Here is a 57,671-nt window from a genome sequence, read left to right as displayed (position 1 = left end):
AAGAGCGTGTAACCGGCCCCGAAACTTGCGCAGAAAATCATCCTTGGTGAGGCTGAAACGGGCCGTCTGGCCCGCAAGGCTCTGGATGATCGCCAGGAGGTTCTTGGAACGGTGGCTGACCTCGCGCAGCAGCGAGCGCAAAAGCTGCTCGCGCCGCCGTTCCGCCGTCACCTCGCGAATAGTGGTTTTCATCACCGCCTGCTTCGCCTGGTTGAAGGTGGAATGGATCTGGAACTGGAAAACCCGGTCATTGCCGGCATTAACTTCCAGCATGCCCCGACTGCCCACCACATTCATATCTTTTTTGAGTTCGGCAAGCCGCTCTGAAAGATCGGTGCCAAACACATTTTCATCCGTGGGATGGCTATCGGTCGGCAGACGCCACACATCCGGCAGATTGGCCACGAATATATACTCCCGGTTCCAGTCTTGTAACATGACTGTCTCGCCCGAATCGAGCAAAGCGAGGACGAGCGAATCGTGTAGCTCGCTCTCGTTCCTCTCCGCGTTATGCCATGCCAGCCGATGCAAATTCATCTCCCTGCAAAAAGCCGTGAGATCACCTCACGACCGTAACCGCGAACGTCCGGGTACCGTAGTTGTTCCCGGACAGTCTACGGTTTCGGCAAATTTCACGCCGCGACGCGAGAGCTTTCGTTGAAAAACAGGGCCTGGCTGATAAGCGCTTTCACCATGTCCGGGTTGAACGGCTTCGTAACGAGGAATGTCGGCTCGGGCCGCTCACCCGTCAAAAGACGCTCAGGGAAGGCTGTAATGAAGATCACCGGCAGAGACGTCATCTGAAGGATCTCCTTCATGGCATCGAGCCCGGAGCTGCCGTCTGCAAGCTGGATGTCGGCAAGGATCATCTTCGGCTGCGTGCGGTTGAAGAGATCGATCGCCTCCGCATGCGTGCGGGCAATACCCGTAACGCGATGGCCGAGATCGGTGACCATCTGCTCGATATCCATGGCGATCAGAGGTTCGTCCTCGATAATCATGATATCGGTGGCAACCTGGCGGGCGATTTCAGAGGCCGCCTCATCGATCAGCTGGCCGATCTGGGCTTCAGTTACCCTCAGAACCTCTGCTGCTTCCGAAGCTGTGAACTCTTCGACCGTGGTCAGAAGGAAAGCCTGGCGGGCGAGCGCTGGTACCGCAGAGAGGTTGGCGGAAGCGCGCTTTTCCCAACCTGACAGGTTTTCATCGGCCTTTATATTGATCGTGACGGAACTAAAAATCGATACGAACAATTGATAAAGCGAAACCCGATCGTTGCTTGTCGGCGGGAAGATGCTGATATCGGCGATCAGAGCTTCAAGTGTTGCTGCAACATAGGCATCGCCAGTGGATTGAGAGCCGCAAACGGCACGCGCGAACCTGCGCAGATATGGCAGGTGCGGTGCGATGCGTGTAGAAACTGACATGGAATTCTCCCCTTTCATGCGGTCTGCAACGCAAACCCACGATAGCAACGTGCGCATCATAAAAAAAGTTCCGGATCGCCGGAACTATTTTTTTCATCGCGCATTCTTGCCACGACACAAAAGGAATACCGGACGTTATGAACATATTTCAATCGGACCAAGATTCTCCGGACAATCCGGCCAACCCTCAGGTCCCGCACTCTGGACGTGCGGTGATTTCCCGCAAGCTCAGGGAACTCTACGATGCTGTTCAGGAAGAAGGCATCCCTGACAAATTCCTCGATCTTCTCGAGAAACTCGATGAAGCCGAAAACAGAGCCAAAGACAAGGCTTCGGGGGAATGATGGCGAAAGAGCCGGAGCAGACAGAATACAATTTCAAACGGGAAATGCTGGCGGCACTGCCAAACCTGCGCGCATTCGCGATCTCACTCATCCGTTCGAGGGATCGCGCTGACGACCTTGTGCAGGATACGATCATGAAGGCCTGGGCGAAACAGGAGAGTTTCCAGCCTGGCACCAACATGCGCGCATGGCTGGTGACGATCCTGCGTAACGAATTCTACAGCCAGATTCGCAAGTCCGGCCGCGAAGTACAGGATACCGACGGGGTTTACACCTCGCGCCTGTCGGTGCCGCCAGAACAGCATGGTTCGGTCGATCTTCAGGATTTTCGTACGGCACTTGCAAAATTGCCCGACGATCAGCGCGAAGCGATATTGCTGATTGGCGCCTCCGGCTTTGCTTACGAAGAAGCAGCCGAGATTTGCGGTTGCCCGGTTGGCACGATCAAGAGCCGTGTCAGCCGCGCGCGATTGCGCCTTCAGGAACTTCTCGGCATCGAAAACGAAAACGAGTTYGGTCCTGACGCGCAGATGAGCGCCGTTACCGCCGCAGCCACCGCGCGCTGAGCTGGCAGAATTTGCAAAGCATTAGACGGGTAGGCTCRTGCCTGCCCGTTTTTCTTCGCCGCGTCGTCAGATACCGGTCTCCTTGACCGACTGCATCACGACGAATGTCGAAGTGTTGGAAACCGATGGAAGGCTGGAGATTTTTTCGCCGAGCACCCTWCGGTATTTGCGGATATCGCTGGTGCGCACCTTCAGTAGATAATCGAAGGCGCCGGCGATCATGTGGCATTCCTCCACCTCCTTGATCTTGCGCACCGCCGTGTTGAATTCCTCAAGYGCCTTTTCGCGTGTGTCGGAAAGCTTGACCTCGGCGAAGGCGATATGGTCGACGCCCAGTTTCTGCGGATTGAGCACCGCACGGAAGCCCAGAATATAACCTTCATCCACCAACCGCTTGAGCCGCGTCTGGCACGGCGTCTTGGAGAGGCCGACCCTTTTCGACAGTTGCAGCACCGACATGCGCCCGTCTTCGCTGAGGGCCTCGAGAATCTTGAGATCGAAGTGGTCCAGATCGTCTGTTTTATGACTATTAGCCATGTTATTTCACGCCAATTTTGAATAATAAAAGTTCATATGGCCTGTTCTATCCTCATAATAGGACCATAGCAATTTTTACGGCAATGATATTGTACGCAGCAGAATGACAAGCGGCGAGCGAAGGACACGCTGCCGCTGACAGTCTGTCTTCAACAGCTTTTCAGGATTTTAAGAATGGCCGATGGTGCAAGCAAAGCCGATGTAAACCCGCAGCAGACGGTGAACGGTATTTTCCAGAATTTTGCACCGCCCGTGCGCGAGCAGAGCCCGTTGCGCAAAGCAATTACCGCCGCTTACCGCCGCCCAGAGGAAGAGTGCCTGGCGCCTCTGATCGATGCTGCGACCGTCACGCCCGAGCAGGCCGCAGCCATTCGCACCACGGCAACCAAGCTGATCGAGGCGTTGCGCGCCAAGACGAAAGGCACCGGCGTCGAGGGGCTGGTGCAGGAATATTCGCTCTCCAGCCATGAGGGCGTGGCCCTGATGTGCCTTGCCGAAGCACTGCTGCGCATTCCCGACACCGCCACCCGCGACGCGCTGATCCGCGACAAGATCGCCCGCGGCGACTGGAAGTCCCACATTGGCGGCGGGCGCTCGCTGTTCGTCAACGCCGCAACCTGGGGTCTCGTCATCACCGGCAAGCTGACCTCGACGGTCAATGACAGCGGCCTTTCGGCGGCKCTGACCAAGCTGATCGCCCGGGCTGGCGAACCCGTCATTCGCCGCGGCGTCGACATGGCGATGCGCATGATGGGCGAGCAATTCGTGACCGGCGAAACGATTGGGGAAGCGATCAAGCGCTCGAAACCGCTGGAGGAACAGGGTTTCCAATATTCTTACGACATGCTCGGCGAAGCAGCGACCACCGCCAAGGATGCGGAGCGTTATTACAAGGACTACGAAAACGCGATCCACGCCATCGGCAAGGCCTCCGCCGGGCGTGGCATCTATGGTGGCCCCGGAATTTCCATCAAGCTTTCGGCCCTGCATCCGCGTTATGCCCGTGCGCAGGCAGAGCGGGTAATGGCGGAGCTTCTGCCGCGTGTGAAATCCCTGATGCTGCTCAGCAAGAAATACGATATCGGCCTCAACATTGACGCCGAGGAAGCTGACCGGCTGGAACTGTCGCTCGATCTTCTGGAGGAACTGGCGCTCGACAAGGATCTTGCCGGTTGGAACGGCCTAGGCTTCGTTGTGCAGGCCTATGGCCGCCGCTGCCCCTTTGTTCTCGACTACATCATCGATCTCGCCCGACGTGCCGGTCGCCGCATCATGGTGCGTCTTGTCAAGGGCGCCTACTGGGATGCGGAGATCAAGCGCGCACAGGTGGACGGGCTGGAAGACTTCCCGGTCTTCACCCGCAAAGTGCACACGGATGTCTCCTATATCGCCTGCGCCCGCAAGCTGCTTGCCGCGCGTGACGTCGTGTTCCCGCAATTTGCGACCCACAACGCCCAGTCCATGGCKACCATCTACCATCTMGCYGGTCCGGACTTCAAACTCGGTGATTAYGAGTTCCAGTGCCTGCACGGCATGGGCGAACCGCTTTACAGCGAAGTCGTCGGCAAGAAAAAGCTCGATCGTCCCTGCCGCTTTTATGCGCCTGTTGGCACCCACGAGACGCTGCTTGCCTATCTCGTCCGCCGTCTGCTGGAAAACGGCGCGAACTCCTCCTTCGTCAACCGCATAGCGGATCCCGCCGTGCCGGTGGCTTCCCTGCTGGAAGATCCGGTCACCGTGGTCAAGGCTTACCCCGTTCCCGGCGCACGGCACGACCGCATTGCTGCACCCGCTGGTCTCTTCGGCCCCGARCGGGCAAATTCCGCCGGCCTCGATCTTTCGAATGAAACGGCACTTGCCGCGCTGGACAACGTCCTTAAGGCAGGTGCGACGACGGAATGGAAAGCCGCAGCACCGCATGCAGGCGGAAAGACACGCCCGGTCCTCAATCCCGGCGACCACAATGATGTCGTCGGTTATGTAACCGAACCGACAGAGGCCGATGTCGAAGCGGCAATGCAACGGGCCGCAGCCTCCAACTGGTCTTCCACGCCGGTCGAGGAGCGCGCCGCCTGCCTGGAGCGCGCTGCCGACCGGATGCAGGCCGAGATGCCGGCCCTGCTTGGCCTCATCATGCGCGAGGCCGGAAAATCCATGCCGAACGCCATTGCCGAGGTGCGCGARGCGATTGACTTCCTGCGTTATTACGCAGCGGAAGCCCGGAAGACCTTCAAGGCCAACGAGACACCGCTCGGCCCGGTCGTCTGCATCAGCCCGTGGAACTTCCCGCTTGCCATCTTCATCGGCCAGGTAACGGCAGCACTGGTTGCCGGTAATTCGGTACTGGCAAAGCCCGCCGAAGAAACCCCGTTGATCGCAGCGCAGGGGGTRCGCCTGCTGCATGAGGCAGGCGTTCCGCAGGACGCCGTGCAGCTTCTGCCAGGTGACGGCAAGACCGGTGCGGCACTTGTCGGCTCAGCGCTCACGGCGGGTGTGATGTTCACCGGATCCACGGAAGTGGCGCGCCTCATCCAGGGTCAACTCGCAGGCCGGGTTCTCGCAAACGGCCAGCCCGTTCCCCTGATTGCCGAGACCGGCGGCCAGAACGCCATGATCGTCGATTCCTCAGCGCTTGCYGAGCAGGTCGTCGCCGACGTCATCGCCTCTGCCTTCGACAGTGCCGGCCAGCGTTGCTCGGCGCTTCGCATTCTCTGCCTGCAGGAAGATGTGGCCGACCGCACCCTGACGATGCTGAAGGGCGCGCTGCACGAATTGCGCATCGGGCGCACCGATAGCCTTTCCGTCGATGTCGGCCCCGTGATCACCGCTGAAGCTAAAGGCATCATCGAAAAACACGTTGACAGCATGCGCGCACTCGGCCACCGGATCGAGCAGATTTCGCTTGCCGGCGAAACCGGCAAGGGCACCTTCGTGCCACCGACAATCATCGAGATGAAATCGCTCGCCGATCTGAAGAAAGAGGTCTTCGGGCCGGTGCTGCACGTCATCCGGTTCAAGCGCGACAATCTCGACCGGCTGATCGACGAGATCAACGCCACCGGCTATGGCCTGACCTTCGGCCTGCATACGCGTCTTGACGATACCATCCAGCATGTCCTGTCGCGCGTCGCGGCCGGTAATCTCTATGTGAACCGCAACATCATCGGCGCCGTGGTCGGCGTCCAGCCCTTTGGCGGGCGAGGCCTCTCCGGCACCGGCCCCAAGGCGGGCGGTCCGCTCTATCTCGGCCGCGTCACACAAACCGCGCCGAAGATCGACCGCGTTGCCAGCCAGCAGGACCAGGCGGCTGTCGATCTCGCCCGCTGGCTGGATGAAAACGGCCAGAGCGTTGCAGCCGAAGCCGCAAGACAGGCCGCAGCCCTATCCGGCCTCGGTTTCGAAACCGAACTGGCAGGCCCAGTCGGCGAACGCAACGTCTATGCGCTGCATCCGCGCGGCAAGGTGCTGCTTATTCCGGCCACGGAGCAAGGGCTCTATCGCCAGCTTGCGGCAGCGCTTGCCACCGGCAACTCGGTCGTTATCGATAATGCGTCGGGGCTGGAAAAGTCGATCTACGGATTGCCGGCAACCGTCACCTCGCGCATCACATGGGCTGACAGCTGGGAAAAATCCGCACCGTTCGCCGGCGCGCTGATCGAGGGCGATGCGGAACGTGTCGTTGCGATCAACAAGAAAATCGCCGCCCTGCCCGGTCCTCTGGTTCTGGTTCAGGCCGCCACGACGGAAGCGCTTGACCGTGAAACCCAGCCCTACAATCTCGACTGGCTGGTGGAAGAAGTCTCCGTCAGCGTCAACACAACGGCTGCCGGCGGCAATGCCAGCCTGATGAGCATCGGCTGATTATCTGGTTCCGGCAGGGTCTCGACCCTGCCGGTCCATCACATCACCCACCGATTTCACCACGACCGAAAAGCTGGTTCAGAACCTGCTCTTCAAGCCGCGCGAATTCCGGGGTGCCGTGTCGGCGCGGACGCGGCAGTTTCACATCGAGATCAAGGGCGATGCGCCCCTCATCAATCACGACGATGCGGTCTGCAAGTGCGACGGCTTCCGAAACATCGTGCGTAACGAGAACGGCGGTGAATTTCTGCTTGCGCCAGATGCGCTCCAGCAGAAGCTGCATTTCGATGCGGGTGAGCGCATCTAGCGCCCCGAGGGGTTCATCCAGCGCCAGAATTTGCGGATGCGCCACCAGCGCGCGTGCCAGCGCCACGCGCTGCTTCTGGCCTCCAGACAGGACATAGGGCCACTCGCCCGCCCGGTCCTTTAGCCCAACCTCTTCAAGAATGGCAAGCGCCTGCTCGTTCGCCGCCTCACCTTTGGCGATGCCGGTCAGGCCCACGGATACATTGTTTGCGATGCGCTCCCATGGCAGAAGGCGCGGCTCCTGAAACATCATGCGAGTGCGGCTCGATGCGTCTTTCGAAACGGTGCCGCTTGTGGGCGCATCAAGACCGGCCAAGATACGCAGAAGCGTGCTCTTGCCGCATCCACTCTTGCCGATAATAGCCAGAAACTCGCCTTCCCGCACATCGAGATCGATGCCGCGCAGAACCGGTTTATCGCCAAAGGTCTTTGTCAAATTGCGGAAGCTGAAAGCGACCTTGCTGTCGTTCTGCTTGCCGCGCTGTTCAACCTTGGTCTCTGCCCCGGAAGGGGAGGATGATGGGGCATCGGGGCGTCTCAACGTCGTAACATTGCTGGTCGACATGGGTTACCTCAGACTTTCTTGAAGGCTGGATGCCACTGCAGGAAGATGCTTTCGAGGAAGCGGGCGAAACTGTCCGCCAGCTTGCCAAGAAGCGCGTAAATAAGGATCGACAGCACGACGACATCGATCAGCAGGAACTCGCGCGCCTGCATGGCCATGTAGCCGAGGCCGGAAGAGGAGGAAATTGTTTCCGCCACGATAAGCGTCAGCCACATGATGCCGAGCGCATAACGCAGGCCGGTGAAAATGGACGGCAGCGCGCCGGGCAGGATCACTCGCCGGAACAGGGTGAAGGGCGACATGCCATAGGTACGCCCCATCTCCACCAGTTGCGGATCGACCCCCTGAATGCCGAGCAGCGTGTTGATGTAGATGGGGAAAAACACTCCGAGTGCCACGAGGAAAAGCTTTGCCTCCTCGTCGATGCCGAACCAGAGGATGACGAGCGGAATGAGCGCCAGATGCGGGATGTTGCGGATCATCTGCAGCGTCGTGTCGGTAAAGCTGCGGGAAAACCGCGACAGTCCGTTGGCCAGCCCGAAGATGAAACCAATCGCGCCGCCAACGGCGAAACCGGCCAGAGCGCGAGCGGAGCTGACACCGATATTGGCGATGAGTTCCCCTGAAAGCAAAAGCCGCCAGAAGGCTTCCGCGACGGCAGAGGGAGCCGGCAGGACGTTTGCCGAAATGAGACCGACGCGGGCAGCAAGCTCCCAGCCGGCAAGAATGATGGCAGGAAGCAACCAGCCCGTGATGCTTCCAGCCTCGATACGCCTTCTGATGCTCATCGCGAAGCCCTCCGTATCCGGGATCAGTTGGTGGCGCCTGACCAGACGGCATCCTTGATGCTGATCTGCTTAGGGATCAGGCCCAGGCGATAAAAGCGGTCGGCAGTTTCCTGCTGGCTGGCAATGATCTTGTCATCGATTTTCGAAATACCGAATTCCGAACGGTTCGCAGCCAGCGTCTGCGCTTCCAGCGGTACACCTGTCACCTCATGCAGGGCTGCCGCAACCTTGTCGCGGTTGGCGGCGGACCATTTGGCCGCCTCGCCCAGGGCATCAAGCGTTATATTGATGGTGTCGGCATGGGATTTGGCATAGTCGCGGTTGGCGAGGAAATAGGTACTCACATTGAGAACCTCGCTGGTGCGGGCCAGAGTGACGGGCTTATAGCGCGTCTCGGCAATTGCATAGAACGGATCCCAGACGGCCCAGGCGTCGATCTTGTCGCTGGCAAAGGCTGCCGCCGCGTCAGCCGGGCTGAGATAGACCACGTCGATATCGCTAAATTTCAGGCCGTTCTTCTCAATTGCCGCCACCAGCAGATTGTGGGCGCTTGTGCCCTTGCCGACGCCGACCTTCTTGCCCTTCAGATCGGCAACCGACTTTATACCGCTCTCGGGCTTGGTGAAGATCGCCTCACCCTTACCGTTTGAGGGAAGAGCCGCAACGTAAACGATGGCCGAACCGGCCGCCTGACCGAAGATTGGCGGCGCATCGCCCGTCCAGCCGACATTGATGGAGCCAACATTCAAGGCCTCCACCAGCGGCGGGCCTGCGGTGAATTCGACCCACGAAACCTTGACGCCCTTGGCCTCAAGCGCCTTTTCGATAACGCCCTGTTGCCTCGCGATCACCGGCAGGCCGGTTTTCTGATAACCGATCTTCAGCTCTTCCGCCGCCTGCGCCTGCAAGGGCAGCACGGATAATGCAGCGGCAACAAGAAAACTGGCGGAGAGGGCACGACGGGTAATGGCTGGCATCTTAGCTCCTTGTCGCCGACCCCCTGGGGCCGGTTTGCGATATGGAGCAATGCTAGGGTTTTCGATGAAAACGATAGAGAGAGGATAATTCAATATGAGCGATATTGCGGGAATAAAATTCCGCAGAGACGCCTCTTTCCCGCAAATCATCGCAGGAGGCATTACCAAGCCTGCTTAACAGACGAATGCCGGTGCGGACTGGCCGCACCGGCATGATGGATCAATATCGCTATCGAACGCGCAAACTTGCGAAGCGATTTACTCGATATCGAAGGAAACGCCCTGCGCCAAAGGCAGCGCCTTGGAGTAGTTGATRGTGTTGGTGGCGCGGCGCATATAGGCCTTCCATGCATCCGAACCGGATTCGCGGCCACCGCCGGTTTCCTTTTCACCACCGAATGCGCCGCCGATTTCCGCGCCCGAGGTTCCGATATTGACGTTGGCGATGCCGCAATCCGAGCCTTCCGAAGACAGGAAACGTTCCGATTCCTGAATGTCACGGGTGAAGATCGACGACGACAGACCAGCGGCAACGGCGTTATGCGCGTCAATCGCCTGATCGAGATCGCTGTACTTCATCACATAAAGGATCGGCGCGAACGTCTCTTCCAACACCGGCCCCGCCTGTTCAGGCATTTCGACAAGTGCCGGCTTTACATAATAGGCATCCGGCGCACCCGTATCCACTCGCCCGCCGCCATTCACCACGCCGTCATGCGCCTTGGCCGCTTCGAGCGCCTTCTGCATSCCGTCGAAAGCCGCCTTGTCCACCAGCGGTCCGACAAGCGCCGATGTTTCSAGCGGATTGCCGACGGAWACGGAGGCGTAGGCCTTTTTCAGACGCGGCACGAGCTGGTCGTAAACACTGTCATGCACGAAGAGACGGCGAAGCGTGGTGCAGCGCTGGCCGGCCGTGCCCATGGCGCCGAAGGCAATGGCGCGCAGCGCCATGTCGAGATCGGCAGACGGGCAGACGATGCCGGCATTGTTGCCGCCCAGTTCCAGAATGGCGCGGGCGAAGCGCTTCGCCAGACGCGGGCCGACATCGCGGCCCATGCGGGTGGAACCGGTKGCAGAAACCAGGGGAACCTTGGGGTTGTCCACCAATGCTTCACCAACGGCGCGGTCGCCGATCAGAAGCTGCGACAGCCCTTCCGGCGCATCGCCAAACCGGGCTACGGCACGTTCGAAGATGCCCTGAACCGCAAGTGCCGTCAGCGGGGTCTTTTCAGATGGCTTCCAGACCACCGAATTGCCGCAGACTAGCGCGAGCGCCGCGTTCCACGACCAGACCGCGACCGGAAAATTGAAAGCGGAGATAACGCCGACAACGCCGAGCGGGTGCCAGGTTTCCATCATACGGTGGCCGGGGCGTTCGGTGGCGATGGTGAGGCCGTAAAGCTGGCGGGACAAACCGACCGCGAAATCGCAGATATCGATCATCTCCTGCACTTCCCCGAGACCTTCGGACGGGACCTTGCCCGCTTCCAGCGAGACGAGCCGACCGAGATCTGCCTTGAAGGAGCGCAGTTCTTCGCCCAGAAGGCGGATCAGTTCGCCACGGCGCGGAGCAGGCACGTTGCGCCAAATCTTGAAGGCGGCATCGGCCTTGTCKACCACGGCTGCGACACCCTCGACCGAAATGGTCTTGAGGCTTGCGATCTGTTCACCCGTTACCGGGCTGAACGACGCCATATCGCCGCCGGTATAAAGATCGCGGGCGACGCCCATTCTGTCGAGCAGGGCCGCGGCTTCCTGTTTCACGTCAAGCTTCGTGGTCGCATCCATGTCAAATTATCCTTTTTGGCTCAAAGGGGAGGAAAGGCCGTTTTTGATACGGCGCTTTCAACTCCCGTCGCTGTTCTTTCCCCGAATTTATCATTTTGTGAAACGGGGCCTCCGTCGAAGCCGGCAAAACACCATTCCATTCTTTCCCGTAATCATATATGGCCATAATGACCCTTTTCCAATGAGGAAAGCGGGTAAGTTGATGCGAGAATGGTATGGATCCGCGCAGAAGACTGGTCCCTGATATCGTAACCCTGCAAGCATTCGAGTGTGCCGCAAGGCATGGGAATTTTACCCGTGCGGCGGAAGAACTCAACCTCACGCAAAGTGCGGTCAGCCGGCAGATCGGCGAACTCGAGGCGCAGACCGGAATGCAGCTTTTCGAACGCATCCGCCGGCGCGTCGTCCTGTCGGAAGCGGGTCGCAAATTCCTGCCAGACGTGCGGCGCCTGTTGCAGCAATCCGAACAGCTGATGGTGCGCGCGGTCTCGGCCGGAACATCTCATGCATCACTTTCCGTCGCCACCCTGCCAACCTTCGGCAGCCGCTGGCTGATGCCGCGTCTGCACCGCTTCATCGACGCCAACCCGGAAATGACCATCACCATCGGCTCGCGCTCGCACCCCTTCGATTTCGATGAGGAAGGTTTCGACCTCGCCATCCATTACGGCCAGCCGGTCTGGGCGCACGGCACCTGCACCTTTTTATGCAACGAAGTGATCGTGCCGGTCGCCAGCCCCGCTCTGCTTCAGCGCGCGGGAATGAGAGAGCCGGAGGATTTTAACCGACAACCGTTGCTGCACGTGACCACACGGCCGAAACTATGGACTGAGTGGCTGGAGATGAATGGGGTAACGGCGGAGAATGCCTATAGAGGCAGCCGTTTCGACCAGTTTTCGATGATCATTGAAGCAGCCATAAGCGGCATTGGCTTTGCCCTTCTGCCGAAATATCTGATCGAGGCGGAACTCGTCTCCGGCCGTCTCGAAATCGTCTTCGACATTCCACTGCAAACCGACAAGAGCTATTATGTTGCCCTGCCGGAAGGGCGGCAGGACAATGTCCTTGCCCGCGCCTTCCAGGCATGGCTTCTCGATCAGGTCGGCAAGCCGGCCTAGATATTCACACAGTGCCGCCGATGGAAACCTCGTCAAGCCCCGGCAGATCGGGGCCGACCGGCACGATCCGGGTCGGATTGAGCGCCTTGATCGAATAATAACCGCGCTTGATGTGGTCGATATTGACCGTGTCACGCACGCCCGGAATGTTTAGCACCCGCATCATATAGGCCTGCAGGGCCCGATAGTCGGCAATGCGGCGAAGGTTGCACTTGAAGAGGCCGTAATAGGCGGCATCGAAACGCACCAGCGTCACGAAAAGCCTGACATCCGTTTCCGTCAGGCGATCGCCGAAGAGGAAGGGACCGCCTGATGCCAGGCGAGTTTCAAGTTCCTGAAGTGTCGCGAAGACGTCGGCAAAGGCTTCCTCATAGGCAAGCTGGGTGGTGGCAAAACCGGTTCTGTAGACACCGTTGTTGAGGCGGGGATAGATATGGTCGTTGAGCGCATCAATCGCGTCCCGCAGATCTTCCGGATAAAGATCGATGCCGTTATCGGCCAGATCGCCGAAACCGGAATTCAGCATGCGGAGAATGTCGGCGGATTCGTTGTTGACGATGGTTTTCGTCTTCTTGTCCCAAAGAACCGGAACGGTGGCACGGCCGGTATAATGCGGATCGGCGCTGGTATAGGCTTCGTGCATATAAGCGAAGCCGTTCAGCCCGTCGCGATCCGAACCTGGATAATCGCCGAATTTCCAACCCTCGTCGGAGAGCGCCGGCTCCACAATTGAGACCGAAATGACATCCTCGAGCTTCTTGAGCTTGCGGCCGATCAGCGTGCGTGAGGCCCATGGACAAATCAGCGCGACATAGAGATGATAGCGCCCAGCCTCGGCCTTGAAACCGCCCTCTCCCGTCGGGCCTGCTGAACCATCAGACGTTACCCAGTTGCGGAAGCCGGATGTCTGGCGAACGAAACCACCCTTCTTGTCGGTCGCCTGCACCGGGTGCCATTCGGCGGTCCACTTTCCATCCACGAGCATTTTGGGCTCTCCATTCATCTATCGATGAAAAGCTTATGGGGCCGTCTGCACCCACCCCACAAGCCGCGCTTCGGTTGACGCACTGTTTCCGATCGATGGATGACTTCAAAGCCGATTGCGGAAAAACGGATTCCAGCGAACTGTGCCGAGCCTGACCCTTTCGCGGATCATCGTCAGAAGTCCCGATGCGGCGATGACACCCAGCCCAAGCACCGCGATCGCATCCGGATATTCGTGGAAGAAAGTCATGCCGATCGCCACGGCCCAGAGGATCTGAGAATAATGCGAGGGTGCAATCTGGCTGGCCGGCGCGATACGTGTTGCGACGAGCAGCGTTATCTGTCCCGTCGCCGTGCAGAGGCCGATGAAGGCAAAGGCGGCGAACTGGTGCAGATTGGGCATGACGAACTCGGGAATCGAGGCAATGCCGTTGAAGGTGAGGCCGTAGACCAAAAGCACGCCCATTATCGAGGTGCGCTTCTCCTTGCCCGCAAGCGAGCGGAGCAGCACGATGGTCATCGCCGCCAGGAATGCGACACCGATGGCTGCGACGTGCCCGAGTTCCAGCGCCTTGAAGCCGGGCCGCACGACGAGCAGAACACCGACGATGCCGGCCAGAACGGCCGCCCAGCGCCATGGCCCTATATCTTCCTTCAATACGACAGCCGACAGCACTGTCACGAACAGCGGTGAAAGAAAGATCAGCGCATAAGCTTCGGCCAGCGGAATGGTGGTGAAGGCATAGATACCGAGAATACCGGCGAACAGGCCGGAAATCGCCCGCCCGTGCACCGCAAACGGACGGCTCATGCGCCAGAATTCACGCCACCTTTCCTCACGCGGCTTGCTGAAGAAGATGAAAATGCCGGAAAACAGGATGCTGAAAAAGCCGATCTCGAAAACGCTGATCTGTGATCCAAGCGACTTGATCGTGGCATCGCCCAGGGAAAAGGTCGCATAAGCGAACAGACCGAGCAGAAAACCCTTTTGCATTTGAACTTCCCCGAACAGCGACCGCAACGCAAAGGGCACCCCGGCCGCTTAAAGCAACCCGGACGCCCCTTAAGGGACAGACAGTCTGGCAGATTTGATCCTCACCTTATGGCTAGACCCGGCTACCTATGAGTGCAAGCCGCAAAAGCCGCAAAAACACCCGATCCGGCCGCATCGATGCAGATGGCCGCAAGGTGCGGCAAATTTGTCCCGCCGACGCCATCATATCACCGTCACGGAAAGAGGTTAGCCCGTGTTGATCGTGGCGCTTGGCGGCAAGCGTGAAGGCGGCTAAACAATGTGGTGTGATTGCACCCGCTGATTTCGCCTGAAGCTTGCTGCGCGAACATCGCCTCACGAACTGAAAGGAAGAAGAATGCGGATAGTGATGATCGGTGCCGGTTATGTCGGCCTTGTTTCCGGTGCGTGTTTTGCCGATTTCGGCCATGACGTGATCTGCGTGGACAAGATGCCGGAGAAGATCGAAGCGCTGAAAAGCGGCCATATCCCGATCTTCGAACCGGGTCTGGAGGTCATCGTTGCCAACAACGCCAAGGCGGGCCGATTGAGCTTCACCACCGATCTCTCCTCCGCGGTTGCCAATGCCGATGTCGTGTTCATCGCGGTCGGCACGCCCTCGCGGCGCGGCGACGGCCACGCCGATCTCGGTTATGTCTATGCGGCGGCGAAAGAAATCGCCCATTCGCTTGAAGGCTTCACCGTCATCGTCACCAAGTCTACCGTTCCCGTCGGCACGGGGGACGAGGTGGAACGCATCATCCGCGAAGAAAACCCTTCGGCCGATTTTGCCGTGGTTTCCAACCCGGAATTTCTGCGGGAAGGCGCGGCCATCGAGGATTTCAAGCGACCGGACCGCATCGTCGTCGGTCTTTCCGACGAGCGCGCCCGCCCGGTGATGACGGAGGTTTACCGTCCGCTTTATCTCAACCAGTCGCCTTTGCTCTTCACCACCAGGCGCACTTCGGAACTGATCAAATATGCCGCCAACGCCTTTCTGGCGATGAAGATCACCTTTATCAACGAAATGGCGGATCTATGCGAAAAGGTCGGCGCCAATGTTCAGGATATTTCGCGCGGCATCGGCCTCGATGGCCGCATCGGCGCGAAGTTCCTGCATGCCGGCCCCGGTTATGGCGGCTCCTGTTTCCCCAAGGATACGCTGGCGCTTGCCAAGACCGCRCAGGACTATGACGCCCCTGTGCGGCTGATCGAGACCACCATYGCCATCAACGACAACCGCAAGCGCGCCATGGGCCGCAAGGTCATCAACGCGGTGGGCGGCGACGTGCGCGGCAAGAAGATCGCGGTCCTTGGCCTGACCTTCAAGCCCAATACCGACGATATGCGCGACAGCCCGGCGATTGCCATCATCCAGACCCTCCAGGACGGCGGCGCCAAGGTGGTCGGCTACGATCCGGAGGGAATGGTGAATGCCCGCCATGTGATCGAGGRTATCGACTATGCCAGCGGTCCCTACGAGGCTGCCGAAGGCGCCGATGCCCTCGTGATCGTGACGGAATGGAACCAGTTCCGCGCACTCGATCTGCCGCGCCTGAAGGCCATCATGAAAAACCCCGTTCTGGTGGATCTGCGCAATATCTACCGCACGGACGAGGTCACCGGGCACGGCTTCGTTTATGCCGGCATTGGCCGCCCGCACGACAGCAGTTCCGACAAGGGCCAATAGCGGTTTCGCCTTCGAAGTTTCATTAAAACGGTTTTTGCGCTTCGGTTCGGCCGCAAACGCACCAACGGATGTGGGATATAGTCATCATGCGTTATCTGGTTACCGGCACCGCGGGCTTCATCGGTTTTTACGTTGCCAAACGGCTGCTCGATGCCGGCCATTTCGTAACCGGTTTCGACGGCATGACGAAATATTACGATGTTAGCCTGAAAGAAAAACGCCATGCGATCCTTTCCCGCTCCAACGGTTTCAGGGCCGAAATCGGCATGCTGGAAGACACGGATGCGCTGAAGCGCGCGGCAGAGGCTGCCGAACCGGAAATCATAATTCACCTCGCCGCTCAGGCAGGTGTTCGCTACAGCCTCGAAAATCCACGCGCCTATATCGATTCCAATCTCATTGGATCGTGGAACATGCTGGAGCTTGCCAAGAACCTGCGTGTCAAACACCTGATGCTGGCTTCRACTTCCTCCATCTACGGCGCCAAYGAAAAAATWCCCTTTGCGGAAAGCGACAAGGCCGACGAGCCGATGACGCTTTATGCGGCCACCAAAAAATCGATGGAATTGATGGCGCACAGCTACGCCCATCTCCACAAATTGCCCACCACAGCCTTCCGTTTCTTCACGGTTTACGGGCCGTGGGGACGGCCGGACATGGCGCCAATCAAATTCGTCGACGCCATCTCGAACGGCGAGCCGATCGATATTTACGGCCAAGGCAATATGAGCCGCGACTTCACCTATATCGATGACCTCGTTGAAGGTATCGTCCGGCTGAGCCAGGTCATTCCGTCCGAGGAAAACCGGGTMACTGAGGAAGGCGTCACCGACACGCTGTCGCACCACGCACCCTTCCGCATCGTCAATATTGGCGGCGGCCAGCCGGTAGAGCTGATGCACTTTGTCGAAACGGTCGAAAAGGCGGTCGGCAGGCCGGCAATCCGCAACATGTTGCCGATGCAGCAGGGAGACGTCCCCCGCACCTTCGCTTCACCCGATCTTCTGAGGGCCTTGACGGGCTATGTGCCGCAAACCCCGGTCGAGGAGGGCATCAAGGCCCTCGTCGCCTGGTATCGTGACATGCAGTCGACAGAGCTGCGCGAATAAATCAAAGCGTCGCCAGCAGACGATTGGAAAGCATGCCGCCGGAAGCGCTCTGCATGGCGATCTTGGTTTCCACGGCTTCGATGATCGTATCGCTGAAATCGACATCGGTGAGGTCGCGAATGTTGGAGAGACCGCCGGGCGAAAACACGTTCACTTCCAGTATCTTGTCGCCGACAATATCAAGCCCGACCAGGAACATACCGTCTTCCACCAGCTTGGGCCGCATCATTTCGGCAAGCGCCACGATCTCATCCGTCACCTTCACGGCCTCGGCAGTGCCCTTGGCGTGAATGTTGGAGCGCAGATCGCCTTTTGCCGGAACGCGGCGCAAAGCCGCATATTGTCCGTCGCGCATCAGAGGCTTGCCATTCATCATGAAGAACCGAATATCGCCATCCTTGGCGGCCGGCAGATAGGCCTGTGCAATCAAGTAACCTTCGAGACTGACCGCCTCGAAAATCTGGTTGAGATTGGCCTCCTTGCTGGAGCCGATCTTGAAGACGTTCTTGCCGCCTGAACCCTGCAGCGGCTTGACGATGACACCCTTAGGGTGGGTATCCGCAAATGCGCGTATTTCATCGACATTGCGCGAGATGATCGTGGTCGGGCGTACGATTTCCGGAAAGCTCTGGAAATAGAGCTTGTTCTGCGCCAGCGCCAATCCTTCCGGGTCGTTCAGAACCACAACGCCGCGCTGTTCTGCCAGCCGCCCGAACAGAATGCCGGCATGCACCGCCCATGGCCGCGTCGTCTGATCCAGCGAGGGATCGTTGCGCAGCATCAGCGCGTCGATTTCCTCTACATCCATGGTACGCCGTTCCAGTGCTTTGTCCTGAAGTGCCGCGTGAAAAGCATCGGCTTTCTTGTATTTGGCCTTCGGTAGAACGGTGGCGTGTACGGTCAGGCTATCATCCGAGCGCAAGGTAAAATCGCCAGGCGTCAGATACACCACCTCGTGACCGCGATTGAGCGCCGCCATGGCCAGCAGGCCGGTTGCGAAAGTAGGCCCCTCGGTTTCGATGGAATTGACGAAAAATGCGATACGCATAAGCCCCTCCTGTAATATTACAATGTCGCCAGTTCGGCGATGGATAATCCGGCCCGTATCTTTTCCAGCCGCTCATTGGCCTTGGCCGGCAGCAGAAAAGCGGGACGTACGCCCGGCGGACGCAAGAGGCCGCGCAAGGCAAGCTCCTGCATCACCGGGAAATGGGCAGCGGCGATCTTGCCCATCCAGAACGGATCGAGCGCGCCACCCTTGCGCAGATGCTCCAGCACCTCCGCAAGCCCACGCAGATAGATCGCGTCCTTGGAAAGACCGCCGCCACGATAGATGCGCAAAACCATGTTGAAGGCGCCAGCCTCGTCGAAACCATGATCGCGGGTCATAGTCCGGAACGTCTCAACAAAAGTCGCGCCGTCCAGCATGGCGGCGCAGCCGACGACACGGCCGGCGATCAGCCGCAGGCGCTCGCGCGTCATGCCGCCGGCCAGATGTTCYGCCAGCACTGCCAGCCCTTCCTGCACGCCYTCGTAACCGGAAAGGCCGGTGCGGAAGAGCCGGAGGCCCTGAAACGACCCATTGAAATAAGTGAGGAGATGCACGCCGATCTCATGCGACAGCAGCGCTTCGACCCGGCGCTGTTCCATGACGGTGTGGCGAGAAATCAGGAGCTTCTCGCCCGTCACCATCAGGCCAGGCGGCAGGTCATCCCTGATCTCGACACGCGCCTTGAATTCCGGCTCCTCCGCCAGATAGGTCTCGATCATCTCGCGCGATTTTTTGGCGACCGCATAACAATCGACCATGGCGATTTCGCCGCTCTCATCCTTGCGTGGGCAATCGGCAAGCACCTTGAGCGCCAGCGTCAGAAGCGYGGGTTCGACGGCACCGTAAAGGGCGCGGGAGAAATCGGTGAAAGTACGGCGATGCAGATTGGCGAGCATGGTCAGTTGCAGATCGATCTCCTGCTGTTTCTCCCGGTAGAGATGATAGAGCACCGGGTCTTCCAGATGATCGAAAACGACGGAATAGAGCTTGCGTTTCTGCTCCTCGACGTCAACGCCGAGCGGCCGGTAAAGCAGGCGCGGCGCATATTGGAAGCTGCCATCGCGAAATTCCTCGAAGGCCCGGCGGGCATTGATCGGCGTCACGGACAGAAGAAAATCAAAGGACGAGACGATGTCGTCTATTGAGCGATCGGCGCGTCTGACGGCATCAACGAAGGCCTTGCGGCCGAGCGCGCGATGGCTGGTAACCTTGAGTGCGTCTTTACCGGCAGCGAATGACGAGAAGGCCTGAAGGCCGGCATCGAAAATATCCGCAATCATCGTCTCGCGCAGGCCGGGATAATCGGCGCCGGATTCAGGCTGTCGGTAGATCGGCGCGAAACGCACGCTGATGCAGGGAAAATCAAGCCCGGCATTTTGAAATCTGAGGATCGGATCGGCATCCGGTTCGGGCCGGGTTATGCGGGGCGTGCGGAAACGCACTTCGGCATCACAAACCGCCTTGATGAAAACACGGCGGGCACTTTGCGTTTCCGGCTCAGATGTTGCMGAGACGGAAACCTCATAATGCGGCAGGAAAGGTGAATCGTCAGCGAGCAGAATGTCGTGTTCCAGTTCGCCGATATCGAGAACCATGAAGGCGCCGAAACGTTCGCGCATGGCCATGCCGACGGCTGCAATCAGGGGTGCAGCCTCCTGAATGCTCGATGCGATCAGATAAGATGCATGCGCAGAGGCGATATCGCGGGCCGCAAGGTCCTTCGAGCCACCGGTCAGATGCAGGCAAAGAAACGGCAGCGGCCGGTCGATATGCAGCCGGCCGTTCTTTCCGACATCACGACGGACGGCTTTGCCGGCCTCAAGGCAGGCGACGACATCGTCTACCAGCTCGATAACCKGTAACGGTTCACYACGCGCCGAGGAGACGTTCATCGCCGCGCCCTCAGGCACTCTTCGAGTACCGGCTGAAGTGCGGTGATAGCGTCGCCAATATCGGAAACAACGCGCTTATCCGGCTTACCGGTCCACTCGTCCATGAAGAATTTCTTGAACTCCACTGCGATGGCGCAGCCGTTCTGCGCAAAACGCTCGTGAATAAACCGGGTCTGCTCACCCTTGCCCTGAAAGGCGACGTTCTCGCGTACATCAAGGCGGCGTCCGCCGATGGTGGCTGTCGCGAAATGATGGCCCACCGCACTGACGACGTCACTCCAGCGGCTGCGATCCATGGAAAATGTGCCGATATTGATATCAGGCGCTTCCGCCTGTGGCGTTGGCGGCGCTGTAGCGCCCTGCCGGCGATGATTGTAGCTGTGTATGTCCAGCACGACAAAAGCACCATGCCGCCGCTCGACGGTTGAAACAACTGCTTCGAGCATTGCGTAATAGTCGGCATGAAAATCGAGCGATTGCCGGGTGGCCTCTTCCGGCGGCTCCTGTTTCCAGACCTCCAGCCCCCAGGATTGTTCCGGCTTCAGATAAACTGCCTGATCGGCGGACCGGTTGAGATCGATTTCGAAACGCGAATGGTGAACGACAATGCGGTTTGTCATCCCCGCGATCATCTCGCCGGTAAAAGGGTCTTCCTCTCTCAGCCGCTGGTCGGCGGAAAGAGCCATCAGCGAGGCTATGTCCGGACGAATGAGATGACCATCATGAATGGCCGTGCCGATGATCGGTGAATTGCCGAAGTCGATCGACCAGAAACCCTTGTTTTCGTCGTTGCCGCGATACTCGCCGTCACTGTGTCTGGCTGTCATGCTGCCTCCCCTGCATCTGGGGTAAAACAGCACGACTTGCCGGTTTGTTCCGATAAAAATTGCGCGCGATACATTTGTCCTCGGCAAGAATCCGCCTGAAAAAATGCGGAACCATACCGGAAAGCTCACGTTGTTCTGGCAGGAGAGCCGCCGTGTCTAACGGACACGATGGCGCTGAAGAACATCGGGATTTTTCCGTTTTCTCCCGGTGGCCAACGAAATGGCAGCCGAGCTTCTTACCCATCCGGCGCCCTCCGTCCCCGCTTTCCACGCACAAGGAACCGCGACATGGAAAAGACCGAAACGCGTAAACTTGCAGAAGAATATCTGCGGCTCGGCGGCACCCGTCAGGTCATGATCGACGACAACAAGACCTTCGTGCGCCAATGGGAAGACGAACCGGCAGAAGCCGAGACCTTCTGGCAAACGAATATCGAAAAGCTCGATCCGGAGCGCCGTGAGGATGTGGAGTTTTTTCTGCCCTCCGTGAATTCGGACAAAGACGAAAACAGATAAACAGGAAGGAAACAGACATGACTGCCATCAACACTGCAAAAATCGTCATTCTCGCAACGGACGGCTATGAGCGTTCGGAACTGCGCGTGCCCTATGATCAGCTGAAGGCCAAGGGCGCGGACGTCAAGATCGCCTCGATCAAGGATGGTGAGATCAAGAGCTGGGACGAAAAGAACTGGGGTGACAGCATCGCCGTCGATATTTCCGCGAAGAACGTAAGCGCCAATGATTTCRATGCACTCGTCATGCCCGGCGGCCAGATCAATCCCGACGTATTGCGTCACGACGAGGATGCAATGCGCGTGGTGCGMGATTTCGTCAAATCCGGCAAGGTCGTGGCTGCCATCTGCCATGCCCCTTGGCTTCTGGTTGAAGCTGATGCCCTGCGCGGTCGCGACGCGACCTCATATTGGTCGATCAAAACCGACCTGAAAAATGCCGGCGCCAACTGGAAGGACGAAAAGGTTGTGACCGATAAGGGCATCATCACGTCTCGCAGCCCCGATGATCTGGACGCCTTCGTCGCCAAAATCATCGAGGAGGTCGAAGAAGGCAACCACGAGCGCCGCGCTGCCTAAGGGCAGTAAAGCGGAAAAAAACCAGAGCGCATCCGGCCTATCCAAAATGGCCGGATGCGCTCTCTGTCTTTGTTTGTTCGCATTTTCCAGACGTAACCCGCCAGGCATTTCCACCGTAAATGCCCTGCACCTTTCAGGAAAACTCCATGCCCACATCGGAACTGACGAAGGAACGCGACCTCAGGGAATCGAAACCCCTTTGGGCCGACACGCCACGCATAGGCCTCCGCACCAGRAACACCCCGAGTTCCGACCATTACGATACGATCGTCGTCGGCGCCGGCATCAGCGGCGCGCTTGCCGCCCATGCGTTGCAGAGACCGGGGCAATCCATGCTGATCGTCGACCGGCGTGATCCGGTGATGGGCAGCAGTGTCGCCAGCACTGCKATGATACAGCACGAGATCGACACACCCCTKATCGAGCTCAGAAAGATGATCGGCAAGGATGCTGCTGATCGGGCGTGGCAGCGCTCCGCGCGCGCCGTGYTGCGGCTGGAGGAAATCGTTTCTTCGCTTGGCATTTCCTGCAGCATGGCGCGCAAACAGGCGCTTTATCTTGCCGGAGACGAGATGGGTTTGCGTGCATTGAAGGCCGAAGCGGCAGCGCGCGAAGAGGCCGGGATCGAAGCCCGCTTTCTCGACACCGCAAAACTTAAAAACGACTATGCGATTGAGCGGACAGGGGCGATCCTCAGCGATATCTCCGCTTCCGCCAATCCGGCGCAGCTGACGGCRGGCCTGTTGCGCCACACAGCRGGCGCCGGCGCKGAGATCGTTTCACAACTTGAAATCACCGATCTTCGAAATCTCGGTGACGAGGTGGTCGTCGCCACAGCACASGGCRAAATCATTTCCGCGCGCAATATCGTTTTCTGCACCGGATACGAGTTCCTGAAATCGCTCGAAAGCCCGAAACACCAGATCATCTCCACCTGGGCGCTGGCGAGTGCGAAGGGTATCGATCTGCCGGACTGGCTGAATAGCCACATCCTCTGGGAGGCTTCAGATCCCTATCTCTACCTGCGCACCGACCGGGAYGGGCGCCTTATTGCCGGTGGTGAGGATGAAGAGAACTCCACATCCTACCTGTCTGAGAGCAAGCTTGCCTCCAAGGCGGATGCAATCAAACGCAAGATCGAAAAGCTTCTTGGCGTCGACATCGGCGAACCCGAATATCGCTGGGCGGCCGGCTTCGGCACGACCACCACGGGCCTGCCGCTGATCGGCGCGGTTCCCGGCATGAAGAACGTTTATGCCGTCATGGGCTTTGGCGGCAACGGCATCACCTTCAGCCAGATCGCCGCCGAGATAGTCGCCGCCGCCGTTAATGGTGGCAAGGACCCCGACGCCGATCTCTTCCGTTTCGACTGATGCCGCTCGTCATCCTATACGCGGCGGAGCKTCTGCTGGAATATAAAACGTTGCGCGCAACAGAGCCGGAACCATAGGGGCTTCGAAAGGTTTGTCTCCCGTGCGCAATGGCGTACATCACGCACTTTCACACCATGGGAGAAGAACCAATGGCCGAGAAAAAACTCGACGACCTGTTTTACGATACGCTGAAGGATATCTATTACGCCGAAAGGCAGATCCTTAAAGCTCTGCCGAAAATGGCGCGGGCAGCGACAGACCCGAAGCTGAAACAGGCCTTCGAAAAGCACAAGGAAGAAACGCAGGGCCAGATCGAACGCCTGCAGGAAGTGTTCGAGATCATCGGCAAGCGGGCGCAGGGTAAGACCTGCGAAGCYATCCAGGGCATCATTGCCGAGGGCGAAGAGATTATGGACGATTTCAAGGGCACCGCAGCTCTCGATGCCGGTCTCATTTCCTCGGCTCAGGCGGTCGAACATTACGAAATCGCCCGTTATGGCACCCTGAAGGCATGGGCCGAAAAGCTTGGTCATGCCAATGCCGTTACCCTGCTGGATGCGACGCTGAAGGAAGAGTCCAAGACGGACGATGCGCTGAGCGCGCTTGCCAAGACATCGATCAATGCCGCAGCACAGAAAAAGGCGGCCTGATCGCCTTTTCCAACTGCACAAGCAAAAACCGGAATGGTCATCCATTCCGGTTTTTTTTGTTTGATTGAATCCGCCTCGTTTTACGGCAGGGTATAGGCGATCACATAGTCGCCCGGCTTGGTTCCAACCGAGCCGTGACCACCCGCAACCATCACAACATATTGCTTGCCGCCATCCAGCGCATAGGTCATGGGCGTTGCCTGCCCGCCAGCCGGCAGACGTGCTTCCCAGAGCTGTTTGCCGGTGGTGAGGTTGTAGGCGCGCAGATAGTTGTCGACGGCAGCACCGAGGAAGGCCACGCCACCCTTGGTAATCATCGGCCCGCCAATGCCCGGTACGCCCACCTTGAAGGGCAACGGCAGCGGCGTCATGTCATGGACCGTGCCGTTCTTGTGCTTRTAGGCGATATCGCCGGTGCGCAGGTCGGCACCMGCGACATAACCCCACGGCGGTGCCTGGCAGGGGATTTTCAGCGGACCGAGGAACGGTCCCATGAAGACGCCATAGGGCGCACCATCATTGCGGTTCAGCCCCTGCTCACTGCCCTTCTCGTCCTGGCCCTTCGGCGGGATGTCGGCGCGCGGCACGAGCTGCGAGGTAAAGGCAAGGTATGTCGGCATGCCGAACATGACCTGACGTTCGGGATCGACCGCGACGCTGCCCCAGTTGAACGTGCCAAAATTGCCGGGATAGATGATGGAGCCGKTCAGCGAGGGCGGCGTRTAGCGGCCCTGATAGTTCAGCTGATGGAAGCGGATGCGGCAGGCGAGCTGATCGAACATGGAGACGCCCCACATGTCCTTTTCCTTCAGCGGCTCCGGCTTGAACGAMAGCGCCGTCGTTGGCTGGGTCGGGGAGCTGAAGTCCTCAGGGATTGTACCGCCCGGTGCCGGTTCTTCTGTAATCGGCAGAAGCGGCTCACCCGTGCGCCGGTCCAAAACGTAGATATCGCCCTGCTTTGTGGGGCCGACGAGTGCGGGAACGCTTTGACCGTTCTTGGTGATGTCGAGCAGCACCGGCTGGGCCGGCACATCCATATCCCAGAGGTCGTGATGAACCGTCTGGCGCACCCAGCGATCCTTGCCGGTATTGATATCGAGCGCCACGATGGAGGAGGAATATTTCTCCACATTCTCGCTGCGACCCATACCGAGCTGGTCCGGCACCTGATTGCCGAGGGGTACGTAAACGAGGCCAAGCCCCTCGTCGTAACTCAACACGGACCAGCTGTTCGGCGAGTTGGTAGTGTAGGTTTCGCCTGCGGCAATCGGCTCGGTCTTTTCCGGATTGCCGGAATCCCAGTTCCAGATAAGTGCGCCGCTGTTCACATCGAACGCACGGATGACGCCGGACTGTTCCTGCGTGGAGTAGTTATCGTTCACCGCACCGCCGATGATGATCTTGCCCGCCGCGATCACGGGCGGCGAGGTCGAATAATAATAACCGGCAGGATTGTATTTCATGCCCTGTTCCAGATGCAGCACGCCCTGATCCGCAAAGGATGTGCARATCTGACCGGTCGCTGCATCAAGCGCAATCAGCCGCGCATCCGAGGTCGGCAGGTAAACGCGCTGGGCGCAGGCGGTGCCCTGTGCGGCATTGGGTTCGGCATAATAGGAAACACCGCGGCACGTCTGGTGCTGGCGGTCCGGGTTAAGACCGACATTGGGGTCGTATTTCCACTTTTCCTTGCCGGTGGCGGCATCRATGGCGATCGCCCAATTGTGCGGCGTGCAGATATAAAGCGTATTGCCGATCTTGAGCGGCGTTACCTGATAGGTGGTTTCACCCACATCATCCGGTAGCTTCACGTCGCCTGTCTGGTACCGCCACGCTTCCTTCAGCTGCGAAACATTATCGACATTGACCTGCGTCAGCGGCGAATAGCGCTGGCCATAAGGCGTGCGGCCGTATTGATGCCAATCGCCATCCGGTACGTCGCCGCCGTAGATCGGAGCGGACGCCACCTTCTCCTCAGACAAGGACCCTGCCTGGTCATGCGGATCCTGCGCCATCGAATATCCCGCCACCACAATGGAGGCGAGAACCGATAGCGCGAGTGGCCAGGCATTCGGGCCGTAATTCAGCCCTGTCGGGCTTGAAAAACCGAGAGGCTTCCTGACCCAGGGCACCAGCAACCACAAGCCGATAAGAATGACTATGCCACCCCGCGGCCCAAGCTGCCACCAGTCGAAACCCACTTCCCAGAGGGCCCAGGCGAGTGTCGCGACAATGAAGACGGCATAGACGTGGAGAGCTGCCCGGTTACGCTTGAACAGCAGAATGGCTGTCAACAGGAAGGCCATACCGGAAAGGACGTAATAGAAGCTCCCGCCCAACATGACGAGCTGAGAGCCGAAACCGAACAGCGCAAGGCCGATCAGCGATAGAATAACCGCAGTAACGGTGACTGCCATGAATGAAACCCCCGATTCCTGTCACTTTGCGTGAAATGGAATTGGGGGCAATCTGGTTCCATACAAACTCAACATTCACCGTGAAAAATTTCACGGCATGATGGTTATGGGTTTTGTGGCGCCGGCGCAGTCTCCGTCTGAGCGTTTTGCGGCCGGTTATCGTCGGGTTCGAAAACCGCATATTCGACGACCGTCCAGACCACCAGCGCGAGGAGCAGACTGACAACCAGAATGACAAGAACTGGACGTCCTTTTACCCCTTGCCGCGCCCGCGTTGCCGTTTCATTTTTCGGATCATGCCGACCGCCAAGATAGCTGGTATTTTCTCTGGCCATGTCTCTCACTCCCTATAATCCTGTTGATTTAATTCACAGGGACACAGTTTGTTCCAGACAGCAAAATCAGCTTAGCCGTACTCTGCGACCGCAAGTCTATCGCAACCGGCACCGTCGAACTCATTGACCGCGCTGAAACTTTGCCCAATCCCCAGCCACGAGAATGGTGGCCGGCGATTGACGTCTTCCGTTTCACACTGGATGTCCGGCGGGTTTTCAGAAATCGACAGCCACAGTGGTGGTCCCGCCGTTTCAAAGTCGCATTGGTCGCCGGCGGCTTCGAGGTATCTCGTCGTGTCGCGGCGACGCACCCGCCATACGGGCAGCATCTCCAGAAAATTGAGAATTCGTATCATCATGATTGTCAGGCGAAATATCTATTAAAAACAACGTCCGCACTGTGGCACGCCCGCCGCGCAAGCGCATCCCTGCGAAGGTCCAAGCGGAACGAATGGTCGGATTGTGCCAACATTCCGTCATACAGTGTCAGATCGGCTTCGAAACAATCGCGTCAGCGACCGAGCTGCACGATCCAGCGTGTCCACTCTGCGCTATCCGGTTTGATAATATCCGGTATGGTATCGCGGTTTTCGGATGCGAAATGCCGCATCTGACGCGGCGACAGGCCGAAGGTCTTCTTGAAAACGCGGCTGAAATTTTCCGGGTTGGTGAAGCCATAGGACGCCGCCACCTCAGCTATCGTCATATGGGCCGACTGCGGCGCCCGCAGGAAATCCATTGCCCGTTCGAGGCGCCTATGGGTGATGCAGGCCGAAAACCCGCCCAGCGGTTCGAAAAGCCGGTAGACGGTGCGTCGCGATACGCCGAACTCGCCCATGACCTTTTCCACCGACAAGGCCGGATCGAGCAGRTGATTGTCGATATAGCGCCTGATGGATGCTCGCAGCGCCCGCTGAACACCCTGCGCATTGTCTTCCCGGACATGATTATTGATGGCAGCCGCGGCAAGCTCCAGCAATGGCGAGACCGCGGCCGCGCCATCATTGGCGTTCATGACGTCAAAGTGGCGGTAAACGCTGGTCATCGTTTCCCGCAGCAGAGATACCAGGGGCAAACCGGCCGGCAGCACGCGCTCGTGATTATTGCCGGAACCGATGAGCCTGCCTTCCAGCAGCCGGCGCGGCACGACAAGGCTCAGATGATCGTGATCGGTTGTGGCTGTGGCCAGCGGCTGCGCCATGTCAATGATGTAGAGATCGCCCGGGCCGGCAGTCTCGCTCGCTCCGCGCCGCGACATGCTTTGGCCGCTGGCGTAAAATTGCAGGAGAAAGCCGTCCATCCCGTCCCGGGCAATCTTGTGGCGCGAGCGGTCGAAATCCTGCGCCGAGGACTGGGTGCGGCCAAGCGCGACATTGCCGATGAAGGCGGCATCGACACTGGCAAAAAAACCGTCATCCTGCGATCTGCGCAGGCGGGCATCAAAAAGCACGTTGATCGAATCGCGCCACAGCGCCATGGCGTCGCGCTTCGGCACATGGCGTGTATCGAAACGCGAGCGCGCTAACGGAGCTTCCGAAAACCCTGTGTTCATAATACCGCTGTTCCGTGAACACGGCGCTGACCCCGCCGCACGCAAAACTATACAGTATTGAAATCGCCTCACAATACCGGAAGGATGGCAGATCGTTCGCTTGAGCCGGATGCGCGAAAATTATTTAGCGGTCCAGCCGCCATCGATGGAAATGGTGGTGCCGGTGATGGAGCGCGCCATATCGCCGGTGAGGTAAAGCGCCATCTCCGCCACTTCCTCCGGCTGCACGAAACGTCGCGTCGGCTGCGGCGCAAGCATCACCTTCTTCACCACCTCATCCTCGCCCATGCCGTGCAGGCGCGCCTGATCGGCAACCTGCGCCGCGACGAGCGGCGTCCAGACGTAACCGGGGCAGATGGCGTTGCAGGTAATGCCAAGTTCGGCCACTTCCAGCGCCACGCTTTTCGTCAGGCCCACCACGGCATGTTTCGTCGCCACATAGGGACCCTTGAAGGGTGAGGCGCGCAACCCGTGCGCGGAAGCAATATTGACGATGCGCCCCCAACCCCTTTCCTTCATGCCCGGCAGGGCTGCACGGATCGTATGAAAAGCGCTGTCGAGGGAGATCGCGACAATATGGGAGAAATCGGCGAAATCGAATTCGTCGATCGGCGCGACCTTCTGGATACCGGCATTGTTGACGAGCACGTCGATGTGACCGAATTCGGCGATGACGGTTTCCGGCAGATGTGCACTCTCGTCATAATTGGCGAGGTTGGCAGAAAAATAGACCGGCCGGTGCCGCGCCACCTTCGCAACCGCCTCCAGTGCCTGCGTCGCCGCCTCCACGGTTTCTATGCCGTGRACGGCGACGAGAAATCCCGCYTCGGCAAAACGTTTGGCGATGGCAAGGCCAATGCCGCTGGTGGAGCCGGTGACCAGAACGGTTTTCGGTTGATCCTCCATCATCCTAATCCTTCAGTTGCGGCAGGTTGCGGAAAAGCTCGAGCGCTTCGGGATTGGCGAGCGCGTCGGTGTTTTTCACCGGCCTGCCATGAATGGTGTCGCGAACTGCGATTTCGGAAATCTTGCCCGAGCGGGTACGTGGAATGGCCGTGACGGCAATGATCCTTGCCGGAACATGCCGTGGCGTAGCACCCGAGCGGATGCGCGTACGGATGGTCTTTTCGAGTTCCTCCGTCAGCGCTGCACCCTCTTTAAGGCGCACGAAGAGGATAACCCGCTGGTCACCGTCAATGTCCTGACCCACGGCAATCGCTTCCTCGACCTCCGGCACTGCTTCCACCTGACGGTAGATTTCCGCCGTACCGATGCGAACCCCACCGGGATTGAGAGTCGTATCCGAGCGCCCGTGGATGACATATCCGCCGGTGGCACGCATTTCGGCAAAATCGCCATGCGCCCAGATGCCCGGGAAGCGATCGAAATAGGCAGCCTGATAACGAGAACCGTCCTCATCGCCCCAGAATTTGACCGGCATGGAAAGATGGGCATTGCGGCAGACGAGCTCACCAGCCACGCCGCGAACGGGATGGCCTTCGTCGTCCAGGGTATCGACATCCATACCGAGCATCGCGCCCTGCAGCTCCCCACGGTGAACAGGTTGCAGCGGATTGCCGCCAAGGAAACAGGCGCATATATCCGTGCCGCCGGAAATGGAGGCGAGATGCAGATCGGCCTTCCAGTCGCGATAGATATAATCGAAGGATTGCGGGATGAGCGGCGAGCCGGTGGAAAGGATTGTCCGAAGGGATGAAAGGTCATGGGTTTCGCGCGGTTTCAACCCTGCCTTCAGGCATGCGTCGATAAATTTGGCCGATGTTCCGAAGGTCGCGATCCGTTCGGCGTCAACGAGATCGATCAGCCGCGCGGGCGACGGATAACCCGGGTTGCCGTCATAGGTGACGAGGGTGGCGCCAAGCGCCAGGCCGGACACCTGCCAGTTCCACATCATCCAGCCGCAGGTGGTGAAATAGAAGAAACGTTCGCCTTGCCTGATATCGCATTGCAGCTTCTGCTCCTTCATATGCTGAAGAAGCAGGCCACCGCCGGAATGGGTGATGCATTTCGGCTTGCCGGTGGTGCCGGAGGAATAAAGGATCGCCAGCGGCGACTTGACCGGCAGCCGGTTGAACGCGATTTCACCCGGCTCAAAGGGCGAAACGAAATCATGCAACGTCACGCAGCCGAGATCGGAAAGGCTGGCGGGAACAACGTCACCAATCAGCACGATCTTTTGAGGGGCAGCGCTTTCCACCACCGCGCGGATGGTCGGTCCGACATCGATCCGCTTGCCGGCATAACCGTATTCCGGCACGGCGATGAGGATTTTCGGATCGATCTGCGAGAGCCGGTCGGACGCCCCCGCCGGGCCGAAATCCGGTGAACAGGACGACCAGATGGCTCCGATGGCGCTCGTTGCCAGATAACCGACGATCGCCTCGATATCGTGGGTGACGATAGCGCCGATACGATCGCCTTCCTGCACGCCTGCGTGGACAAGCGCCTGCACCATGCGGGAGACATCCGCATAAAGCTGCCTGCGGCTGATTTCACGCCGCGTGCCATCATCTCGATGGGCGATGATCGCCAACCGTTYATCGGCATCGCGCAGCAGGTTTTCGGCATAATTGAGCCTCGCGCCGGGATAAAACTCGGCTTCCCGCATGGTCGCGCCAGGCTTGAAGGCCCTTTCGCCGCGCGTGCCGATGATCCCCAGCTCGTCCCACAGGGCATTGTAAAAGGCATCCGGTGCCTCAATGGACCAGCGCAGCAGGCCGGAATAATCATCAGCCGAAAGCCCATGCAGCGATGCGGTCCTTGTGGCAAAGGCAAAAAGCGTCGAGTGCTCCAGCCTTTCCATTGGCGGTACCCACAGAATATCCGACGGCGTGGCGTCCATCATGCCTCGCCTCCGCGTAGCATTTCGACGATTGCGGAGAAATCACGCGCGCCACCGCCCTCACCCACGAAGTTCTCATAAAGCGTCGATGCTGCGGCGCCGAGTGGAGTGGCAACGCCGGCTCCATTCGCGGCCGCCTGCGAGAGTAGCAAATCCTTCAGCATCAGCGCCGCAGCGAAACCCGGTTGATAATCATTGTTCGCCGGTGATGTCGGCACTGGTCCCGGCACCGGGCAATAGGTGGTGAGCGACCAGCATTGACCCGATGAGGTGGAGGCGACATCGAACAGCGCCTGATGCGAAAGGCCGAGTTTTTCGCCCAGCACGAAGGCCTCGGAAACCGCAATCATGGAAATGCCGAGGATCATGTTGTTACAGATCTTGGCYGCCTGGCCGTTGCCGCCCTTGCCGCAATGGACGATCTTCTTGCCCATGGCTTCCAGCACCGGCTTGGCCGCCGAGAAAGCCTCRGCCTCTCCGCCACACATGAAGGTCAAGGTGCCGGCACTGGCACCGCCCGTACCGCCAGATACAGGCGCGTCGACGGAGGGGCAACCGGCGGAAGCGGCAAGCTCRTGTGCCTTCAGGGCGCTGTCCATATCCACCGTCGAGCAATCGATGAGAAGCGTTCCGGCAGCTATTTTCTGCACCAGATCRCCATATACCGAAACAACATGTTCCCCCTTCGGCAGCATGGTTACGATCACTTCYGCCGCATCAATGGCTTCKGCAGAATCMAAAGCGACGGGAATYCCGGCCTCCCTCGCCGCCGCGCGGCATGCCTCGGAAAGGTCGAAACCCCTGACGGCATAACCGGCCTTGACGAGATTGGCGGCCATCGGCAGGCCCATATGGCCAAGTCCGATAAAAGCGACGGTCTTCATGGGAACGCTCCTCTTAGCGATTATCCGCAAGGATCATGTCGGCAGCCTTTTCGGCAATCATGATCGTTGGCGAATTGGTATTTCCGGACGTGATCCTCGGCATGATGGAGGCGTCCGCCACACGCAGCCCWGCAAGCTTGCGGAATTTCAGCCGCGTATCGACAACRCTTTCGGCATCGGAGCCCATGCGCAGGGTGCCGACGGGGTGGAATATGGTCGTGCCGATATCGCCCGCAGCGCGGGCCAGATCGTCGTCATTCTCAAAAGTGGGGCCGGGCCGGTATTCCTGCGGTTTGAACCGCGAAAAGGCGGGCTGGTTGACGATGCGGCGCGTCAGCCGCATGGAATCGATGGCTACCCGGCGGTCGCCTTCCGTCGACAGATAATTCGGTCGGATTTCCGGCTGCATGGCGAAATCCGGTCCTTTCACATGCACTGAGCCTCGGCTTTCGGGCCGCAGATTGCAGACACTTGCCGTAATGGCCGGAAAAGTGTGAACCGGATCACCAAACTTGTCGAGTGACACCGGCTGGACATGATATTCCAGATCCGCCGTCTCCTTTTCCGGAGAGGAACGGGTGAAGACACCAAGCTGGCTCGGCGCCATCGACATCGGCCCGGAGCGGGTCAAAGCATATTCGAGGCCGATCCTTGCCTTTCCGAACAGCGTGGAGGCCCTCTCATTCAGCGTCAGGACGCCTGAAACCTTATAGACCATGCGCAATTGCAGATGATCCTGCAGGTTCTCGCCCACACCTTGAACTTCCGTCACTGTGTCGATACCGGCGGCCTGCAACACGTCGCCGCGGCCAACGCCGGAAAGCTCCAGAATGTGTGGTGAACCGACTGCACCTGCCGAAAGCACCGTTTCGCGCCGTGCACGCATCTTTTTCAAGACGCCGTCGTGGTGAAACTCGACGCCTGTGACCAGGCCCTCTTCGACRATGAGACGCTTGACATGGGCCTTGGTCATGACTGTCAAATTCCGGCGGCCAAGCGCCGGTTTCAGAAAAGCCTTGGCCGTGTTCCAGCGCCAGCCCGACCGCTGGTTCACATCGAAATAACCGGCSCCTTCATTGTCGCCCCGGTTGAAATCTTCGGTCGCACGAATGCCGGCCTCACCTGCCGCCTGCTGAAAGGCATCAAGCACATCCCAGCGCACGCGCGCCTTCTCCACCCGCCATTCGCCGCCGGTGGAATGCATGTCGCCCTTGCCGCGATAAAAATCCTCCGACTTCAGGAAATAGGGTAGGATATCATCCCATCCCCAACCCTCGCAGCCAAGTTGACGCCAGACATCGTAGTCKCGGGCCTGACCGCGCATATAGATCATGCCGTTGATGGAKGAGCAGCCGCCGAGAACCTTGCCGCGAGGATAGATCAACGACCTTCCGTTAAGCCCAGGTTCTTCCGCCGTCTTGAAACACCAGTCGGTGCGCGGATTGTTGATGCAATAGAGATAACCGACCGGAATATGGATCCAGTGATAATTATCGTTGCCGCCCGCTTCCAGCAGCAGGACGCGATTGTTCGGGTCTTTCGAGAGGCGGTTGGCGAGAACGCATCCCGCACTTCCCGCTCCGATGACGATATAGTCAAATTCCGCCATGCTATTCTCCATGGGGCGCCCTTGCCGCRTCGCCCCGGACGCGGAGGAGCCTTCCCCCTGTTTCAAAAAATTCTTATCCCCGGTGCTGAAAACCCAGTTTTCGCCCGAGCCGCGAAGCGTAAAATTCACCGATCAGACCGCGCCGGAACACCAGAACGCAAGCCATGAAAACGAGGCCGGTGATGATGGTGACCGGGAAATCGGATGTCGCGAGATAGTTCTGCAGYGCGACGACAAGCCCCGCACCGAAGATCGGGCCGATCATGGTGCCAATGCCGCCGAGCAGGGTCATCAGGATAACCTCGCCCGACATCTGCCAGGCCACATCGGTCAATGTTGCGAACTGGAACACCAGCGCCTTCAGGCCGCCCGCAAGACCGGCAAGCGCCGCCGACATGACGAAAGCACCAAGCTTGTAACGCTGCACGCTGTATCCAAGAGAAATGGCGCGCTGCTCGTTTTCGCGGATGGATTTCAGGATCATGCCGAASGGCGAGTTGACGAAACGCCAGATGACGAGAAGTGCCAGCACGAAGGCGGCMAGCACCGTGTAGTAAATGTTCAGCGGCGCGTTGAGATCGAGAAGGCCGAAGAGGTGTCCACGCGGYACGCCCTGCAATCCGTCCTCACCATGGGTGAAGGGTGCTTGAAGGCAGAAAAAATAAAACATCTGCGACAAGGCAAGCGTGATCATGGCGAAATAGATGCCCTGCCGGCGAATGGCGAAAAAGCCGATGACGAGGCCAAGAAGGGCGGCACCCGCCATGCCGATGAGGAGGCCGATCTCGGGCGTGACGCCCCATTCCTTCACCGAATAGGCGGTGAAATAGGCAGCGCCGCCGAAAAATGCCGCATGGCCGAAGGAAAGCAGCCCGGTGTAACCGATCAGCAGATTGAAGGCGCAGGCAAACAGCGCGAAGCAAAGCAGCTTCATCAGAAAGATCGGATAAACGAACATCGGTGCAGCGATCAGCACGGCCARTCCTGCCAGTATCAKCACGGTCTTGATGGTTCCAGCGGTTGCGGAAACCTCGGCCTGCGGCATCGCGCCGGCTGTCGGGTTGTGAGTGGCTTTGGACATATCAGGCGTCCTTTCCGAAAAGTCCGGCGGGGCGGATGAGCAGCACAAAGGCCATGATGACGAAGATGACAATGTTGGACGCTTCCGGGTAGAACACCTTGGTCAGGCCTTCAGCGATACCCAGCATGTAGCCGGTGACGATGGCGCCCATGATCGACCCCATGCCGCCGACCACGACGACGGCGAAGACGACGATGATGAGGTTGGTGCCCATCAGCGGTGAGACCTGATAGATCGGCGCGGCCAGCACGCCGGTGAARCCGGCAAGGCCCGCGCCCAGCGCGTAGGTCAGCGTCAGGAGCACAGGCACGTTGATACCGAAGGCCTGCACCAGTGTCGGATTTTCCGTCGCAGCCCGCAGATAGGAGCCGAGCCTCGTCTTTTCGATCAACGCCCAGGTGGCGATGCAGGCGACAAGCGAGATGACGACGACGAAAGCGCGGTAGTTCGGCAGRAACATGAARCCGAGATTGGTGCCGCCKGCAAGCTCGCGCGGAACCGAATARGGTTGACCCGCCGCACCGTACAGCCAGCGGAACGTGCCTTCCACCACCAGCGCCAGGCCGAAGGTGAAGAGCAGCCCATACAGCGGATCGAGATCGTAAAGCCGCGACAGTAGCAGGCGCTCGATGATCGCGCCGAAAAGTGCAACGACAAGCGGCGTCACCAACAGTGCCCACCAGAAGCTGATGCCGAAATATTGCAGGCCGAGAAAGGCGACGAAAGCGCCAAGCATATATTGGGCACCATGGGCGAAATTGATGACGCGCAGCAGGCCGAAAATGACGGCAAGGCCGAGCGACAGGAGCGCATAAAACGACCCGTTGATGAGGCCGATCAGCAATTGCCCGAGCAGGGCCTGAAGCGGAACGCCGAAGAGCATSGTCATCGTTAAACCCCCAGCACTTTATTGAGTTCGCCCATGCGGCCGGAAAGCTCGCCCACCGGAAAATTGCTGACCATCTGGCCATGATCCATCAGGTAGAAACGATCCGCGATGCGGCTGGCGAAGCGGAAATTCTGCTCGACCAGAACCACTGTCATGCCACGACTTTTCAAAGTCTTCAGCACCTCGCCGATGCGCTGCACGATTACAGGCGCAAGCCCTTCGGTCGGCTCATCGAGCAGGAGAACCTTGACCCCTGTGCGCAGGATGCGCGCCATGGCCAGCATCTGCTGTTCGCCGCCGGAAAGCTTGGTGCCGGGGCTCGCCCGGCGTTCGTAAAGATTGGGAAACAGCTCGTAGATTTCATCGAGCGTCATGCCGCCGGATGCGACGACGGGCGGMAGTTTCAGATTTTCCTCGACGCTCAGTGTCGCGAAGATGCCGCGCTCTTCCGGCACGAAACCGAGKCCGTATTTCGCCGTGCGATGCAACGGCACCGGCATCAGATCCTTGCCGCCGAGCTTGATCACGCCCTTGCGGTTGCGGATGATGCCCATRATGGTGCGCAGCGTCGTGGTCTTGCCAACCCCATTGCGCCCGAGAATGGTGATGGTTTCGCCTTCGCCGACGGTCAGATCGACGCCGTGCAGCGCCTGGCTTTCGCCGTACCAGGATTTCAGGTTGGAGACTTCGAGCATTGCCGCCATATCACGCCTCCTCCGTGCCCATATAGGCCGTACGCACGCGCGGATCGGCGGAKACGGTGGCATAATCGCCCTCCGCCAGAATTTCGCCCCGCTGCAGCACCGTKACCTGATGGCAGATATCCGCCACGACCTTCAGATTGTGTTCGACCATCAGCACCGCGCGCGTTTTGGCCACTTCGCGGATGAGATCGGCGACATGCGCGACATCCTCGCCCCCCATGCCCGCCATCGGCTCATCGAGAAGCAATACCTTCGGGTCGAGCGCAAGCGTCGTGGCGATTTCAAGAACGCGCTTGCGACCGTAGGAAAGATCGGCCGCAAGTGCATTTTTTTCCCGTGTCAGGCCAACCGTTGCGATCAACTCCTCGGCACGTGCATTGAGCCTGTCGAGTGACGAGAGCGGCAACCAGAATTGCGTTGAAAGGTTATTCGGCCGCTGCAACGCCACCCGCACGTTCTCAAGAACCGTCAGATGCGGAAACACCGCCGATATCTGGAAAGACCTGACGAGACCGAGCCGCGCCACCTTGTCCGGCGGCGTCTTTGTTATATCCGTTCCCATGAAGGTGATCGCCCCGCCTGTCGGCTGGAGAAACTTGGTCAACAGGTTGAAGACCGTGGTTTTGCCGGCGCCGTTCGGACCAATAAGTGCATGCACGCGGGCATGATGGACGTCGAGATCGACGTTTTTCACGGCCGCGAATGCGCCGAAGGTCTTGGAGAGACCGCGCGCCGAAAGCACGACGCGGGGTTCCGCCTGACCGGCAGGGGCGGGAGCGATCATCATGAAGTTCCCCCTTTTTACTGCGTTACCAGCGGGCAACCGCTTTTTGCGGGGTCCATGAAGGCTTCCTTGCCGGGGATCGTGGCAAGCACCTTGTAGTAGTCCCACGGCTGCTTGCTCTCATCCGGCTTCTTTACTTCCATCAGATACATGTCGTGGATCATGCGGCCATTRGCGGCCACATGGCCATCCTTCGAGAAGACGTCGTTGACAGGCATTTCCTTCATGGCCTTTGCCACGGCGTCAGCATCGTCGGTGCCGGCCTTATCGATGGCCTTCAGGTAATGCAGCACGGCGGAATAGGTACCAGCGTGGACCATGTTCGGCATGGCGCCGGTGCGTTCCTTGAACCGTTCGCCGAATTTGCGCGATTCATCGTCGCGGTCCCAATAGAACCCTTCCGTCAGCGTCAGGCCCTGAGCCGCTTCGAGACCGAGGCCGTGCACTTCGGCAAGCGTAAAGAGAAGGGCCGCCAGCCGCTGCCCGCCCGCAACGATACCGAATTCAGCGGCCTGCTTGATGGCGTTGGAGGTGTCGAGACCGGCATTGGCAAGGCCGATGACCTTCGCGCCTGATGACTGCGCCTGCAACAGGAAGGAGGAATAATCCGTAGAGGCCAACGGATGGCGCACGGAACCCAGCACCTTGCCGCCATTGGCCTTGACGAAGTTGGACGTGTTTTCTTCCAGCGAATAACCGAAGGCGTAATCCGCAGTCAGAAAGAACCAGCTGTCGCCACCCTGTTTCACCAGCGCACCGCCGGTGCCGACTGCCAGCGAATAGGTGTCGTAGGCCCAGTGGAAACCATAGGGGCTGCACTGCTTGCCCGTCAGTTCCGTGGTTGCAGCGCCCGTGTTGATGGTGATCTTCTTTTTGTCCTTCGAGAGAGCCTGCACGGCAAGGCCCACCGACGACGAGGTCAGTTCCATGATCGAATCGACCTGTTCGGTGTCGTACCACTGCCGGGCGATGTTGGAAGCGACATCCGCCTTGTTCTGGTGGTCAGCCGTTACCACTTCCACCGGCGCGCCCAGCACCTTGCCGCCAAAATCCTCGACCGCCATCTTCGCGGCCTCATATGAGTATTTGCCGCCGAAATTGGCGTAGACGCCCGACTGGTCGTTCAAGATGCCGATCTTGACCTTGCCGTCCGAAATCTCGGCAGCGTAAGCGGCGGTGCCTGCCGCCAGTGCCATGGCCGTGGATAAAACGATACTCTTGCGCATGACTTCTCCTCCCAGAGATGATTGCGAGCCTCAGATAGGTCTGTGCAACGGTGAACGAAGGCGCATGGCGATCGTCCAACGGTGTTGCATCACAACGGTCGCGCCACCCTCCTCAAAGCAGCGCCTCCCTATGTAGACTTCTCGAATTCGGCCGTTGACACAAGAGCGGGGCATCATCAAATTGCGAACAGGAACTGTTCATTTTTGAACAGACCTGGCAATGGAGACCGAATTGGCCACGCCTTTTACCTGGGACGACCTGCAATATTTTCTGGCGGTGGCCCGCACCGGACAACTTTCATCGGCAGCGCGTAGTCTGCGCACCAGCCACGCCACCGTCTCCCGCCACATCGACCGGCTGGAATTCTCGCTTAAAACCAARCTGTTCGAGCGAAATCCACGTGGTTACGAACTGACGACGGTCGGGCGGCGCCTGGTCGATACCGTCGAGCGCATCGAGGCGGAAGCGGAAAGATTGCAATCGGATATTTCCGAAAGCGGCAGCCTGCTGCGCGGCGTGGTCAGGCTCAGTGCGCCTGAAGGTTTTTCCAACTTTTTCTTCGTGGAAAGGCTGAAAGACTTCGCCGTCACCCATCCGCACATCATGGTGGAGATGGTTACGATCCAGCAGATCATGGCATTGTCGAAGAAAGAAGCGGATGTGGCGGTCACACTCGATCCGCCGAAAGCAGGCCCCTACATCAACGAACAGATCGTCGATTACACGCTGCATATCTACGCATCGCGTTCCTATCTTGCCAGCCACCCGAAAATCACCCGGCGCGAAGATTTGCCCGATCATTTCTTTATCGGTTACGTGCAGGATCTGATCTTCTCGCCGGGCCTCGATTACATGCGCGACGTGATGCCCGGCCTCCGACCCAACTTCCAGTCATCAAGCATTTTTGCGCAGTTGACTGCAACGCTGAGCGGACGTGGCCTTTGCATATTGCCCAACTTCATCGCCGCACGCTTTCCGGACCTGCAGATGGTGCTGGCAGGTGAAGTGGAACTGCGGCGGGGTTACTGGCTGACRAGCCATCAGGACCTTGCCAATGTGCCGCGCGTGCGCTCGCTGATGGATTTCATTCTCACGACGGCGCGCGCCCACCAAAATCTCTTCATCCTCGACCGCAAGACGATCGCCTGAAACAACCGTCGTTCACATTTCGGCGACACCGTGTCTACGCGYRGCGGATTGGAGAATCCGCACTKCAGCCTATATGACTGACAACAACGATGCCGGCTCAAGTCAGCTGCATCCYAAACATTTGGAAGGTCATCATGAAAAAGATCGGATTTCTATCCTTCGGACACTGGACGCCCTCGCCCCAGTCGCAGACCCGCTCTGCTGCAGACACCCTGCTGCAATCGATAGACCTGGCCGTTGCTGCGGAAGAACTCGGCGCCGACGGCGCTTATTTCCGTGTCCACCACTTCGCCCGCCAGTTGGGATCACCTTTCCCGCTGCTTGCCGCCGTTGGCGCAAGAACGAAAAGTATCGAGATCGGCACCGGCGTCATCGATATGCGTTATGAGAACCCCTTTTACATGGTGGAGGATGCGAGTTCAGCCGATCTCATCGCCGGCGGACGCCTGCAACTCGGCATCAGTCGCGGTTCTCCCGAACAGGTGATCGACGGCTGGCGCTATTTCGGCTACCGCCCTGCCGAGGGCCAGACCGAGGAGGACATGGCGCGCCAGCACACCGAAGTCTTCCTCGAGCTTCTGAAGGGCGAAGGTTTCGCCGAGCCGAACCCTCGGCCGATGTTTCCCAACCCGCCCGGCCTGCTGCGGCTGGAGCCGCACTCCGAAGGGTTGCGCGAGCGCATCTGGTGGGGTTCCAGCTCCAATGCGACGGCGGTTTGGGCGGCAAAGCTTGGCATGAACCTTCAAAGCTCCACCCTGAAAACGGATGAGACCGGCGAACCCTTCCATGTGCAGCAGGCCGAACAGATCCGTGCTTACCGCGCCGCATGGAAAGAGGCTGGACACGCCCGCGAGCCTCGCGTGTCGGTCAGCCGCAGCATCTTCGCTCTCGTCAGCGATCGCGACCGATCCTATTTCGGTTACGGCAGCGAGGGTGACGACAAGATCGGTTACATCGACGACAAGACGCGCGCGATCTTCGGGCGCAGCTACGCCGCCGAACCGGAAGCATTGATCGAGCAGCTAAAAGCCGACGAAGCCATCGCCGAGGCCGACACACTGTTGCTGACCGTGCCGAACCAGCTGGGCGTCGACTACAACGCCCATGTTATCGAGACGATCCTCAAACAGGTGGCTCCTGCACTCGGCTGGCGCTAAGTCTGGCAAAACCTGCATCATGCCCACACCGTCACCCCGGATTAGATTCTGGGTGACGGTGCGATCCAGTCTTCGATAGCGCACGATTCCTTTGACGGCGCCGACGCCCCGTGGCCGGATGCAATCCGGGCTGAACGCCTCTGTTTCATTTCACCGCTTTGCCGTAGCGGGCTATGCTTTCGGCCAAAGGCGTGGTGCTGGCGCCGGGATGCTCCGGGCGCTTGTAAACACCATCGCGAACATTGATCGGCTCTTCGAAATGGTCCTTGATCCACGGAATATATTCGAGGATGGTCGATGCCGGATGCCAGTAACTCAGATGCACATGCACCTGGCTCATCTCACCGGCATGCGGAACGACAGGCAGGCGATTGGCGAGCGCGAGGTCAGCGACCTGGATATATTCGGTGATGCCGCCAAGTCGGGTTACATCCGGCTGGACATAGGCAACCGCGCCCGCATCGATGAATGACCGGAACGAATCCACCGTATAAAGCTGCTCTCCGAGAGCGATGGGAATGGATGTGTTGCGTGCCAGCCGCGCRTGGCTGGTCACATCGTCGTACCAGAGCGGTTCTTCGAACCAATAGATATYCAGATCCTTTGCCGCCGCGCAGAAGCGCTGGCATGTCGGCAGATCCCACTTGCCGTTACCATCGATAGCGATGCGTATCGCGGAGCCGAGACGCTTGCGCACCGCCGCGAGGCGTCCGATATCAATATTCGGATCATCGTGCCCGACCTTGATTTTCAGGCGGGTAAAGCCTTCCTCTTCAACTGCCCTGGCGCTGCCCGCCAGCAGATTTTCGAGATTGAAGGAAAGCCAGCCTATATCGGTATTGTAAGCTTCGACCCCTGTGGTGCGCGCGCCGCCGAGGTATTGCCAGAGTGGCACGCCCGCCTTCTTCGCCTTCAGATCCCAGAGCGCCACATCGACCGCAGCCAGCGCCAGATGGGTGATGCCCGCGCGGCCGACCCATTGCAGGGACGGATAACGGGCAAGTTTTGTCCACAGCCGCGAATGTTCGGATGCATCCTCGCCGATCAGCAGAGGCGCATAGCAATCGCTGATGCAGGATGTGATCAACCGGTCGGACGGCAGATGCGCATGGGTACCGGTGAAGCCGTATCCCTCAAGGCCATCACTCGTCGTAATTTTTGCGCCGACGACGCCCCAATGGGTGATGCTGTGGGTGGAATCGGAAATGGATTCCGATGTCAGCGGCAGATGCAGGATGAAAGGTTCGACAGCGGTTATTTTCATGATCGGTCAATTCCTCGACGCTTGAGCAGCCTTTGGGGAGGAATAAACGGAAGTTCCGTTCTGATCGAAGCTCYACCGATCAACCAGCGGAATGTCGCCACTGCCCCGCGATCAATGACCGCAGGAGATGAAGCCTCAGGGGATTGCCCGGCCACCCTCCTCCAGCAGCCAGCTTCCGATGACGGATACAGCTAAAGCAAAATCGACCATTGTAAAATAAAAAATTTTTTATTTTTTATATTCTGTCATTGCCTGTCACTCGCGGTTAGGCGATGGTGTTGCCATGAACACACTGATCAAAGTCACGCTCGCCGACCAAGCGCATCAGGAACTGCGGGCGCGCATCGTCAGCGGCAGATTGCGCGGCGGCGAACGGCTGTTGCCCAACGAACTCGCCGCCGATCTCGGCATCAGCCCCACGCCGGTCAAGGAAGCATGCCTGAAACTCGAGGCAGACGGGCTGGTGGTCAATTCCTCAAGGCGCGGCATGGTAGTACGCGATTTTACCGTGGAGGATGTGGAAGAACTCTACGCCGCCAGAATGCTGCTGGAAAAAGGCGCTGTGGAAGTGGCCTTCGATGCCGGGCAGCTGGACGAAGCCTTGCATGCGCAGCTTCTGGAAAGCCTTGCGAAACACCGCGAATTTGCCAAGAGCGCGACGCTGGACGATCTCTCCAAAGCGCTGTTTCACGATCGCAGCTTCCACACGGCCCTTGTTTCGGCCGCGCGCATTCCGGTCATTTCCGGCACGCATGGGCGCATTCTCGACCAGACCCACACGGTTTTCGTATCGATCCTTGGCGACTACGCCCGCTCTGTCGAGGAACACCAGAATATTGCCGACGCCATAGCCGCCCGCAGCAAGGCCCAGATTATCGACGCCCTATGGCGCCATCTGGAGCGTAGCCGGCAGAATACGCTGCGGCAGGTGCGTCTGCTGAGAGAGGCCGGCGCCTGAGCGCACCCCCGCAATCTTTTGAAGTCCTGAAAAAACAACAGGCCGGAAATCCGGCCTGTTCCACTTATTCATCGGTCAATCGTCGATCTCAAGCCGTCGCAGCCTGCCGTGCCGCCTTGCGGCGCTCCACGCGGGCGCGGATGGCGTCTACATCCGTCACCGGAGTGGCGGCAAAAAGCTGGCGTGTATAGGCGTGCTTCGGATCGGCAAATAGTTCCTCGCGCGTGCCCTGCTCCACGGCTACACCCTTCGAGATAACCATGACGTCATCGGCGATATAGCGAACGACGGAAAGGTCGTGGCTGACGAAGACGTAGGTCAGCTCGAACTCTTCCTGGAGATCTCTCAGCAGGTTYAGCACCTGCGCCTGCACTGAAAGATCGAGTGCCGAGACAGGCTCGTCCAGCACCAGAAGTGCGGGGTTGAGCATCAGCGCCCGCGCAATCGCGATGCGCTGCCGTTGGCCGCCAGAAAACATGTGCGGATATCGGTTGAAGTGTTCGGGACCCAGCCCAACCTTCACGAGCATGGCTTCAGCCCGCTCACGACGCTCGGACGCCGGCATTTTGGTGTTGATGACAAGCGGCTCCATCAGCACGTCGCCAACCTTCTGGCGCGGATTGAGGCTACCATAGGGGTTCTGGAACACCATCTGCACCTTGGAGCGCATGTCCGTGCCGGGACGGCGCTTTGCGATATCGACCGGCTGGCCGTCGATCTTCAGCTCGCCACCGGATGCCGGGTCGATCAGCGCGATGATGCGCGCAAGCGTCGATTTGCCGGAACCGGACTCGCCGACGATGGCGAGCGTCTTGCCGCGCTCGACGGCAAAATCGATGCCTTTCAACGCCTGCACGGTCTTTGCTCCGCCGAACAGGCCGCCCGGAACGTGATAATGGCGGGTAATGCCCTTGCCTTCGACAACGATGCTCATTGAACGCCCTCCTTGCCGAAGAAGTCGGAAACCGTGGGCAGGCGGTCGCCGGTCGCATGTTCCGGCAGCGCGGAAAGCAATGCCTTGGTATAAGGATGTTGCGGGGCCTCAAACAGGCTCAGCACATCCGCTTCCTCCATCTTGCGGCCCTTATATTGCACGACCACGCGGTCCGCTGTTTCGGCCACGACACCCATGTCATGGGTGATGAGGATCAGCGCCATGCCGTATTCTTCCTGCAGATCCATCAACAGATCGAGGATCTGTTTCTGGATCGTCACGTCGAGCGCGGTGGTCGGCTCGTCGGCGATCAAGAGACGCGGTTTGGAAGCGATGGCGATGGCGATCATTACACGCTGGCATTGACCGCCGGACATCTGGTGCGGATAGGCATTGAGCTTGGTTTCCGGATCGGGAATACCGACGGACCGGAACAGCTCCAGTGCGCGTGCACGCGCCGCAGACCGGCCCATGCCGAGATTGAGGCGCAGCACCTCCTCGATCTGGAAACCGACCGTAAAGGACGGGTTGAGCGACGCAACCGGCTCCTGGAAGATCATGGTGATCTCGCGGCCGATCAGCTTGCGGCGCTCCTGCGGCGACATGGCCAGCAGGTTTATACCATCGAAGATCATCTCGTCGGCGGTGATCGTCGCCGTATCGGGCAAAAGCCCCATGACGGCGAGCATGGAKACCGACTTGCCGGAACCGGACTCGCCGACGATGGCCAGCACYTCRTGCTTGTCCACGGAGACGTCGATGCCGTTGACGGCCGTGAACGCGCCGGTGGCGGTGGCRAACTTGACGGTGAGGTTCTTGATTTTCAGCAGGCTCATCGCTTAGCTCCGCTTCAGTTTGGGATCGAGCGCATCGCGCAGCCCGTCACCCATCAGGTTGATGGCGAGCACCGATACGAGGATCGTCAGGCCGGGAAGGGTAACGACCCACCAGGCGCGCAGGATGAACTCGCGGGCTTCGGCCAGCATCGTGCCCCATTCGGATGCGGGCGGCTGCGCGCCCATGCCGAGGAAGCCGAGAGCCGCCGCATCGAGAACGGCAGATGAGAAGGAGAGCGTYGCCTGCACGATCAAAGGTGCAAGGCAGTTCGGCAAAATCGTCTTGAACATCAGCCGGAAATTGCCGGCACCCGCCACACGGGCGGCGGTGACATATTCACGCCGAAGCTCGCTCATGACAGCTGCACGCGTCAGACGCGCGAAATGCGGCTGATAGACGATGGCAATCGCGATCATGGCGTTGGTCAACCCCGGACCAAGGATCGCAACCAGCACCAGTGCCAGAAGCAGCGATGGAAACGCCAGGATGACGTCCATCACGCGCATGATGACAGTGTCCACCCAGCCGCCGAAGAAGCCGGCGACGAGACCGATGACAATGCCGCCGACAAGGGCGATGGAAACAACGACGACGCCGATGAACAGCGAATATTGCGCGCCATAGATCAGTCGGGACAGCATGTCGCGGCCGACAGCGTCGGTGCCGAGCAGGAATGCGGTACGGCCTCCATCCTGCCAGACCGGCGGGACGAGCAACGCGTCTCTATATTGCTGGGTCGGGTCATGCGGGGCAATCACGGCTGCGAAAACCGCGATCAGAACCAGAAGAAGGAAGACGGCAAGGCCGACGACGGCGCCACGGTTCTGGCGGAAGTAGAACCAGAAATCGGCGATCATCCGGCGGCGGATGGCGGCGTCGGAAAGCCTGACGCCGGGAGCTGTGGTCACATCGCTCATTTGTGACGGATCCTTGGATTGATGAGGCCATAGGTGAGATCGACAAGCAGGTTGACGATCATCACCAGACCCGCGATCAGAAGCAGGCCGCTCTGCACGACCGGATAGTCGCGGCGCGAGATGGAATCGATCATCCACTTGCCGATGCCCGGCCAGGAGAAGATGGTTTCGGTCAGGATTGCACCCGCCATCAGCACACCGATCTGCAGGCCGATGGTGGTGATGACCGGGATCATGGCGTTGCGCAATGCGTGAACGCCGACGACACGGGACGGCGACATGCCCTTTGCACGCGCTGTCCGCACATAATCCTCACCGAGGACTTCGAGCATTGCCGACCGTGTCTGGCGGGCAATAACTGCAAGCGGGATGGTGGCAAGCACCACCGAAGGCAGGATGAGATGTGACAGAGCCGAAGCGAAAGCACCCTTCTGCCCYGAAATCAGGCTGTCGATCAGCATGAAACCGGTGACGGAAGGGAAGAAATACATCAACGAGATACGGCCCGACACCGGTGTCCATTGCAGGATGCCGGAGAACATGATGATGAGCAGCAGGCCCCACCAGAAGATAGGCATGGAGAAGCCAACCAGCGCCGTCGTCATGGAGATCTGGTCGAACCACGAGCCACGGCGGATGGCTGCGATGACGCCGACCGGCACACCGATCAGTGTGGCGAGGATGATGGCGACGAGGCCAAGCTCGACTGTCGCGGGGAAGAGCGCCAGGAACTCGGTCAGAACGGGTTTCTTGGTGACCAGCGAATTGCCGAGATCACCCTGAAGCAGCCGCCCCAGAAAATGGAGATATTGCTGCCAGATAGGCTGGCTGAAGCCGAGCTGTTCGGCAAGTTGTGCATGCCGCTCGGGCGAAATGCCGCGCTCACCCGCCATCAACAGCACGGGATCGCCCGGCAGGACRCGAACGAAGGCAAAGGCAACGATGGTAATCCCGAGAAATGTCGGAACGAGATAGAGAAGTTTGCCGAAAATGAACCGGATCATGGTTTTTTCCTGAAAAGACGCGCGAAAGAACCTGAGTTCTTCCGCGCGTCCTGTTGTTTGGGATTACTCAGCGATATCGACGGATTCGAAGGTGAAGTCGCCAAGCGGGCTCATGGTGAAGCCGGAAACCTTGGCGGACATCGGAACGAACTGCGTGGAGTGCGCAAGCGTCGCCCACGGAGCCTGTTCCTTGAAGATCACCTGCGCCTGCTCATAAAGCTTGGTGCGCTCGGCAACGTCAGTGGTCTGCTTTGCCTTGGAAACCAGTTCGGAGAACTCCTTGTTGCACCACTGAGCACGGTTTGCACCGCCTTCGCCGGTTGCAGCGCAGGAAAGCAGAACGCCCATGAAGTTATCAGGGTCACCATTGTCGCCGGTCCAGCCGAGGATGACGGCACCGTCGCGGTTCACTTCAGTCGACTTCTTGAGGTATTCACCCCATTCGAAGGAGACGATCTCGGCCTTGACGCCAACCTTCGCGAAATCCGACTGGATCAGCTCGGCGGTGCGGCGGGCATTCGGCATGTATGGACGCTGAACCGGCATCGCCCAGATCTTCATCGTCAGATCCTTGACGCCAGCGGCTTCGAGAGCCTTCTTGGCAGCTTCCGGATCGTAAGGATCGTCCTTGATGCTGTCGTTGTAGGACCACATCGTCGGCGGGATCGGRTTCTTGGCAACCGTGCCTGCACCCTGGAATACGGCGTCGATGATSGCCTGCTTGTTCATCGCCATGTTCAGCGCCTTGCGGACTTCCGGCTTGTCGAAAGGTGCAACGGTGGTGTTGTAGGCGAAGTAGGCAACGTTCAGGCCCGGCTGTTCATCGAGCTTGAGGTTGGAATCGGCACGAATGGTGGCGAGGTCGGCCGGGGCCGGATAAGGCATAAGGTGGCATTCGCCAGCCTTCAGCTTCTGCAGACGAACGGCAGCGTCCGGCGTGATCGCGAAGATCAGATCGTCGATCTTGGGAGCTTCGCCCCAGTAGTCGGCGTTCTTCTGGTAGCGGATGACCGCGTCCTTCTGATAGGCGACGAACTTGAACGGACCGGTGCCGATCGGCAGGTTGTTGAAGTCTTCCTTGGTGCCGGCCTTATCAAGCGTATCAGCATATTCCTTCGAAACGATCGAAGCGAAAGGCATCGCGATATTGGCAAGGAACGGTGCTTCAGGACGGGTCAGCACGAACTTCACGGTGTAATCGTCAACCTTGACGATTTCCTTGATCAGCGACGGCATTTCCATGGAGTTGTAATATTCGTAGGTGATGCCTGCGATATACTGGTTCCACGGGTTCTTTGTGTCACCCTGGCGGTTGTAGCTGAAGATCACATCATCGGCGTTGAAATCGCGGCTTGGCGTGAACTTCTCGTTAGAGTGCCACTTTACGCCCTTGCGCAGGTGGAACGTGTATTCGAGGCCATCGCTCGAAACTTCCCACTTTTCGGCAAGGCCTGGCTCAACTTCGGTCGTGCCCTTCTTGAACTCGGTCAGACGGTTGTAGACCGGATGCGCGGAGGCATCGAAGGTGCCGCCGGCGGTGTAAGGCGAAGGATCGAAGCCTTCCGGAGATGCCTCGGAGCAATAAACGAAGGTCTTCGCCATGGCGGGCACGGCGGAAGCCATCGCAAGCGCAGAGGCTATAAGCAAACTGCGGGTCAGCGTTTTCATCTGGTGGTCCTTTCCCTCTTTTTCTGAGTTTATGCGACCCCGTTTTAAGGGGCCTACCTRTCCTGGTCAGCGACGACGCGGAGCCCCGTGTCGCCGTTCGGTCCTGTGCCTCCCGACCAATTACCCGGCGACCGGCTGGAACAGCCGGTCGAGGTTCTTTTCCGGCGGGCAGAACCAGCGTGGTCCCGCCTCCGTCATATAAGCTATATCCTCGAGACGGACGCCGCATTCCCCATAAACGCACAGCATCGGCTCGATGGAAAAGCACATTCCCGGCTGAAGAGCCGTGGCATTTCCTGCAACGATATAGGGTTCTTCGTGAATATCCAGCCCAAGCCCATGGCCGGTGCGATGCGGTAGACCCGGAACCTGATAATCCGGCCCAAAACCGGCCGCTTTCAGGCTGTCGCGCGCGGCCTTGTCCACGTCCGAGCAGGCAGCCCCGACCCGGGCCGCGTCGAAGGCAGCAGCCTGCGCGTCCCGCTCGGCGTTCCAGAGAAAACGCTGCCGTTCCGTCGGCTGGCCGAACACATAGGTGCGGGTGATATCCGAACGATAGCCATGAAGGATGCCGCCGAGATCGACCAGCACCATGTCACCGTCAACAAGCGTCTGCGCATATGGCACGCCATGCGGATAAGCCGTCGCCTCGCCGAACTGAACCGCCACGAAAAGCGGCTTCATGCCAAGCGCAACATGTGCGGCGTTAACGAAGTCGGCCACTTCCGTGGTGGATATGCCGGGACGCAGCCCCTCGAACACGGCCTTCTGCACGCCGTAGCTCGCATCCATCGCCGCCTGGATGATGGCAATCTCGGCTGCGGATTTGACCTGCCGCTGTGCGACAATCATCGGYTGGGCGGAAATGATGCGGCCTTCCAGACGCTGCATCAGGGCCGATGCGAAAACGAAMGGAGTGGCAGGATCGATCGCGACAAGGTGGCCGGGACAGCCGAGCGCTTCGATTCGCTTTGCCATCAGGTCAAAAGGACTTTCATCCTCTTCCCAGACGGCAACTTCGCCCTCGACACGGATCATCGTCCGTAGTTTCGGCTCCTCAAACGCAGGACTGACATAGACCGGCTTGCCTTCTGCCGGCACCAGGGCGCCGTGAATGCGCTCCGAAAGACCAAGCGACAGGCCAGTATAATAGGTCAGCGACGATGATGCATCGAGCCAGACCGCCTTGATATTTTGCTGGATTAGCTGCGCTTGCAGGCCGCGCAACCGCAACCCGAGCTCGTCTTCAGCGATCGATGAAACCGCGATCGGCTGAAACCGCTTCAGCGCCTCTTGAAAGTCTGCCATTCTCTCCCCGCCGCTTTCAGGCGCACAGACACAAGCGTGTCGGCAACTCCCAAGCGTTCTTTTGCCAATGCTTAAACACAGGCCGGGGGCTAAGCAATGGGCCAACACCATGCACCGCCACAAAACTGTGCATATTCATCTAGACATAACGAAATCGTGATCGACACGCGCCCGATTTCGACAATCATCGCCTTGACGGGAAAATCAGAAATCCCCCGGAAACTTAAGGGGAAAAGCGGGGTATCGGTCATCCGGGCGCAGACGGCGCGCAGAAACCTCACCGCAAGATGCATTGGAAAAAGAAGCCCAGAAAAGGAAAAAGCCTGCCGCGGGAGGAGGTGCGGCAGGCTTCAAACTTGATCGGTGATTGGGAGGAGGAGTACCACCGATCCGCATCGAGCGACACTGGGAGGAGGAGTGCGTCGCTTCGATGATTTGAATATAGCGGTATCCGCGATTTTTAACAGAGCAAGTCTCGCAATGCAGCATTGCATTTTTGCATAGCTCGAAAATTCCTGCTTTGTTTTTTAGCACTCCCGCAGAAGACGTTGGAATCAACTTTCCCGATGCACTTGRAAACCGGCAAAGGACTGGTTGACCGGCATGAGTTCGAGGCTGTTGATGTTGATATGYTTGGGCTGCGAGGCGACCCAATGGATCGTATTGGCGATATCCTCGGCCGTGATCGGATTGACGCCCTTGTAAAGATTGTCCGAGGCATCCTGATTGCCGCCGGTGCGAACAAGCGTGAATTCCGTTTCGCACATGCCCGGTTCGATCGAGGTGACGCGCACGCCCTTGCCATGCAGGTCGGAGCGCAGACCGAGCGAGAATTGCCGCAGGAAGGCTTTCGTTCCGGCATAGACATTGCCGCCCGCATAGGGCCAGTGCGCAGCTACCGAGGAAAGGTTGATGACAATGCCCTTGCGGTCGATCAACGTGGGCAAAAGATGGTGGGTGATGTTCAAAAGACCGGTGATGTTGGTGTTCACCATGGTCTGCCAGTCTTTCAGCGGCACCTGCGGTGCAGGTGCAGTGCCGAGCGCAAGCCCCGCATTGTTGACGAGAATATCGATGTCCCGGAAACCTTCCGGCAAAGCCGCAAGTGCCTTTTTAGTGGCATCTTCTTCGGTAACATCGAAGGCAGCGCCGTGAAAAGCGGAGCCGAGTTCTTGCGCCAGCGCCTCCAGCCGTTCCGCCCGCCGACCTGTGCCGATGACCTTCCAGCCTTCCTTGGCGAAGCGCCGCGCCGTGGCCTGTCCGAAGCCGGACGTGGCGCCGGTGATGAGGATGGTACCGCTCATGATGATGTCTCCACTAAATTCGTTCTGTCGGGATCAGTCTGTGTCAGTAATTTTTCAGCGGCGGCCGCCAGGCAGCGCTTATACGCCTCGAGATCCGTATAAAGGGCCTCTGCCGTGGCGTTGCCAACGATGACGACGCCGCCCCGCCGCAAAATTCCGCCGTGCAGCATGAGATTGTCGACCATGTCGAAATTCTCGATCGACAAACCGTCCGGGCCGCGATAGCGCCCTGTTTCATCGATTGCGGCAACACCGTTATATTGCGCCATGATGCGGGTGAAGTGATTGGCCGCGACATTGGTGTAGGCGAAAAMCGGCTTGCCCAGCGCGCACATGAACCCCAGTTCGTAGCTCGTTCCCGTATCGGCGGCGATGCCGCGAAACGGCGTGAGATTGGCGATAACCGCATCCGCTTCCAGCATCATCCGCTCGTCTATGGCATTGATGTTGCAGCCGTGGCCGATTTTCGTGTCCGCGGGCGGAATTTCCAAATCGCCCGGCGAAAGCGGCGTAAACCCGGCCTCGCGTGCAAGCGAGGCCTTGAGGTCGAGCATTTCACGGGCATTCGGGAGGAAGACCTCCGGCCCGGCGAGATAGATTTTCTTTGTCATAGGAAATTTCATACAATTTGGAGAAACAGGATTTCCGCAAACCTAACCCGGAGACTTTCGCAAACGCAAGTACCAAGCGGACATGCGCCAAGGCGCGTCGGAGCGACCTACAAAACGGTATCGTCAAACCTGTCTTTCCGTTATAGCCGGAGCAACGAACTGGACATTCCCGGAGCAAGACAATGGCAGCAACCATCCGTTATCACGAAGGCGATATTTCCGCCGCAGATGCCGCACGCTACCTTGGCGCCATCGCAATCGATACGGAAACACTGGGGCTGGTGCCACGCCGTGACCGTCTCTGTGTCGTTCAGCTTTCTCCTGGAGACGGTACGGCGGATGTCATCCGCATCGCCGCCGGCCAGAAGGAAGCTCCAAACCTCACCCATATGCTTGCAGACCCTGCCCGGCAGAAGATTTTTCACTATGGCCGTTTCGATATCGCCGTTCTGTTCCACACGTTCGGTGTGACGACGACGCCGGTTTTCTGCACCAAGATCGCCTCCCGCCTGACCCGCACCTATACCGACCGGCAYGGGCTGAAGGACAATCTGAAGGAAATGCTTGAGGTCGACATCTCCAAGGCGCAGCAATCGTCCGACTGGGCAGCAGAAAAACTGTCACCCGCACAGCTCGAATATGCCGCATCCGATGTGCTGCATTTGCATGCGCTGCGCGACAAGCTGACCCACCGCCTCGTGCGTGATGGTCGCCTCGATCATGCCGATGCCTGTTTCGCGTTTCTGCCGACCCGTGCCAAGCTCGATCTTCTGGGCTGGGACGAAACGGATATCTTCGCCCATAGCTGAGCGGTTTCACGCTTCGTTTAAGGACTGATTTACCGAAACTGCCTATTCTCGGCCGCAACTTTGGGTGGCCGGGGACTTCCAGATGATTACACCGTTGCAGCAGACGGCAAGCATTGCAGTCAGCGACCTCATGCGGTCGATGGTGGAAACCATTGAGGAACGCCATCGCGAAGAGCAGGAAAAAGCGAACGGTACCAAAAAAGACGAGACGATAAAGACCCAGCCGCAGCCGGACCAAAGCCATCGCGTTGCCAATGAAAAGATAAGCGCCTATCTGTTCGGCGCCATGAAGCCTGATGGCGATGCCTTCGCCTCGCTTGTCTCCCGTTTCTCGTCTGCGCTTGGCATCACCCAGGAAAACGATGAATCGAACGCCGCTTTCGCGCAAAGGCTTCAGGACGCGCTGACCCTGACCGACGGCTTTGAAAAAACCGATGCGGCAGGAAAAGCCACGACGATTTCGCTGAAATCCTTCGGCGTTTCGGAAGCGCAGGTCGTGGAAGTCCTGAATAACGGCGTAACTACCAAGACCGCGCCCATGGCAGCACTTGCCGCACGCATTGCCCAAAATGCCGGCCTGAGCGGCAAGGAAGAAGATTTCGGCGTGCAGATGTCGAAAGCAATCATGGCAGTGCGCGCCACCGCACCCAAAAATGTCAATGATCTCGAAGAATCGACTGGCCTCAAGGAACTTGGTATTTCCGCGCAGCAGATGATCGCCGCAATCGCAAACCCATTTGGCGATGCGGCACGCGCCGTGAAGAATGCGCTGAACGATCAGGCGCAGGGCACCCAATTCATGACACGGGAAACCATGAAGGTCATCCAGCGCCTGGAAGACGTTGCCGATCCGAAAACCAAGGAAGAATTGCAGGCCGAACGCGGCAAAAACCGCATGGGCGAAATCAACGATGCCGAAGTTGCGGCCGAGCGGGAAGAGGATATCCAGACCCGAGACGCACAGGGCAAGCTGGAGGATGTGCAAAAACTTCAGGACGTCGTGAAGGAACACATAGACGCTGCCGCCGAAGAAAAAGCGCAAGGCACTGACGGGCAAGGCCCGGTCGATATTTCTTCGGAAATCGCCCTTATCTCCGTGCTMGCGGCAACGCCATCWAGCSAAACGGCCCCGGCTGAAAATGACAACGAACCCGCAGAGACAGACGCCGCAACCAAGACGGAAGCCGATCAGAAAGACGACGCCGAAAAACTGCTTGATGCTCAGGCAGTCGTCGATAACGCCCGCAGCGCCATTTTGCCGATCTCGATAGACGACAATGGAATTTATGCGCTGCTGAAGAAGAAGGCGGCATGATCTCGCCGCTACCGATAGTCACTTGAGCGAAACATGATGTGAGTTCAAACATGTCTCAAATTTCCGGCATATCCGGCAGCGCCGGCCTCGATGCCGAACCAAATGCGGCGCAAGCGCTGCTCTCGATCGCCGCTCCGCCGCTGGCGCCGAATGACGACAATTTCGTTGCCGCAAGCGAGGAAGACAACCTCATCGCCCCCGTTGAAAATCGCCCCGAGAGAGGTTTTCCCAAGGCAAGCTGGCTCGACGCGATGCCGCCGGAAGCCTTTGAGGCAGCAGACAGCGAACCAGACCATATTTCATCGGTCAATTCCGACGATAACGGGCTTTACCGCATGTTCATCAGCGTCTCTCCCTGATTGCCATATCGACACGATTTTTATGGTTAGCGAATTCTTAATATCTACGGCCCAGACTCAGGGTTGATGATTCTGTGTGCATCGCGAAGAGCTGGCATTCCTGCCAGCGACGCACACGGCGCTCCCGCATGAGCGGGCGAGATGACACCTGTACATCACCGGCGCGGCAATCTTTCAACATAGGCCAAATGCGGATCAGAGAGCCAGGGACTGGCCCTTTCGCAGCCAGCGGCGGTAATCGATAGGAACGGAGCGCAGCATGTTACCGCCTGTACCGAAAATTCCGGCAGCCGATGCCGCCTATGGAGCCGCAGCCTCGCAGACGCAGCGCGGGGAGCCGAAGGAGGCCGTGCAGCCGCAGGCAAGCAATCTTGCTCCCGACAATGGCAGCAGTCTTTTCGCCAAAGCCGCAGTCACCTCTCTCGCCAGCGAATATCAGCTTTCCCGCAGCACCGCCGTTCTGGCGGAGGCGCTTGGCAAGCTGATGAACCTCCCAAGGCGCGACGGCGAAGCCATTCAAACCTATGTGATGCGTCTGACGGATGCGCTGCGCGCCCTGCCCGCACCGCAGCGCCTGGCGCTGGAACAACAGGTCAGCAAAGTCCTGCAGGGGTTGAGCCTTTCGATGCTCGCAGAAATCCTGAAACAGCCAACCGGGCCGGATGCCGCAAGGCTTGCGCTGCTGATCGAACTTTCCCGCTACAAGGGAACGGATCTTGCGGCGAAGGCGGTGGTGTCCTCTTATCAGCAGAACAATTCGGCCAATCCGGTGACCGCGCAGCCAGTGCAAGCGAGACAGCAGAACGGCCCGAGCCAGAGTGCTGACGGCCGCCCAAACCCGGCAACGACCACCACAACAACAGCACAACCGGCAACCGCCGCCGCGCCCGGCCGGCTGTTGCCTATGCTCATCGGCCCGCTTGCCCAAAGCGCCGCCGCAATAAAAGCCATGGTTGCGGCGCAGGCAGCGCCGCAAGGCCCCCAGGCAAATCTTCCCGCCCCACCTGCCGACATGTCCGACTCTCCGCACGATTCGGCAAAACCGGAAGGGAAAGCCGCCGAAAGCACCGTACGCTCGCCTCAGCCGCAAACGGGCAGCACAACAAAGGAAGCTTCGACAGATGCCCGCCCGGCAAATCCGCCACGGGCTGAGAACGCCGAGATGCGCCCTGCACTTCAGCATCGGGACACCATGAAGCTGGAGCCGAGGGAAACCCGCACTACCTTGAACCCGCCATCCAGCCAGTCCACGGCTGGCGCCAAGGATATGGAAAACCTGCTCCTTGCTGCAGTGGCCGGCAAACTTCCCGTCAAGGCCACCACCGCTGCCCAGCTTTCCGCCACGCCACCGGGCGCCATACCGCAACCACTCGAAGAGCAGCCTGCCGAAAAAACTGCCCTCGCAACGCCCATCCACCCGACCGGGGAGGATGCGGAGACGATTACCAACCGGCCAGAAGCCCAGCCCATGCCGCGCGCCGCTCTCGACCCGGAAGCAAGAATGGCGATGCTGGAACAAACGGCTTCGCAATCGCTGATCGCGGCGGCTCTGGCAAAAGACGGCACGCCGTTACCGCTCGTCGCATACCCACCGGCGGAAGAGGACCACGAATCGGAAACGCCGCATCGCGGGCGTGGTCCATTTTCCGAGGATGAAGCGAATGGCGATGCGGAGGGCGAAAATCCCGACGGTCAGGACGAGATGGAAGAGCGGGTGGCCGCCAATGACGAGATTGGCGATGGGGAAAATCCGCGGACAGCGGCTTTCGACGACAGTGCGGAAAATTATTACCTCAAGATGAGTGGCATGCACTGAATTCCGCGCCGCCCATTGGCCTATGCCACGAATACTGCAGCCAACAAAAAACCCGCCGGAAAATTCCGGCGGGTTCTTTATATCAAACGATCTCTAGCGATTATTCGCTGCGGTTCTTCAGAGCCGCACCGAGGATGTCGCCGAGCGAAGCGCCAGAGTCGGACGAACCGAACTGTGCGACGGCTTCCTTCTCTTCAGCGATTTCCAGAGCCTTGATCGAAAGCATGACCTTGCGGTCCTTCTTCGAGAAGTTGACGACGCGAGCGTCGAAAACCTGGCCAACTGCGAAACGCTCCGGACGCTGATCGTCACGATCGCGTGCGAGGTCGTTGCGGCGGATGAAGGAGGTGATGTCCTCGTGGTTGACGAGCTTCACTTCCACGCCACCGTCGTTAACGGCGATGACTTCGCACGAAACGACTGCGTTCTTGCGCAGGTCGCCGGACGTTGCGGCTTCACCGACAGCATCCTTGCCGAGCTGCTTGATGCCGAGCGAGATGCGTTCCTTCTCGACGTCAACATCGAGAACGACGGCCTTGACCACGTCACCCTTGTTGAACTCTTCGATGACCTGTTCGCCCGGACGGTTCCAGTCGAGATCCGACAGGTGAACCATGCCGTCGACATCGCCTTCGAGGCCGATGAACAGGCCGAATTCGGTCTTGTTCTTGACTTCGCCTTCGACTTCAGTGCCGGCCGGATGGCTGAAGGCAAATGCCTGCCACGGGTTTTCCAGCGTCTGCTTGAGGCCGAGCGAGATACGGCGCTTGGACGGATCGACTTCGAGAACGACAACGTCAACTTCCTGGCTCGTGGACAGGATCTTGCCGGGATGTACGTTCTTCTTGGTCCAGGACATTTCGGAAATGTGGATCAGGCCTTCGATGCCCGGCTCCAGCTCGACGAATGCACCGTAGTCGGTGATGTTCGTGACCGTACCGGAGATCTTCTTGCCAACCGGGTACTTGGCGGAGATGCCATCCCACGGATCGGACTCGAGCTGCTTCATGCCGAGCGAGATACGGTGGGTTTCCTGGTTGATGCGGATGATCTGAACCTTGACCTGCTGGCCAATGTTGAGGATTTCCGAAGGATGGTTGACGCGGCGCCATGCCATGTCGGTAACGTGCAGCAGGCCGTCGATGCCGCCGAGGTCAACGAACGCACCGTAATCGGTGATGTTCTTGACGACGCCGTCAACAACCTGGCCTTCTTCGAGGTTCTGAACGATTTCAGAACGCTGCTCGGCGCGGGACTCTTCGAGAACCGTGCGGCGCGAGACAACGATGTTGCCGCGACGCTTGTCCATCTTGAGGATTTCGAAGGGCTGCGGGTTGTGCATCAGCGGGGTAACGTCGCGGATCGGACGRATGTCGACCTGCGAACGCGGAAGGAAGGCAACGGCGCCRTCCAGATCGACGGTGAAACCACCCTTGACCTGGTTGAAGATAACGCCTTCGACGCGCTCGCCAGCTTCGAACTTGGCTTCGAGCTTGACCCAGCTTTCTTCGCGGCGAGCCTTCTCGCGCGACAGAACGGCTTCGCCGAGTGCGTTTTCGATGCGCTCGACGTAAACTTCGACTTCGTCGCCGACCTTCAGCGTGCCGTCCTTGGACTTCGCGCCGAATTCCTTCAACGGTACGCGGCCTTCAACCTTGAGGCCAACGTCGACGATGGCAACGTCCTTCTCGATTGCCGTYACGATACCCTTGGCAACATAGCCTTCGGCAAGATCGTTAGAGGCAAAGGATTCTTCGAGAAGCGCTGCGAAATCTTCGCGCGTGGGGGTAGATACTGACATGAAATCTCCTGATTGCATCCGCGCGAGAGCGAATACAAAAGCGCCGGTGGGCTAGCGTTGTTGATACCCGAACCCATGCCCGCCTTTTTAAAAGGCTTCCCGGCGCAAGGACATGTCTTCAGGCAATTCCGGACTAAACGCGGACCGATTCAAGCG

The 57,671-nt window shown here is 59.0% G+C and carries 54 protein-coding genes (2 of these 54 running past the window's edge); 17 read left to right on the top strand and 37 right to left on the bottom strand.

What is annotated here, in order from left to right; translation table 11 throughout:
• Window positions 1-537, bottom strand: the 5' portion of a protein-coding gene (locus AB4Z23_RS22440) for a sensor histidine kinase (RefSeq protein WP_035252645.1). 453 nt of this gene lie to the left of the window's left edge; 537 of the gene's 990 nt are visible here — the first part of the coding sequence; its start codon is at window positions 535-537; its stop codon lies beyond the left edge, outside the window.
• A 95-nt stretch (window positions 538-632) separates the two neighbouring features.
• Window positions 633-1,427 carry a response regulator gene (locus AB4Z23_RS22435; protein WP_004432063.1) on the bottom strand — a complete coding sequence of 265 codons (795 nt, stop codon included), beginning with the start codon at window positions 1,425-1,427 and terminating at the stop codon, window positions 633-635.
• A 137-nt stretch (window positions 1,428-1,564) separates the two neighbouring features.
• Here AB4Z23_RS22435 and AB4Z23_RS22430 point away from each other — a divergent pair, with 137 nt between their 5' ends.
• A complete protein-coding gene (locus AB4Z23_RS22430) occupies window positions 1,565-1,771 on the top strand; it encodes a NepR family anti-sigma factor (RefSeq protein ID WP_004432062.1) in 207 nt (68 codons plus the stop codon).
• Entirely contained in the window at window positions 1,771-2,337 is a 567-nt protein-coding gene (locus AB4Z23_RS22425) for an RNA polymerase sigma factor (protein ID WP_004432061.1), read from the top strand. The genes AB4Z23_RS22430 and AB4Z23_RS22425 overlap by 1 nt, the downstream gene beginning before the upstream one ends.
• A gap of 66 nt (window positions 2,338-2,403) precedes the next feature.
• On the opposite strand, the gene AB4Z23_RS22420 is transcribed toward AB4Z23_RS22425, so the two are convergent.
• Window positions 2,404-2,874: an Lrp/AsnC ligand binding domain-containing protein gene (locus tag AB4Z23_RS22420; protein WP_004432060.1), complete on the bottom strand. Its 471-nt coding sequence runs from the start codon at window positions 2,872-2,874 to the stop codon at window positions 2,404-2,406.
• Between the two features lie 174 nt (window positions 2,875-3,048).
• Here AB4Z23_RS22420 and putA point away from each other — a divergent pair, with 174 nt between their 5' ends.
• Window positions 3,049-6,735 carry a trifunctional transcriptional regulator/proline dehydrogenase/L-glutamate gamma-semialdehyde dehydrogenase gene (gene putA, locus AB4Z23_RS22415; RefSeq protein ID WP_112153510.1) on the top strand — a complete coding sequence of 1,229 codons (3,687 nt, stop codon included), beginning with the start codon at window positions 3,049-3,051 and terminating at the stop codon, window positions 6,733-6,735.
• Between the two features lie 43 nt (window positions 6,736-6,778).
• Here putA and AB4Z23_RS22410 read toward each other — a convergent pair whose 3' ends face one another.
• From AB4Z23_RS22410 to amaB, 4 genes are all read right to left on the bottom strand, one after another.
• Window positions 6,779-7,606 (bottom strand): ABC transporter ATP-binding protein, encoded by an 828-nt coding sequence (locus tag AB4Z23_RS22410; protein ID WP_441360791.1) that lies wholly within the window; start codon window positions 7,604-7,606, stop codon window positions 6,779-6,781.
• Between the two features lie 8 nt (window positions 7,607-7,614).
• Window positions 7,615-8,394, bottom strand: coding sequence for an ABC transporter permease subunit (locus AB4Z23_RS22405; protein WP_004432039.1), 780 nt, complete (start codon window positions 8,392-8,394; stop codon window positions 7,615-7,617).
• 23 nt (window positions 8,395-8,417) lie between these two features.
• Window positions 8,418-9,371 carry an aliphatic sulfonate ABC transporter substrate-binding protein gene (locus AB4Z23_RS22400; RefSeq protein WP_004432036.1) on the bottom strand — a complete coding sequence of 318 codons (954 nt, stop codon included), beginning with the start codon at window positions 9,369-9,371 and terminating at the stop codon, window positions 8,418-8,420.
• A gap of 258 nt (window positions 9,372-9,629) precedes the next feature.
• Window positions 9,630-11,159, bottom strand: coding sequence for an L-piperidine-6-carboxylate dehydrogenase (gene amaB / locus AB4Z23_RS22395; RefSeq protein WP_013762124.1), 1,530 nt, complete (start codon window positions 11,157-11,159; stop codon window positions 9,630-9,632).
• A 215-nt stretch (window positions 11,160-11,374) separates the two neighbouring features.
• Between amaB and AB4Z23_RS22390 the strand changes: the two genes are divergently transcribed.
• Window positions 11,375-12,277 (top strand): LysR family transcriptional regulator, encoded by a 903-nt coding sequence (locus tag AB4Z23_RS22390; protein WP_004432029.1) that lies wholly within the window; start codon window positions 11,375-11,377, stop codon window positions 12,275-12,277.
• A 4-nt stretch (window positions 12,278-12,281) separates the two neighbouring features.
• On the opposite strand, the gene AB4Z23_RS22385 is transcribed toward AB4Z23_RS22390, so the two are convergent.
• Both AB4Z23_RS22385 and AB4Z23_RS22380 read right to left on the bottom strand, forming a co-directional pair.
• Window positions 12,282-13,262 (bottom strand): glutathione S-transferase family protein, encoded by a 981-nt coding sequence (locus tag AB4Z23_RS22385; protein WP_004432027.1) that lies wholly within the window; start codon window positions 13,260-13,262, stop codon window positions 12,282-12,284.
• Between the two features lie 105 nt (window positions 13,263-13,367).
• Window positions 13,368-14,255, bottom strand: coding sequence for a DMT family transporter (locus AB4Z23_RS22380; RefSeq protein WP_004432025.1), 888 nt, complete (start codon window positions 14,253-14,255; stop codon window positions 13,368-13,370).
• 376 nt (window positions 14,256-14,631) lie between these two features.
• Between AB4Z23_RS22380 and AB4Z23_RS22375 the strand changes: the two genes are divergently transcribed.
• The gene (locus AB4Z23_RS22375) at window positions 14,632-15,963 is read left to right on the top strand and encodes a UDP-glucose dehydrogenase family protein (protein ID WP_441360790.1); all 1,332 of its coding nucleotides are present in this window, start codon (window positions 14,632-14,634) and stop codon (window positions 15,961-15,963) included.
• A gap of 86 nt (window positions 15,964-16,049) precedes the next feature.
• Window positions 16,050-17,072, top strand: a complete 1,023-nt coding sequence (locus tag AB4Z23_RS22370; protein WP_013762120.1) for an NAD-dependent epimerase — start codon at window positions 16,050-16,052, stop codon at window positions 17,070-17,072.
• A gap of 1 nt (window position 17,073) precedes the next feature.
• Here the strand turns inward: AB4Z23_RS22370 and AB4Z23_RS22365 are convergent, their stop codons facing one another.
• The 4 genes from AB4Z23_RS22365 to AB4Z23_RS22350 are packed head-to-tail and all read right to left on the bottom strand — an operon-like array spanning window position 17,074 to window position 21,086.
• The gene (locus AB4Z23_RS22365) at window positions 17,074-18,120 is read right to left on the bottom strand and encodes a glutathione synthase (protein ID WP_004432010.1); all 1,047 of its coding nucleotides are present in this window, start codon (window positions 18,118-18,120) and stop codon (window positions 17,074-17,076) included.
• A gap of 17 nt (window positions 18,121-18,137) precedes the next feature.
• Window positions 18,138-20,015, bottom strand: a complete 1,878-nt coding sequence (locus AB4Z23_RS22360) for a flavohemoglobin expression-modulating QEGLA motif protein (RefSeq protein ID WP_441360789.1) — start codon at window positions 20,013-20,015, stop codon at window positions 18,138-18,140.
• Entirely contained in the window at window positions 20,012-20,842 is an 831-nt protein-coding gene (locus AB4Z23_RS22355; protein ID WP_076844514.1) for an N-formylglutamate amidohydrolase, read from the bottom strand. Before AB4Z23_RS22355 ends, AB4Z23_RS22360 begins: the two co-directional genes overlap by 4 nt.
• Window positions 20,823-21,086 carry a hypothetical protein gene (locus tag AB4Z23_RS22350; protein WP_441360788.1) on the bottom strand — a complete coding sequence of 88 codons (264 nt, stop codon included), beginning with the start codon at window positions 21,084-21,086 and terminating at the stop codon, window positions 20,823-20,825. The genes AB4Z23_RS22355 and AB4Z23_RS22350 overlap by 20 nt, the downstream gene beginning before the upstream one ends.
• A gap of 44 nt (window positions 21,087-21,130) precedes the next feature.
• Between AB4Z23_RS22350 and AB4Z23_RS22345 the strand changes: the two genes are divergently transcribed.
• From AB4Z23_RS22345 to AB4Z23_RS22330, 4 genes are all read left to right on the top strand, one after another.
• The gene (locus AB4Z23_RS22345) at window positions 21,131-21,358 is read left to right on the top strand and encodes a hypothetical protein (RefSeq protein ID WP_004431991.1); all 228 of its coding nucleotides are present in this window, start codon (window positions 21,131-21,133) and stop codon (window positions 21,356-21,358) included.
• Window positions 21,359-21,375: 17 nt separating this feature from the next.
• Window positions 21,376-21,936 carry a type 1 glutamine amidotransferase domain-containing protein gene (locus AB4Z23_RS22340; RefSeq protein WP_441360787.1) on the top strand — a complete coding sequence of 187 codons (561 nt, stop codon included), beginning with the start codon at window positions 21,376-21,378 and terminating at the stop codon, window positions 21,934-21,936.
• Between the two features lie 146 nt (window positions 21,937-22,082).
• Window positions 22,083-23,309, top strand: a complete 1,227-nt coding sequence (locus AB4Z23_RS22335) for an NAD(P)/FAD-dependent oxidoreductase (RefSeq protein ID WP_441360786.1) — start codon at window positions 22,083-22,085, stop codon at window positions 23,307-23,309.
• A gap of 149 nt (window positions 23,310-23,458) precedes the next feature.
• Window positions 23,459-23,959 carry a YciE/YciF ferroxidase family protein gene (locus AB4Z23_RS22330; protein ID WP_004431986.1) on the top strand — a complete coding sequence of 167 codons (501 nt, stop codon included), beginning with the start codon at window positions 23,459-23,461 and terminating at the stop codon, window positions 23,957-23,959.
• An 80-nt stretch (window positions 23,960-24,039) separates the two neighbouring features.
• Here AB4Z23_RS22330 and AB4Z23_RS22325 read toward each other — a convergent pair whose 3' ends face one another.
• The 13 genes from AB4Z23_RS22325 to AB4Z23_RS22265 form a co-directional block, all read right to left on the bottom strand.
• Complete coding sequence (locus AB4Z23_RS22325; protein ID WP_441360785.1) at window positions 24,040-26,376, bottom strand: glucose/quinate/shikimate family membrane-bound PQQ-dependent dehydrogenase; 2,337 nt, start codon at window positions 26,374-26,376, stop codon at window positions 24,040-24,042.
• Window positions 26,377-26,480: 104 nt separating this feature from the next.
• Complete coding sequence (locus AB4Z23_RS22320; protein WP_441360784.1) at window positions 26,481-26,711, bottom strand: hypothetical protein; 231 nt, start codon at window positions 26,709-26,711, stop codon at window positions 26,481-26,483.
• A gap of 71 nt (window positions 26,712-26,782) precedes the next feature.
• Window positions 26,783-27,070, bottom strand: a complete 288-nt coding sequence (locus AB4Z23_RS22315; protein WP_309583015.1) for a hypothetical protein — start codon at window positions 27,068-27,070, stop codon at window positions 26,783-26,785.
• Window positions 27,071-27,222: 152 nt separating this feature from the next.
• Window positions 27,223-28,266: a helix-turn-helix domain-containing protein gene (locus AB4Z23_RS22310; RefSeq protein WP_441360797.1), complete on the bottom strand. Its 1,044-nt coding sequence runs from the start codon at window positions 28,264-28,266 to the stop codon at window positions 27,223-27,225.
• Between the two features lie 117 nt (window positions 28,267-28,383).
• Window positions 28,384-29,169, bottom strand: coding sequence for a 3-hydroxybutyrate dehydrogenase (locus tag AB4Z23_RS22305; RefSeq protein WP_025595201.1), 786 nt, complete (start codon window positions 29,167-29,169; stop codon window positions 28,384-28,386).
• A 4-nt stretch (window positions 29,170-29,173) separates the two neighbouring features.
• Window positions 29,174-31,129 carry an acetoacetate--CoA ligase gene (locus AB4Z23_RS22300; protein WP_441360783.1) on the bottom strand — a complete coding sequence of 652 codons (1,956 nt, stop codon included), beginning with the start codon at window positions 31,127-31,129 and terminating at the stop codon, window positions 29,174-29,176.
• Entirely contained in the window at window positions 31,126-32,010 is an 885-nt protein-coding gene (mmsB, locus tag AB4Z23_RS22295) for a 3-hydroxyisobutyrate dehydrogenase (protein ID WP_441360782.1), read from the bottom strand. Before mmsB ends, AB4Z23_RS22300 begins: the two co-directional genes overlap by 4 nt.
• Window positions 32,011-32,023: 13 nt before the next feature.
• Entirely contained in the window at window positions 32,024-33,619 is a 1,596-nt protein-coding gene (locus AB4Z23_RS22290; protein WP_076844528.1) for a GMC family oxidoreductase, read from the bottom strand.
• Window positions 33,620-33,692: 73 nt separating this feature from the next.
• A complete protein-coding gene (locus tag AB4Z23_RS22285; protein WP_441360781.1) occupies window positions 33,693-34,700 on the bottom strand; it encodes a branched-chain amino acid ABC transporter permease in 1,008 nt (335 codons plus the stop codon).
• Between the two features lies 1 nt (window position 34,701).
• A complete protein-coding gene (locus tag AB4Z23_RS22280; protein WP_019566514.1) occupies window positions 34,702-35,589 on the bottom strand; it encodes a branched-chain amino acid ABC transporter permease in 888 nt (295 codons plus the stop codon).
• Window positions 35,590-35,591: 2 nt separating this feature from the next.
• Window positions 35,592-36,293, bottom strand: a complete 702-nt coding sequence (locus AB4Z23_RS22275; RefSeq protein WP_004431956.1) for an ABC transporter ATP-binding protein — start codon at window positions 36,291-36,293, stop codon at window positions 35,592-35,594.
• A 1-nt stretch (window position 36,294) separates the two neighbouring features.
• Entirely contained in the window at window positions 36,295-37,080 is a 786-nt protein-coding gene (locus AB4Z23_RS22270) for an ABC transporter ATP-binding protein (RefSeq protein ID WP_025595206.1), read from the bottom strand.
• 14 nt (window positions 37,081-37,094) lie between these two features.
• Window positions 37,095-38,303 carry an ABC transporter substrate-binding protein gene (locus AB4Z23_RS22265; RefSeq protein WP_013762102.1) on the bottom strand — a complete coding sequence of 403 codons (1,209 nt, stop codon included), beginning with the start codon at window positions 38,301-38,303 and terminating at the stop codon, window positions 37,095-37,097.
• A 220-nt stretch (window positions 38,304-38,523) separates the two neighbouring features.
• Here AB4Z23_RS22265 and AB4Z23_RS22260 point away from each other — a divergent pair, with 220 nt between their 5' ends.
• Window positions 38,524-39,453: a LysR family transcriptional regulator gene (locus tag AB4Z23_RS22260; RefSeq protein ID WP_004431950.1), complete on the top strand. Its 930-nt coding sequence runs from the start codon at window positions 38,524-38,526 to the stop codon at window positions 39,451-39,453.
• 134 nt (window positions 39,454-39,587) lie between these two features.
• On the top strand, window positions 39,588-40,610 hold the full coding sequence (locus tag AB4Z23_RS22255) for an LLM class flavin-dependent oxidoreductase (protein ID WP_004431948.1): 1,023 nt from the start codon (window positions 39,588-39,590) through the stop codon (window positions 40,608-40,610).
• Window positions 40,611-40,755: 145 nt separating this feature from the next.
• Here AB4Z23_RS22255 and AB4Z23_RS22250 read toward each other — a convergent pair whose 3' ends face one another.
• The gene (locus AB4Z23_RS22250) at window positions 40,756-41,874 is read right to left on the bottom strand and encodes a mandelate racemase/muconate lactonizing enzyme family protein (protein WP_441360780.1); all 1,119 of its coding nucleotides are present in this window, start codon (window positions 41,872-41,874) and stop codon (window positions 40,756-40,758) included.
• 283 nt (window positions 41,875-42,157) lie between these two features.
• Here AB4Z23_RS22250 and AB4Z23_RS22245 point away from each other — a divergent pair, with 283 nt between their 5' ends.
• Window positions 42,158-42,832, top strand: a complete 675-nt coding sequence (locus AB4Z23_RS22245) for a GntR family transcriptional regulator (RefSeq protein ID WP_025595209.1) — start codon at window positions 42,158-42,160, stop codon at window positions 42,830-42,832.
• 88 nt (window positions 42,833-42,920) lie between these two features.
• On the opposite strand, the gene AB4Z23_RS22240 is transcribed toward AB4Z23_RS22245, so the two are convergent.
• The 8 genes from AB4Z23_RS22240 to AB4Z23_RS22205 form a co-directional block, all read right to left on the bottom strand.
• Complete coding sequence (locus tag AB4Z23_RS22240) at window positions 42,921-43,766, bottom strand: ATP-binding cassette domain-containing protein (RefSeq protein ID WP_004431943.1); 846 nt, start codon at window positions 43,764-43,766, stop codon at window positions 42,921-42,923.
• Entirely contained in the window at window positions 43,763-44,602 is an 840-nt protein-coding gene (locus AB4Z23_RS22235) for an ABC transporter ATP-binding protein (RefSeq protein WP_004431942.1), read from the bottom strand. The genes AB4Z23_RS22240 and AB4Z23_RS22235 overlap by 4 nt, the downstream gene beginning before the upstream one ends.
• Window positions 44,603-44,605: 3 nt before the next feature.
• Entirely contained in the window at window positions 44,606-45,520 is a 915-nt protein-coding gene (locus AB4Z23_RS22230) for an ABC transporter permease subunit (protein ID WP_004431940.1), read from the bottom strand.
• Window positions 45,517-46,524: an ABC transporter permease subunit gene (locus AB4Z23_RS22225; protein WP_004431937.1), complete on the bottom strand. Its 1,008-nt coding sequence runs from the start codon at window positions 46,522-46,524 to the stop codon at window positions 45,517-45,519. The genes AB4Z23_RS22230 and AB4Z23_RS22225 overlap by 4 nt, the downstream gene beginning before the upstream one ends.
• Before the next feature lie 63 nt (window positions 46,525-46,587).
• The gene (locus AB4Z23_RS22220) at window positions 46,588-48,192 is read right to left on the bottom strand and encodes an ABC transporter substrate-binding protein (protein WP_441360779.1); all 1,605 of its coding nucleotides are present in this window, start codon (window positions 48,190-48,192) and stop codon (window positions 46,588-46,590) included.
• Window positions 48,193-48,312: 120 nt separating this feature from the next.
• Window positions 48,313-49,500: a M24 family metallopeptidase gene (locus AB4Z23_RS22215; RefSeq protein WP_035199953.1), complete on the bottom strand. Its 1,188-nt coding sequence runs from the start codon at window positions 49,498-49,500 to the stop codon at window positions 48,313-48,315.
• A 554-nt stretch (window positions 49,501-50,054) separates the two neighbouring features.
• Window positions 50,055-50,804: an SDR family oxidoreductase gene (locus tag AB4Z23_RS22210; RefSeq protein WP_035199947.1), complete on the bottom strand. Its 750-nt coding sequence runs from the start codon at window positions 50,802-50,804 to the stop codon at window positions 50,055-50,057.
• Window positions 50,801-51,415, bottom strand: a complete 615-nt coding sequence (locus AB4Z23_RS22205) for a nucleoside 2-deoxyribosyltransferase (RefSeq protein WP_441360778.1) — start codon at window positions 51,413-51,415, stop codon at window positions 50,801-50,803. The genes AB4Z23_RS22210 and AB4Z23_RS22205 overlap by 4 nt, the downstream gene beginning before the upstream one ends.
• 182 nt (window positions 51,416-51,597) lie before the next feature.
• Between AB4Z23_RS22205 and AB4Z23_RS22200 the strand changes: the two genes are divergently transcribed.
• The 4 genes from AB4Z23_RS22200 to AB4Z23_RS22185 all read left to right on the top strand — a co-directional run bounded on the left by AB4Z23_RS22200 (window position 51,598) and on the right by AB4Z23_RS22185 (window position 55,714).
• Window positions 51,598-52,224, top strand: coding sequence for a ribonuclease D (locus AB4Z23_RS22200; RefSeq protein WP_004431923.1), 627 nt, complete (start codon window positions 51,598-51,600; stop codon window positions 52,222-52,224).
• 82 nt (window positions 52,225-52,306) lie between these two features.
• Window positions 52,307-53,539, top strand: coding sequence for a hypothetical protein (locus AB4Z23_RS22195; RefSeq protein ID WP_441360777.1), 1,233 nt, complete (start codon window positions 52,307-52,309; stop codon window positions 53,537-53,539).
• Between the two features lie 50 nt (window positions 53,540-53,589).
• Window positions 53,590-53,898, top strand: a complete 309-nt coding sequence (locus AB4Z23_RS22190; protein ID WP_004431913.1) for a hypothetical protein — start codon at window positions 53,590-53,592, stop codon at window positions 53,896-53,898.
• A gap of 259 nt (window positions 53,899-54,157) precedes the next feature.
• A complete protein-coding gene (locus AB4Z23_RS22185) occupies window positions 54,158-55,714 on the top strand; it encodes a hypothetical protein (protein WP_076844539.1) in 1,557 nt (518 codons plus the stop codon).
• Window positions 55,715-55,814: 100 nt separating this feature from the next.
• Here the strand turns inward: AB4Z23_RS22185 and rpsA are convergent, their stop codons facing one another.
• Window positions 55,815-57,515, bottom strand: coding sequence for a 30S ribosomal protein S1 (rpsA, locus tag AB4Z23_RS22180; RefSeq protein ID WP_004431908.1), 1,701 nt, complete (start codon window positions 57,513-57,515; stop codon window positions 55,815-55,817).
• 149 nt (window positions 57,516-57,664) lie between these two features.
• A protein-coding gene (cmk, locus tag AB4Z23_RS22175; RefSeq protein WP_038494660.1) for a (d)CMP kinase crosses the window boundary here: on the bottom strand, window positions 57,665-57,671 show its 3' end. 674 nt of this gene lie beyond the right edge of the window; only the last 7 of its 681 coding nucleotides appear in the window; the start codon falls outside the window, past its right edge; the stop codon is at window positions 57,665-57,667.

This window comes from Agrobacterium sp. MCAB5 (assembly GCF_052114365.1).
In the GTDB taxonomy this organism is placed as follows: domain Bacteria; phylum Pseudomonadota; class Alphaproteobacteria; order Rhizobiales; family Rhizobiaceae; genus Agrobacterium; species Agrobacterium tumefaciens.
The sequence above is the reverse complement of the archived record's forward strand: the minus strand, read 5'-3'. Positions and strand labels throughout refer to the sequence as shown.

Bases quoted from the DNA above. Each gene is read 5' to 3' on its own strand.
- AB4Z23_RS22380 (WP_004432025.1), bottom strand. From the start codon at position 14,255: ATGCAAAAGGGTTTTCTGCTCGGTCTGTTCGCTTATGCGACCTTTTCC.
- AB4Z23_RS22315 (WP_309583015.1), bottom strand. From the start codon at position 27,070: ATGATGATACGAATTCTCAATTTTCTGGAGATGCTGCCCGTATGGCGG.
- AB4Z23_RS22430 (WP_004432062.1), top strand. From the start codon at position 1,565: ATGAACATATTTCAATCGGACCAAGATTCTCCGGACAATCCGGCCAAC.
- AB4Z23_RS22405 (WP_004432039.1), bottom strand. From the start codon at position 8,394: ATGAGCATCAGAAGGCGTATCGAGGCTGGAAGCATCACGGGCTGGTTG.
- AB4Z23_RS22355 (WP_076844514.1), bottom strand. From the start codon at position 20,842: ATGACAGCCAGACACAGTGACGGCGAGTATCGCGGCAACGACGAAAAC.
- AB4Z23_RS22365 (WP_004432010.1), bottom strand. From the start codon at position 18,120: ATGCGTATCGCATTTTTCGTCAATTCCATCGAAACCGAGGGGCCTACT.
- AB4Z23_RS22410 (WP_441360791.1), bottom strand. From the start codon at position 7,606: ATGTCGACCAGCAATGTTACGACGTTGAGACGCCCCGATGCCCCATCA.
- AB4Z23_RS22190 (WP_004431913.1), top strand. From the start codon at position 53,590: ATGTCTCAAATTTCCGGCATATCCGGCAGCGCCGGCCTCGATGCCGAA.
- AB4Z23_RS22350 (WP_441360788.1), bottom strand. From the start codon at position 21,086: ATGGGTAAGAAGCTCGGCTGCCATTTCGTTGGCCACCGGGAGAAAACG.
- AB4Z23_RS22185 (WP_076844539.1), top strand. From the start codon at position 54,158: ATGTTACCGCCTGTACCGAAAATTCCGGCAGCCGATGCCGCCTATGGA.
- AB4Z23_RS22345 (WP_004431991.1), top strand. From the start codon at position 21,131: ATGGAAAAGACCGAAACGCGTAAACTTGCAGAAGAATATCTGCGGCTC.
- AB4Z23_RS22400 (WP_004432036.1), bottom strand. From the start codon at position 9,371: ATGCCAGCCATTACCCGTCGTGCCCTCTCCGCCAGTTTTCTTGTTGCC.
- AB4Z23_RS22385 (WP_004432027.1), bottom strand. From the start codon at position 13,262: ATGCTCGTGGATGGAAAGTGGACCGCCGAATGGCACCCGGTGCAGGCG.
- AB4Z23_RS22245 (WP_025595209.1), top strand. From the start codon at position 42,158: ATGAACACACTGATCAAAGTCACGCTCGCCGACCAAGCGCATCAGGAA.
- AB4Z23_RS22390 (WP_004432029.1), top strand. From the start codon at position 11,375: ATGGATCCGCGCAGAAGACTGGTCCCTGATATCGTAACCCTGCAAGCA.
- AB4Z23_RS22255 (WP_004431948.1), top strand. From the start codon at position 39,588: ATGAAAAAGATCGGATTTCTATCCTTCGGACACTGGACGCCCTCGCCC.
- AB4Z23_RS22320 (WP_441360784.1), bottom strand. From the start codon at position 26,711: ATGGCCAGAGAAAATACCAGCTATCTTGGCGGTCGGCATGATCCGAAA.
- AB4Z23_RS22435 (WP_004432063.1), bottom strand. From the start codon at position 1,427: ATGTCAGTTTCTACACGCATCGCACCGCACCTGCCATATCTGCGCAGG.